General features: G+C 67.3%; 51 protein-coding genes, 4 tRNA genes and 1 pseudogene (1 of these 56 running past the window's edge). 24 read left to right on the top strand and 32 right to left on the bottom strand.

What is annotated here, in order from left to right:
- On the bottom strand, nt 1-755 hold the 5' portion of the coding sequence (locus tag EDC64_RS18180) for an enoyl-CoA hydratase/isomerase family protein (RefSeq protein WP_132034003.1). 322 nt of this gene lie to the left of the window's left edge; the window shows 755 of its 1,077 coding nt (coding positions 1-755); its start codon is at nt 753-755; the stop codon falls past the left edge of the window.
- A 179-nt stretch (nt 756-934) separates the two neighbouring features.
- On the opposite strand from EDC64_RS18180, the gene hemB reads away from it, so the two are divergent.
- From hemB to EDC64_RS18155, 5 genes are all read left to right on the top strand, one after another.
- A complete protein-coding gene (hemB, locus tag EDC64_RS18175; protein ID WP_132034001.1) occupies nt 935-1,987 on the top strand; it encodes a porphobilinogen synthase in 1,053 nt (350 codons plus the stop codon).
- Nucleotides 1,984-3,228, top strand: a complete 1,245-nt coding sequence (locus EDC64_RS18170) for a threonine ammonia-lyase (protein WP_132033999.1) — start codon at nt 1,984-1,986, stop codon at nt 3,226-3,228. Before hemB ends, EDC64_RS18170 begins: the two co-directional genes overlap by 4 nt.
- Nucleotides 3,229-3,288: 60 nt before the next feature.
- Entirely contained in the window at nt 3,289-3,828 is a 540-nt protein-coding gene (locus tag EDC64_RS18165) for an RDD family protein (protein ID WP_132034176.1), read from the top strand.
- Nucleotides 3,829-3,923: 95 nt separating this feature from the next.
- Nucleotides 3,924-4,715, top strand: a complete 792-nt coding sequence (locus EDC64_RS18160; protein ID WP_132033997.1) for an arginyltransferase — start codon at nt 3,924-3,926, stop codon at nt 4,713-4,715.
- Entirely contained in the window at nt 4,712-5,377 is a 666-nt protein-coding gene (locus EDC64_RS18155) for a MarC family protein (protein ID WP_132033995.1), read from the top strand. The genes EDC64_RS18160 and EDC64_RS18155 overlap by 4 nt, the downstream gene beginning before the upstream one ends.
- Nucleotides 5,378-5,479: 102 nt before the next feature.
- On the opposite strand, the gene EDC64_RS18150 is transcribed toward EDC64_RS18155, so the two are convergent.
- Both EDC64_RS18150 and parC read right to left on the bottom strand, forming a co-directional pair.
- Nucleotides 5,480-7,276, bottom strand: coding sequence for a chloride channel protein (locus tag EDC64_RS18150; protein ID WP_132033993.1), 1,797 nt, complete (start codon nt 7,274-7,276; stop codon nt 5,480-5,482).
- 108 nt (nt 7,277-7,384) lie between these two features.
- Nucleotides 7,385-9,622 carry a DNA topoisomerase IV subunit A gene (parC, locus tag EDC64_RS18145; protein ID WP_132033991.1) on the bottom strand — a complete coding sequence of 746 codons (2,238 nt, stop codon included), beginning with the start codon at nt 9,620-9,622 and terminating at the stop codon, nt 7,385-7,387.
- Between the two features lie 304 nt (nt 9,623-9,926).
- Between parC and EDC64_RS18140 the strand changes: the two genes are divergently transcribed.
- Nucleotides 9,927-10,277, top strand: coding sequence for a hypothetical protein (locus EDC64_RS18140; RefSeq protein WP_132033989.1), 351 nt, complete (start codon nt 9,927-9,929; stop codon nt 10,275-10,277).
- Here EDC64_RS18140 and recO read toward each other — a convergent pair.
- The 9 genes from recO to EDC64_RS18095 all read right to left on the bottom strand — a co-directional run bounded on the left by recO (nt 10,232) and on the right by EDC64_RS18095 (nt 19,124).
- Complete coding sequence (recO, locus tag EDC64_RS18135) at nt 10,232-10,993, bottom strand: DNA repair protein RecO (protein WP_132033987.1); 762 nt, start codon at nt 10,991-10,993, stop codon at nt 10,232-10,234. The genes EDC64_RS18140 and recO overlap by 46 nt on opposite strands.
- Before the next feature lie 5 nt (nt 10,994-10,998).
- Complete coding sequence (gene era, locus EDC64_RS18130) at nt 10,999-11,928, bottom strand: GTPase Era (protein ID WP_132033985.1); 930 nt, start codon at nt 11,926-11,928, stop codon at nt 10,999-11,001.
- Nucleotides 11,925-12,635, bottom strand: a complete 711-nt coding sequence (rnc, locus tag EDC64_RS18125; RefSeq protein ID WP_132033983.1) for a ribonuclease III — start codon at nt 12,633-12,635, stop codon at nt 11,925-11,927. The genes era and rnc overlap by 4 nt, the downstream gene beginning before the upstream one ends.
- A 36-nt stretch (nt 12,636-12,671) precedes the next feature.
- Nucleotides 12,672-13,424, bottom strand: a complete 753-nt coding sequence (gene lepB, locus EDC64_RS18120) for a signal peptidase I (RefSeq protein WP_132033981.1) — start codon at nt 13,422-13,424, stop codon at nt 12,672-12,674.
- 282 nt (nt 13,425-13,706) lie between these two features.
- On the bottom strand, nt 13,707-14,582 hold the full coding sequence (locus EDC64_RS18115) for a hypothetical protein (protein WP_132033979.1): 876 nt from the start codon (nt 14,580-14,582) through the stop codon (nt 13,707-13,709).
- Between the two features lie 23 nt (nt 14,583-14,605).
- Nucleotides 14,606-15,013, bottom strand: a complete 408-nt coding sequence (acpS, locus tag EDC64_RS18110; protein WP_132033977.1) for a holo-ACP synthase — start codon at nt 15,011-15,013, stop codon at nt 14,606-14,608.
- On the bottom strand, nt 15,010-15,783 hold the full coding sequence (locus EDC64_RS18105; RefSeq protein WP_132033975.1) for a pyridoxine 5'-phosphate synthase: 774 nt from the start codon (nt 15,781-15,783) through the stop codon (nt 15,010-15,012). Before EDC64_RS18105 ends, acpS begins: the two co-directional genes overlap by 4 nt.
- 28 nt (nt 15,784-15,811) lie before the next feature.
- Nucleotides 15,812-18,025, bottom strand: coding sequence for a RelA/SpoT family protein (locus EDC64_RS18100; RefSeq protein ID WP_132033973.1), 2,214 nt, complete (start codon nt 18,023-18,025; stop codon nt 15,812-15,814).
- A gap of 124 nt (nt 18,026-18,149) precedes the next feature.
- A complete protein-coding gene (locus EDC64_RS18095; protein WP_132033971.1) occupies nt 18,150-19,124 on the bottom strand; it encodes a quinone oxidoreductase family protein in 975 nt (324 codons plus the stop codon).
- Between the two features lie 168 nt (nt 19,125-19,292).
- On the opposite strand from EDC64_RS18095, the gene EDC64_RS18090 reads away from it, so the two are divergent.
- The gene (locus EDC64_RS18090) at nt 19,293-20,477 is read left to right on the top strand and encodes a UbiH/UbiF family hydroxylase (RefSeq protein ID WP_132033969.1); all 1,185 of its coding nucleotides are present in this window, start codon (nt 19,293-19,295) and stop codon (nt 20,475-20,477) included.
- Between the two features lie 12 nt (nt 20,478-20,489).
- Here the strand turns inward: EDC64_RS18090 and EDC64_RS18085 are convergent, their stop codons facing one another.
- Nucleotides 20,490-21,449 carry an AEC family transporter gene (locus EDC64_RS18085; protein WP_132033967.1) on the bottom strand — a complete coding sequence of 320 codons (960 nt, stop codon included), beginning with the start codon at nt 21,447-21,449 and terminating at the stop codon, nt 20,490-20,492.
- A 175-nt stretch (nt 21,450-21,624) separates the two neighbouring features.
- Here EDC64_RS18085 and EDC64_RS18080 point away from each other — a divergent pair.
- Together EDC64_RS18080 and EDC64_RS18075 are read left to right on the top strand one after the other, a co-directional pair.
- A tRNA-His gene (locus EDC64_RS18080) sits at nt 21,625-21,701 on the top strand.
- A gap of 293 nt (nt 21,702-21,994) precedes the next feature.
- On the top strand, nt 21,995-22,204 hold the full coding sequence (locus EDC64_RS18075) for a hypothetical protein (RefSeq protein ID WP_132033965.1): 210 nt from the start codon (nt 21,995-21,997) through the stop codon (nt 22,202-22,204).
- Between the two features lie 61 nt (nt 22,205-22,265).
- Here EDC64_RS18075 and EDC64_RS18070 read toward each other — a convergent pair whose 3' ends face one another.
- Nucleotides 22,266-22,829 carry a type 1 glutamine amidotransferase domain-containing protein gene (locus EDC64_RS18070; RefSeq protein WP_132033963.1) on the bottom strand — a complete coding sequence of 188 codons (564 nt, stop codon included), beginning with the start codon at nt 22,827-22,829 and terminating at the stop codon, nt 22,266-22,268.
- A gap of 65 nt (nt 22,830-22,894) precedes the next feature.
- Nucleotides 22,895-23,569 carry a DUF6766 family protein gene (locus EDC64_RS18065; RefSeq protein WP_132033961.1) on the bottom strand — a complete coding sequence of 225 codons (675 nt, stop codon included), beginning with the start codon at nt 23,567-23,569 and terminating at the stop codon, nt 22,895-22,897.
- Between the two features lie 122 nt (nt 23,570-23,691).
- Here EDC64_RS18065 and EDC64_RS18060 point away from each other — a divergent pair, with 122 nt between their 5' ends.
- From EDC64_RS18060 to EDC64_RS18050, 4 genes are all read left to right on the top strand, one after another.
- Nucleotides 23,692-24,777 carry an alpha-hydroxy acid oxidase gene (locus EDC64_RS18060; protein ID WP_245504772.1) on the top strand — a complete coding sequence of 362 codons (1,086 nt, stop codon included), beginning with the start codon at nt 23,692-23,694 and terminating at the stop codon, nt 24,775-24,777.
- 72 nt (nt 24,778-24,849) lie between these two features.
- Entirely contained in the window at nt 24,850-24,996 is a 147-nt protein-coding gene (locus EDC64_RS23600) for a hypothetical protein (protein ID WP_165933811.1), read from the top strand.
- A gap of 80 nt (nt 24,997-25,076) precedes the next feature.
- Nucleotides 25,077-25,286, top strand: coding sequence for a hypothetical protein (locus EDC64_RS18055; RefSeq protein ID WP_132033959.1), 210 nt, complete (start codon nt 25,077-25,079; stop codon nt 25,284-25,286).
- A 177-nt stretch (nt 25,287-25,463) separates the two neighbouring features.
- Nucleotides 25,464-27,863, top strand: a complete 2,400-nt coding sequence (locus EDC64_RS18050) for a hypothetical protein (RefSeq protein WP_132033957.1) — start codon at nt 25,464-25,466, stop codon at nt 27,861-27,863.
- A 65-nt stretch (nt 27,864-27,928) separates the two neighbouring features.
- Here EDC64_RS18050 and EDC64_RS18045 read toward each other — a convergent pair.
- A tRNA-Asp gene (locus tag EDC64_RS18045) sits at nt 27,929-28,005 on the bottom strand.
- 139 nt (nt 28,006-28,144) lie between these two features.
- Nucleotides 28,145-28,220: transfer RNA gene (locus EDC64_RS18040), tRNA-Val, on the bottom strand.
- 334 nt (nt 28,221-28,554) lie between these two features.
- Between EDC64_RS18040 and EDC64_RS18035 the strand changes: the two genes are divergently transcribed.
- Nucleotides 28,555-29,346 carry a DUF4189 domain-containing protein gene (locus EDC64_RS18035; protein ID WP_420808967.1) on the top strand — a complete coding sequence of 264 codons (792 nt, stop codon included), beginning with the start codon at nt 28,555-28,557 and terminating at the stop codon, nt 29,344-29,346.
- Between the two features lie 400 nt (nt 29,347-29,746).
- On the opposite strand, the gene EDC64_RS18030 is transcribed toward EDC64_RS18035, so the two are convergent.
- The 6 genes from EDC64_RS18030 to EDC64_RS18005 form a co-directional block, all read right to left on the bottom strand.
- Nucleotides 29,747-30,025, bottom strand: coding sequence for an HU family DNA-binding protein (locus EDC64_RS18030; protein ID WP_132033953.1), 279 nt, complete (start codon nt 30,023-30,025; stop codon nt 29,747-29,749).
- A 294-nt stretch (nt 30,026-30,319) separates the two neighbouring features.
- Nucleotides 30,320-32,737 carry an endopeptidase La gene (gene lon, locus EDC64_RS18025; protein ID WP_132033951.1) on the bottom strand — a complete coding sequence of 806 codons (2,418 nt, stop codon included), beginning with the start codon at nt 32,735-32,737 and terminating at the stop codon, nt 30,320-30,322.
- Between the two features lie 285 nt (nt 32,738-33,022).
- On the bottom strand, nt 33,023-34,291 hold the full coding sequence (clpX, locus tag EDC64_RS18020; RefSeq protein WP_132033949.1) for an ATP-dependent Clp protease ATP-binding subunit ClpX: 1,269 nt from the start codon (nt 34,289-34,291) through the stop codon (nt 33,023-33,025).
- Between the two features lie 458 nt (nt 34,292-34,749).
- Nucleotides 34,750-35,382, bottom strand: a complete 633-nt coding sequence (gene clpP, locus EDC64_RS18015; protein ID WP_132033947.1) for an ATP-dependent Clp endopeptidase proteolytic subunit ClpP — start codon at nt 35,380-35,382, stop codon at nt 34,750-34,752.
- 76 nt (nt 35,383-35,458) lie between these two features.
- Nucleotides 35,459-36,808, bottom strand: a complete 1,350-nt coding sequence (gene tig / locus EDC64_RS18010) for a trigger factor (RefSeq protein WP_132033945.1) — start codon at nt 36,806-36,808, stop codon at nt 35,459-35,461.
- A 93-nt stretch (nt 36,809-36,901) separates the two neighbouring features.
- Nucleotides 36,902-36,986, bottom strand: a tRNA-Leu gene (locus EDC64_RS18005).
- 303 nt (nt 36,987-37,289) lie between these two features.
- Between EDC64_RS18005 and EDC64_RS18000 the strand changes: the two genes are divergently transcribed.
- On the top strand, nt 37,290-38,567 hold the full coding sequence (locus EDC64_RS18000) for a multicopper oxidase family protein (protein ID WP_132033944.1): 1,278 nt from the start codon (nt 37,290-37,292) through the stop codon (nt 38,565-38,567).
- 13 nt (nt 38,568-38,580) lie between these two features.
- On the opposite strand, the gene EDC64_RS17995 is transcribed toward EDC64_RS18000, so the two are convergent.
- The gene (locus tag EDC64_RS17995; RefSeq protein WP_132033942.1) at nt 38,581-40,080 is read right to left on the bottom strand and encodes an NAD(P)H-hydrate dehydratase; all 1,500 of its coding nucleotides are present in this window, start codon (nt 40,078-40,080) and stop codon (nt 38,581-38,583) included.
- 214 nt (nt 40,081-40,294) lie between these two features.
- On the opposite strand from EDC64_RS17995, the gene EDC64_RS17990 reads away from it, so the two are divergent.
- From EDC64_RS17990 to EDC64_RS17955, 8 genes and pseudogenes are all read left to right on the top strand, one after another.
- Nucleotides 40,295-40,633: a P-II family nitrogen regulator gene (locus EDC64_RS17990; RefSeq protein ID WP_132034172.1), complete on the top strand. Its 339-nt coding sequence runs from the start codon at nt 40,295-40,297 to the stop codon at nt 40,631-40,633.
- A gap of 54 nt (nt 40,634-40,687) precedes the next feature.
- On the top strand, nt 40,688-42,097 hold the full coding sequence (gene glnA / locus EDC64_RS17985) for a type I glutamate--ammonia ligase (protein ID WP_132033940.1): 1,410 nt from the start codon (nt 40,688-40,690) through the stop codon (nt 42,095-42,097).
- Nucleotides 42,098-42,318: 221 nt separating this feature from the next.
- Nucleotides 42,319-44,315 (top strand): annotated as a pseudogene (locus EDC64_RS17980) (PhoX family protein).
- Between the two features lie 229 nt (nt 44,316-44,544).
- Nucleotides 44,545-44,904 (top strand): hypothetical protein, encoded by a 360-nt coding sequence (locus tag EDC64_RS17975; protein ID WP_132033938.1) that lies wholly within the window; start codon nt 44,545-44,547, stop codon nt 44,902-44,904.
- Nucleotides 44,891-45,280 carry a hypothetical protein gene (locus tag EDC64_RS17970; protein ID WP_132033936.1) on the top strand — a complete coding sequence of 130 codons (390 nt, stop codon included), beginning with the start codon at nt 44,891-44,893 and terminating at the stop codon, nt 45,278-45,280. Before EDC64_RS17975 ends, EDC64_RS17970 begins: the two co-directional genes overlap by 14 nt.
- A gap of 11 nt (nt 45,281-45,291) precedes the next feature.
- On the top strand, nt 45,292-47,130 hold the full coding sequence (locus EDC64_RS17965) for a hypothetical protein (RefSeq protein ID WP_132033934.1): 1,839 nt from the start codon (nt 45,292-45,294) through the stop codon (nt 47,128-47,130).
- Nucleotides 47,127-47,972 (top strand): hypothetical protein, encoded by an 846-nt coding sequence (locus tag EDC64_RS17960; protein WP_132033932.1) that lies wholly within the window; start codon nt 47,127-47,129, stop codon nt 47,970-47,972. Before EDC64_RS17965 ends, EDC64_RS17960 begins: the two co-directional genes overlap by 4 nt.
- Before the next feature lie 75 nt (nt 47,973-48,047).
- Nucleotides 48,048-48,740 (top strand): glycoside hydrolase family 75 protein, encoded by a 693-nt coding sequence (locus tag EDC64_RS17955; RefSeq protein ID WP_132033930.1) that lies wholly within the window; start codon nt 48,048-48,050, stop codon nt 48,738-48,740.
- A gap of 34 nt (nt 48,741-48,774) precedes the next feature.
- Here the strand turns inward: EDC64_RS17955 and moaB are convergent, their stop codons facing one another.
- The 4 genes from moaB to queF form a co-directional block, all read right to left on the bottom strand.
- Entirely contained in the window at nt 48,775-49,338 is a 564-nt protein-coding gene (gene moaB / locus EDC64_RS17950) for a molybdenum cofactor biosynthesis protein B (protein WP_132033928.1), read from the bottom strand.
- A complete protein-coding gene (ypfJ, locus tag EDC64_RS17945; protein ID WP_132033926.1) occupies nt 49,338-50,210 on the bottom strand; it encodes a KPN_02809 family neutral zinc metallopeptidase in 873 nt (290 codons plus the stop codon). Before ypfJ ends, moaB begins: the two co-directional genes overlap by 1 nt.
- A 147-nt stretch (nt 50,211-50,357) precedes the next feature.
- Nucleotides 50,358-51,365, bottom strand: a complete 1,008-nt coding sequence (locus EDC64_RS17940) for a hypothetical protein (RefSeq protein ID WP_132033924.1) — start codon at nt 51,363-51,365, stop codon at nt 50,358-50,360.
- Between the two features lie 12 nt (nt 51,366-51,377).
- Nucleotides 51,378-51,830, bottom strand: coding sequence for a preQ(1) synthase (gene queF / locus EDC64_RS17935; RefSeq protein WP_132033922.1), 453 nt, complete (start codon nt 51,828-51,830; stop codon nt 51,378-51,380).
- Between the two features lie 191 nt (nt 51,831-52,021).
- On the opposite strand from queF, the gene eno reads away from it, so the two are divergent.
- Nucleotides 52,022-53,305 (top strand): phosphopyruvate hydratase, encoded by a 1,284-nt coding sequence (gene eno / locus EDC64_RS17930; RefSeq protein WP_132033920.1) that lies wholly within the window; start codon nt 52,022-52,024, stop codon nt 53,303-53,305.
- Nucleotides 53,306-53,438: 133 nt separating this feature from the next.
- Here the strand turns inward: eno and EDC64_RS17925 are convergent, their stop codons facing one another.
- The 4 genes from EDC64_RS17925 to EDC64_RS17910 all read right to left on the bottom strand — a co-directional run bounded on the left by EDC64_RS17925 (nt 53,439) and on the right by EDC64_RS17910 (nt 55,685).
- A complete protein-coding gene (locus tag EDC64_RS17925; protein WP_132033918.1) occupies nt 53,439-53,813 on the bottom strand; it encodes a DUF2019 domain-containing protein in 375 nt (124 codons plus the stop codon).
- On the bottom strand, nt 53,810-54,229 hold the full coding sequence (locus EDC64_RS17920; protein WP_132033916.1) for a hypothetical protein: 420 nt from the start codon (nt 54,227-54,229) through the stop codon (nt 53,810-53,812). The genes EDC64_RS17925 and EDC64_RS17920 overlap by 4 nt, the downstream gene beginning before the upstream one ends.
- Nucleotides 54,230-54,477: 248 nt before the next feature.
- Complete coding sequence (locus EDC64_RS17915; protein ID WP_132033914.1) at nt 54,478-54,855, bottom strand: DUF2019 domain-containing protein; 378 nt, start codon at nt 54,853-54,855, stop codon at nt 54,478-54,480.
- The gene (locus EDC64_RS17910) at nt 54,852-55,685 is read right to left on the bottom strand and encodes a hypothetical protein (protein ID WP_132033912.1); all 834 of its coding nucleotides are present in this window, start codon (nt 55,683-55,685) and stop codon (nt 54,852-54,854) included. Before EDC64_RS17910 ends, EDC64_RS17915 begins: the two co-directional genes overlap by 4 nt.
- Nucleotides 55,686-56,138 lie beyond the last annotated feature (453 nt).

Raw genomic sequence — 56,138 nt, 5'->3', positions numbered from 1 at the left:
CCGCCTTGCGCCGCCAGAGCATCGAGCCGGGCCAGGATGTCGTAGAGGTCGGTGCGGCCGAACACATCGGTGATCAAAGCGTCCTGCGCGTCGAGCGGAGCGGGTCCCGGATCCTGGTGAAAGCCGGAGAGGACCGCGGCGACCATCCCGCCTTCGCACAGCGCGTCCTCCAGCGCCGCGAACCGGTCGGAAGGCACGGCATGGGTCGCGAGACCGGCGGCGAAGGCGTCCGCCGCCTTGATGCGGGCGCCGGTCAAGGCGAGATAGACGCCGCGGGCGCGGGGAATGCGCGGCAGGACATGGGTGCCGCCGACGTCCGGGAACAGGCCGATATTCACCTCCGGCATGGCGAACAGATAGCGCTCGCCCGCGACTCGATAGGTGCCGTGCGCGGACAAGCCGAACCCGCCGCCCATGCAGATCCCGTCGATCAGCGACACATAGGGCTTGGGATAGGCGCCGATATAGGCGTTCAGGAGATATTCGTCGTGCCAGAAGGCGATCGCGTCGTCGTGCCGGCCGGCGCGGCCCAGCTCGTACACAACCCGGATGTCGCCGCCGGCGCAGAACGCCCGTTCGCCGCTCGCTTTCAGGACGACGCGCGTAATGCCGGGGTCCTCCGCCCAGGCGCGCAGGCGGGGATGGATCTCGCGCACCATGGCGTGCGTCAAAGCATTGAGCGCCCGCGGCCGGTTCAGAGTGATGATGCCGGCTTCGCCGCGGCGCGCGAACAGGACCTCGGGCTCGCTGGTCACTGGGGCTCCTTCCGGCGGGACGGGACGCGCGAGGGTTAGACGGGGCGGGCGCGAGCGTCAACGGCCGTGCCCGCCGTCAGGCTCGCGCGCGGCCATGGGAGGGTCTATAGATCGGCGGTCCGCCTTGCGTCCGAAGATCCCGCGCGCGCCGAATGGCCGCCGTGACAGTGAGTGCCGCCATGTCCCTCAGCCCCGCCCGCCTGCGATCCGCCCCCGAGGCCGAATCCCTCCCGTCCGCCCGCGATCTCGGCCTCGCCACCCGGCTGCGGCGAAATCGCAAGAGCGACTGGTCGCGCCGGCTGGTGCGCGAGAACACATTGACGGTCGACGACCTGATCTGGCCGATCTTCCTGATGGAGGGCGAGGCCAAGCGCGCGCCGGTCGCTTCCATGCCCGGCGTCGAGCGCCTCACCGTCGACGAAGCGGTACGGGCCGCCGAGCGCGCGGCCGCGCTCGGCATTCCCGCCCTGGCGCTGTTTCCCTATACCGACCCGGACCTGCGCGACGCGACCGGCAGCGAAGCGCTGAACGACGCCAATCTGGTCTGTCGCGCGCTGCGCGCCATCCGCAGCGCGGTGCCCAATCTCGGCCTCGTCACCGACGTCGCCCTCGACCCCTATACCAGCCACGGCCATGACGGCCTGCTGCACGACGACCGGATCCTGAACGACGAGACGGTGGAAATCCTGGTGCGGCAAGCCCTGGTCCAGGCCGAGGCGGGCGCCGACGTCATCGCGCCGTCCGACATGATGGACGGGCGGGTCGGCGCGATCCGCGCCGGACTCGATCTCGCCGGATTCAAGGACGTGCAGATCATGTCCTATGCGGCGAAATACGCTTCCGCTTTCTACGGCCCGTTCCGCGATGCGATCGGCACCGCCAAGACCCTGTCCGGCGACAAGCGAACCTATCAGATGGACCCCGCCAACGGCCTCGAAGCCCTGCGCGAGGCGGCGCTCGACGTCGAGGAGGGCGCCGACATGCTGATGGTGAAGCCCGGCCTGCCGTATCTCGACATCGTCTACCGGCTGAAGGAGACGTTCGGCCTGCCGACCTATGCCTACCAAGTGTCCGGCGAATACGCGATGATCGAAGGCGCGGCGCGCGCCGGCTGGGTCGATGGCGAGCGCATCATGCTGGAGAGCCTGATGGCCTTCAAGCGCGCCGGCGCGGACGGCATCCTCACCTATTTCGCCCCGCGCGTCGCGACGCTGCTGGCGTCGCGGTCATGAACGGTCCCGAGGCCCCCCTTCCCGTCACCCTCGCCGATATCGAGGCGGTCCGGCCGCTGGTCGCGGCGGCGGTTCTGCGCACGCCGACTTTGCAGGCGCCCCGGCTCTCGGCGCTGACCGGCGCGGAGGTCTGGGTCAAGTTCGAGAATTTCCAGCTCACCGCCTCCTTCAAGGAGCGCGGGGCGGTGGCGAAGCTCGCCCGGCTTGCGGCCGAGGATGCGGCGCGCGGCGTAATCGCCATGTCGGCCGGCAATCACGCCCAGGCCGTGGCCTATCACGGCACCCGTCTCGGCATCTCCACCACCATCGTCATGCCGGAGACGACCCCCCAGGTGAAGGTTCTCGCCACCGAGGCCTATGGCGCGCGGGTGGTTCTGTTCGGCGACACGGTGGCCGACGCCGAGCAGGAGGCGCGGCGCATCGCCGAGGTCGAAGGGCGGGTTTTCGTCCATCCCTATGACGACGTCGAGGTGATTGCCGGCCAGGGCAGCATCGGCCTCGAAATGCTCGAAGACGGTCCGGCCTTCGACAGCATCGTCGTGCCGGTGGGCGGCGGCGGGCTGATCTCCGGCATCGCCGTCGCCGTGAAGGGCCGCTCGCCCCGCACAGAAGTCGTCGGTGTCGAGGCCGCGCTCTATCCGGCCATGCGCGATCGGCTGGACGGCGAAACGCGTCCCTCCGGTGGTCCGACCCTCGCGGAGGGCATCGCCGTGCGCAATGTCGGACGACTGACCTCGGAAATCGTCGCCCGCCTCGTGCACGACATCGTCCTGGTGGAGGAGAGCGCCCTCGAGCGGGCGGTCAACGCCTTCCTCACGCTTCAGAAGACGGTCGCGGAGGGTGCCGGCGCGGCAGGGCTCGCGGCTCTGCTCACCGAACCCGAGCGTTTCAGGGGCCGCACGGTCGGCCTCGTCCTGTGCGGCGGCAATATCGACCCGCGGGTGCTTGCCGGGATCATGATGCGCGAGTTGGAGCGCGACCACCGCATCGTCTCGTTCCGCCTCACCATCCTCGATCGACCGGGCATGCTCGGCCGCATTTCCACTCTGCTGGGCAAGCTCGGCGCCAACATTCTGGAAGTGCATCACCGCCGCACCTTCCTCGACGTACCGGCGAAGGGCACGCGGCTCGATCTCACCGTGGAGACCCGCGATCAGGCGCATGCGGAGGCGATCCAACGCGCGCTGGAGGCGGAGGGCCTGCCGGTGCAGCGGCTCGGCGCAGGCGGCGCCGACTGGTAGCGGCACGCCTTGCGTCTGCCACACGCCTCCACCACCTATAGGCGCGAGGAGATGATCGAGATGCCGTATACGCCGCCGAACCAGGGACGCTTGTCCGACCTGGCCACCGACCGCCCCCACGCCTACGATCCGGTGACGCAGCCGGAATATTTCGAGGGCGTGCTGTCGCGCCGGCTGGTGGCCTTCTGCATCGACGCGGTCATCATCGTCGCACCGATCGTCCTTCTGGCCATGTTCATCTTCGTGTTCGGCATCGTGACGCTGAGCCTCGGCTGGATGCTGTTCCCGGTGCTCGGCCCGGCCTTCGTGATCTGGGCGGTCTGGTACAATGCGGTAACCCTCGGCTCGCCGGCCTCCGCAACCCTCGGCATGCGCGCCATGGATCTCGAAATGCGCACCTGGTACGGCGCCCCGGCTTATGCGTTGCTCGGCGCGGTTCATGCCATCGGCTATTGGGTCTCGATGAGCGTCCTCACGCCGTTCGTCCTGTTGGTCGGACTGTTCAACAGCCGGCGGCGCCTGCTGCACGATTTCGCCGTCGGCACCGTGATCGTCAATGCCGAGCCGCGCGCGGACGCGCTGCGGCGCGCGCGATTTTGAGCCGGAGCGCGACGGAAACCTTTGACCGACTCGTGGCCGGGAGCGATGCTGGCAGACTGCCTTCGCGAGCCTGAAGGCGCCGGGGTTTTTGTGCCGTGACCGAGCATTCGCGCGACACGCCGCAGTTTTATCTGACCGCCCCCTCGCCCTGCCCGTATCTGCCCGGGCGCGAGGAGCGGAAGGTCTTTACGCATCTGGTGGGCGAGCGGGCGACCTCGCTCAACGACGTTCTGACCCAAGGCGGGTTCCGCCGCAGCCAGTCGATCGCCTACCGTCCCGCGTGCGAGGGCTGCCGGGCCTGCGTGTCGGTGCGCATCTGCGCCGACGACTTCCGCGAGAACCGAAGCTTCCGCCGGGTGTTGCAGGCCAATGAGGACCTGATCGGCACGCTGCGCCAGCCCGGCCCGACATCCGAGCAATATGCTCTGTTCCGCGCCTATGTCGCGGCCCGCCACGGTTCAGGCGGCATGGCGGACATGAGTGTGCTCGATTATGCCATGATGGTCGAAGACACCCATGTCCAGACCCGGCTGATCGAGTATCGCCGCCGCGGCCCCGACAGCCGGATCAACGGCAAGGGCACAGGCGATCTGTTCGCAGTGGCCCTGACCGACATTCTCGCCGACGGGCTGTCGATGGTCTATTCCTTCTACAATCCGAACATTCCGAGCCGCTCGCTCGGCACATTCCTGATTCTTGATCACATCGCCCGCGCACGCCAGATGGGCCTGCCTTACGTCTATCTCGGCTATTGGGTGCACGGCTCGCGGAAGATGGATTATAAGCGGCGCTTCCTGCCGCAGGAGCGCCTCTCCCCCCACGGCTGGGAGCGATTCGACACCGGATCGCCGCAGGCGGAGACGACGGGCGCGCCGGACGTGGAATGACCCAGGCCTTCAACATTTTCCTGGCGGTGTTCGCCGCTCTGTTTCCGGTCGTGAACCCGCTGGGCGGGGCGCCGATCTTCTATCAGATGACGCGCGGCGTGCCGCCTGAGACACGCGCCGCCATGGCCCGCAAGGTGGCGATCTACGGCCTCGTTCTCTTGGTCGGCTCGATGCTGGTCGGCTCCCACGTTTTGACCTTCTTCGGCATCAGCCTGCCGGTCCTGCGGGTGGCGGGCGGACTGGTCGTGACCTTTGTCGGCTGGCAGCTTCTGCACCAGGGCAATTCCAATCCGGAACGTGCCGCCGCGCACACGATCGACATCGCCCAGATCGAGGGTCAGAGCTTCTATCCCATCACCATGCCGCTCACGGTCGGTCCGGGATCGATCGCCACCGCGGTCGCCCTGGGCGCGCAAGGCTCGATCCACGACAGCACTTATGCCGAGGGGGCGATTGCAGCGGCGGCGGCGCTTCTCGGCCTCTTTGCGGTATCGGCGACGATCTATGTCGCCTATCGCTATGCCGGCGACATCGAGCGGGTGCTCGGGCAAAACGGCACCAACATCCTGGTGCGCCTGTTCGCCTTCATCCTGCTGTGCATCGGCATGCAGATCATGTGGGTCGGCATCAGCGGGCTGATCGAGAGCCTGCCGCCGCGCTGATCAGGTTTATTCTTCACCTGAGAGATACCAGGATCGGCGTTCCGAGCCCGCCGGCTGTGGCCACGTCACGAGGACGTCCCGGGGTTTTCGACGCCGCGCCGTTCACCGCACCGGCTCCTCCCCGGCGATGCCGCGCCGCTGATCCTCGAGCGCCTGGGCATAAGCGTGGAGCGCCTCGGCCTCGTCCAGCATGCCGATCACCCTGCCCGACCCATCCTCGGCGACCACAGTGAGAATCGGCGTGCCGGCGCCCTCGAACTGGCGGATCGCCTCCTCGATCCGCATCCCGGGATGCAGCACCCGGTCGCGGCACAGGAGATGGTCGGCCAGGGGGGCATCGTCGGCGACGCCCTGGAGCGTGAGCAGGCGCACCAGTCCGGCATAGCCGCCCGCGCCGTCCACCAGCACCACCACGCGCGGTGGCGCCGACGCGAAACGCGCCCGCAATTCGCCGACCCGCCCCGCCACGGGACATATCGGCGGATCGCGCGTCATCAGCCGGCCCACGGTCAAGGCACGCAGAATGCCGACATCGAAAGCGCCGCGGATGCTTTCGCCGCGCAGATGCAGCCGCCATGTGGAAAAGGAATAGCCGAAAGCAAGGCGCACGGTCAGCGAGGACATGATGGCCGCGGTGAGCACCAGGCCCGTGATCGCGAGATTGGACGTGGCCTCCAGGACGAGAAACGTCATCGTCACCGGCCCGCCGACGATGCCGACCGCGAGGGCCGCCATGCCGACCACGCCCGAGATCACCGGGTCGACATGAAGCGCCGGCGCCACGAACGCGGCGGCGGCAGCGAACAGCTTGCCGAGCAGCACGCCCATGAAAAGGGCTGCCGAGAACAGGCCGCCGCGAAAACCCGAGCCGAGCGAGAAAGCGGCCGCCAAGATCTTCAGGAGGAGCACGCCGAGCACCGCGAGGGTGACGGTCGTCCCGACCTGGATATGGATCGCGGCCTCGCCGCTCGAAAGCACCTGGGGCGAGAGCACCGCCAGCGCGCCGACCGCCAGCCCGCCCACCATGGGGCGCAGCGCGGCCGGGATGCCGGTGCGACGGAACCCCTGCTCGATCAGCGTCATCAGCCGCATGATGGCGATCGCCACCAGCGCCCCGACCAGTCCGAGCAGAATGAACGGCAGATAGTCCGCCGGCCCGATGTGCGGCACATGGGGGATGACGATCGGCGTGCCGACCGCGCCGAGGGCGCCGGCGCACAAATAGCCCAACAAGGCCGCCCCCATCACCGGCGCGACGCTGGGAATGGCATAGACGCCGATGATCAGCTCGAAGGCATAGAAGGCGCCGGCGAGCGGTGCGTGGAACGCGGCCGCGATCCCCCCCGCCGCACCGCAGCCGACCAGGATCCGCAGATCGGCCCGGTTCAGCCCGAGCTTCTGGCCGATCGCCGAGGCGACCCCCGATCCCCATTGGGTATAGCCCGCCTCCATGCCCACGGAGGCGCCGAATCCGTTGCCCAGAACGGTTTGGCTCGAAAGGATGACGCTGTCGGTGAGAGACATGCGCCCGCCCTCCAGCGCATTCGCCTCGATCGGATCGATCACGGGCTTCGGCCGATAGCGCTTGATCAGCAGCCCGAGAAGGCCGAGCAAGAGGCCGCCCGCGGCGGGGATGAAATACATATAAGGCGATGAGAGATCCGGCACGATGCTGAGAAAGCCGCCGGGGCCGGTTCGGAACAGCACTTCGTGCATCGCATGGGCGACGATGCTCATGAAGGTCGCGCCCGTCCCGGCCAGCGCGCCGACCAGGCAGGCGAGCACCATGAGCCGGACTTCGCTGCGCAGGGTGAAGCGGCCGAGCAGACGGATGATCGCGGCGCGCCCGGCCTCGCGCGGGGCGACTTCGAAGACCTCTTCGCGCGCCTCCGGCTGCATGCCGCGTCCCGCTTGCTCCGCCGGACTCGCGTCGATCCGGCCCCTTCCCGCTTGTGCCCCGGTCACGCGGCGATGTCGATCCGCGTCCCGAGATCGACTGTCGCGGGCTCAGCCGAACCTGTTGTTCCGGGGGAAACCCTTCGGTGGAAGCCGGCCGGACGAGGCGCGCTCACCCTGCCATTCCAGCAGGTCGGTCACCGTCCAGGTCCGCCCCGACGTATCCTCCCAGGTGAGACTGTCGGCGCGGGTGAACACCTTGAGGTCGGAGAGCCCGCCGTCGCGGTAGCGCTGCAGCCGCACGCCGCGGCCGCGCACCATTTCCGGCACCTGGGCGAGCGGGAACAGCACCAGCTTGCGGTTGTCGCCGATCACCGCGACCGTATCGCCCCGCGCCGAGACCGCGGCGTGGGCCCGGTCCGGCGCGTCGACGGTCAGAACCTGCTTGCCCTTGCGGGTGTTGGCGAGGCACTCGTCCTCGCCGACCACGAAGCCCCGTCCCTCTTTGCTCGCGACGAGAAGCTTGCCGCCCGGCTGGTGCGCGAACACGCGGACGATCTCGGCGTCCTGCTCCAGTTCCACCATCAGCCGGATCGGCTCGCCATGGCCGCGTCCGCCGGGAAGTTTGGCGGCTTCGAGCGCATAGAACCGCCCGTTCGAGGCGAAGACCAGGATCCTTGCAGTGGTTTCGGTGAAGAATGCGTGGGAAAGCCGGTCCTCGCCCTTGAACTGGAGGGTCGAGAGGTCCTGGACATGGCCCTTCAAGGCCCGGATCCACCCCTTCTCGGTCACGACCACGGTGATCGGCTCTCGCTCGACCAGCGCCTCGGTGAAGGCGTCCTCGCGGATTTCGGGCACGGGGGCGAAGCTCGTGCGGCGGCGTCCGAGATCGGTCTCCGGCCCGTAATCGGCCCGCACCTTCTGGATCTGCTTGCCGATGGTCCGCCACTGCGCCGCCTCTGAGGCCATCAGACGGTCGAGCTTGTCTTTCTCCTTGGTGAGCGCGTCGTGCTCCTTGCGGATTTCCATTTCCTCCAGGCGCCGCAGCGAACGCAGGCGCATATTGAGGATCGCTTCGGCCTGGAAATCGGTGAGCGAGAACGTGGCGATCATCACCGCCTTCGGTTCGTCCTCCTCGCGGATGATGCGGATCACCTCGTCCAGGTTGAGATAGGCGATGAGATACCCGGCCAAAACTTCGAGCCGCCGGGAGATTTCCGCCAAACGGTGCCGCGAACGGCGCAGCAGGACGTCGCGGCGATGCGCCAGCCATTCCCGCAGCGCATCGGCGAGCGAAAGCACGCGCGGAATCTGCCCGCGCACCAGCACGTTCATATTGAGCGGAACGCGTGCCTCCAGCTCGGTGAGCTTGAACAGGCTTTCCATCAGCACTTCGGGATCGACGGTGCGGGCGCGCGGTTCGAGAACCAGCCGGATATCCTCCGCGCTTTCGTCGCGCACGTCGGCCAGCAAAGGGAGCTTCTTGTCGGTGAGAAGCTCGGCGATCTTCTCCACCAGGCGCGATTTCGGCACGCCATAGGGAATCTCCGTTACCACCACGAGATAGGTGCCGCGCCCGCTCTCCTCGCGATGCCAGCGCGCCCGCACCCGGAACGAGCCTCGCCCGGTGGCATAGGCCTCGGCAATGCCGACGGGATCCTCGATCAGGATGCCGCCGGTCGGAAAATCGGGACCCGGCACGAATTGGAGCAGATCGGAGGCCGGCGCGGCGGGATGGTCGAGGAGATGAAGCGCCGCGTCCAGCAGTTCGGCCGCATTGTGCGGCGGGATCGAGGTCGCCATGCCGACCGCGATGCCCTGGGACCCGTTGGCGAGCAGGTTCGGGAACGCCGCCGGCAGGACCGCGGGCTCTTCCTCCGAGCCGTCATAGGTCGGACGGAAATCGACCGCGTCCTCGTCGATCCCCTCGAGCAGGAGGCTCGCAATGTCGGTGAGACGCGCCTCGGTGTAGCGCATGGCGGCGGCATTATCACCGTCCACATTGCCGAAATTTCCCTGCCCGTCGACCAGAGGATAACGCTGGGCGAAATCCTGGGCGAGCCGCACCAAGGCATCATAGACGGCCTGATCGCCGTGCGGGTGGAACTTGCCGATCACGTCGCCGACGACGCGGGCGCATTTCTTGAACCCCTGCCCCGGATCGAGCCGAAGCTGTCGCATCGCATGGAGAATCCGCCGATGGACCGGCTTCAACCCGTCGCGCGCGTCGGGCAGCGCGCGGTGCATGATGGTGGAGAGGGCGTAGGCCAGGTAGCGCTCTTCAAGCGCGGTCTTCAGTTCGACCGGCTCAACGGCGCCGTCTCCGGGCGGATTCGTGCGGGTGGCCATGCGCTGTCGAGTAGCGCGCCCGGCTGCGCCGCACAAGCGCGGCCGCCCCGTCATGGCGGGCCTGCCGGCCCTGTGCACAGCTTTGTCGAGCTTCAGCCTTCGCGCCGCCTTAAGAATGAACGCAGAAACCGCTTCGATTCACACATCTGAACGCATGTTCAACTCGCCCGTAGCGCGGCACCTGCCGCCATACGGCGATTTAATGTTTGAGTTCTCTCGGGAACATAACAGTGACGTTCGAGCGTTTCACCTTCCGAGCCGGCGCTGAATTGCGCCGATGATGGCTCTCACGGGAGTGAGCGGTATGAAACGTCTTTTCGTTGCTTTATGGGGTGCGGGCGCCCTTGGGCTTGTCGCGCTGGCGAGCCCGGCCAATGCCATGCCCCTGGCCCCAACCAATCCCCTGAACGGGGTGCAGATCACCAGCCAAGCACAGGACGTGGCGTGGCGCCGTGTGTGCAAGCCGACCAGCCGTTGGGTCAATGGCCGCCGCGTCGTGACCAATCGCTGCCGCAATGTGTGGGTCGGCCCGCCGCGCGGCCGCAACTGGAATGGTCCGCGTCCCGGCTATCGCCAGGGCTATGCCCCGCCGCCGCCCCGGCGCGGATATTATGCCCCGCCGCCGCGGCCGGGTTTCACCTTCGGGTTCAACTGATCGTCCGCCATGGCTGCGATGAAGGCCGCGCGGGCGTCCGAGAGGGCGAGCCCGCGCGGTTCGAGGATCCGGCGGCTGAGAAAATAGCCCGTCAGCCGGAAGGCCGCCGCGAGTTCGGCCGGGGTAGGTCGAACCTGGCTGGCGATGAGAAAGCTGGGGAGCGGCAACAGGCGGTCCGCGAGTGCGGCGCCCGCCCCGGCGCTGACCGCACGGCCCGTCCTCGGAGACACATAGATCAGATCCTCCCGTGACCCGGTCGCGGCGCAGCGGGTGAGATCGAGGCCGATCCCAAGTTCCGTCAGCATGGCCATTTCGAACCGTGCCAACAGGATCGCCGCATCGCCCGGTGCGTCGAATGCATCGAGCACCGCATCGAGCACACCGAACAAGCCGGGATGGGGATCGCGTTCCGCGAGCAGGCGCACCAGACTCGTGATGTGGCTGATGCCATAGGCGGCGTGGCGCGTCCGCATGAGCGCGTCCGCCCGCAGCCGCACCGGCTCGACGGTATATTGGCCGAGCTGCGTGTCGATCCGCGCCCGCCACACGATATGGAGCCGGTTGCCCGGCTGGAGCAGAGGCGCGAGCCGGCGCGACAGGCCACCGCGCACCAGACCGGCGTGCCGCCCCCGCTCGCGGGTGAGCAATTCGACAATGGCGCTGCCCTCCCCGTGCCGCCGCACGCCGGTGACGATGCCCTCGTCGGTCCACTCCACCGCCGCTAGCCTCCGCGGGGAAAGTCCAGGCCCATCTCGCGATAGCGCTCGGGATCGTCGGCCCAGTTTTCGCGCACCTTCACGAACAGGAACAGGTGGACCTTCTGCTCGGTGATCTCGGCGATCTCCGCCCGGGCCTCCGTCGAGATCGCCTTGATGGTCGCGCCGCCTTTGCCGAGCACGATCTTGCGCTGGGTTTCCCGCTCGACATAGATCGTCTGCTCGATCCGGATCGAGCCGTCGCGCAATTCCTTCCAGCTTTCGGTCTCGACCGTGGAGCGATAAGGCAATTCGTCGTGCAGGCGCAGATACAGCTTTTCCCGCGTCACTTCGGCCGCGAGCATGCGCATGGGCGCATCGGTGATCTGGTCTTCGGGATAGAGCCAGGGACCGGCCGGCACCTGTGCTGCGAGCCACGACTTCAGATCGTCGACGCCGTCCCCCGTCAGGGCCGAGATCATGAAGACGCGGTCGAACGCCAGCCGCTCCGTCAATTGCGTGGTCAGCGCCAGCAAAGTGTCGCGGCGGATCTGGTCGATCTTGTTCAGGATCAGCGCCCGTGTCCGGCGCACCTCGGCGAGCGGGGCGAGCAGTGCCTCGATATCGGGATCGATCCCCCGCTTGGCATCGATCAGCAGCGCGACGAGGTCGGCATCGGCGGCGCTGGTCCAGGCGGTCGAGACCATCGCCCGTTCGAGGCGACGGCGCGGCGAGAAGATGCCCGGCGTGTCCACCAGGATCACCTGCGCCGCGCCTTCGATCAGGATGCCGCGCACCACCGCGCGCGTCGTCTGCACCTTGTGCGACACGATCGACACTTTGGTCCCGACCATGGCATTGGTGAGGGTCGATTTTCCGGCATTGGGCGCGCCGAGCAGGGCGACGAAGCCGCAGCGTGTCGCCTCGCCGGCCGGTGCCTGCGTGTCTTCGTTCATGGCGGTGTCTCCTCGCTCACCCCTTCGCGCGCGAGAAAGGCCGCGGCGGCCGCCTTCTGCGCCTCCTGCTTGGAGGGTCCTGCCGCCTCGGTCGTCTTCAGGCCGGGCAGTTCGACGCAGATCAAAAAGCGCGGCGCATGGTCCGGCCCCGACCGCGACACTTCGCGATACAGCGGCGGCGGCAGGCCGCGCGCCTGCGCCCATTCCTGAAGCACGGTCTTGGGATCGCGCAGCGGCCGGCGCGGCGCCTCCAGGCGCGGGCGCCAGAACCGCTCCACCACCCGATGCGCGGCCGCGTATCCGCCGTCGAGATAGACCGCCGCGACCACCGCTTCCGCAATGTCGGCGAGGATGGTCCGCCGTTTGCGCCCCCCCGCCTGCGCCTCGCCGGCGCCGATCAGAAGAACCGTCCCGAGATCCATCGCCTCGGCCACCTCGGCGCACGCCTCTTCGCGGACCAGATCCGCCAGGCGGCGCGACAGTTCGCCCTCCTCCGCGATCGGGAAGGCCGCGAACAGCATATGCGAGACGATGCTGCCGAGAACGTGGTCGCCGAGAAACTCCAGCCGCTGGTACGAGCGCAGGCGCGGCGCGTCGCCCTTGACCGCGCTGATATGGGTCAGCGCGAGTTCGATCAGGCTGCGGTCCGTGAACACATGGCCGATGCGCGCTTCGAGCGCTGCGAGATCCGCCGCGCTCAAGCCCATCGCGGCCTCGGGGAAACCCGGCTCGGCGCGCCCATCTCAGCGCACCCAGGTCAGCAGGCGCGACCAGCGCACCGTCCAGGGCCACAGCCAGACCTGCCAGGCCGCCGCGTGGTCGTCGACCGAGAAGAAGATGATCTGCGCCTTGCCGATCAGATTCTCGAACGGAACGTAGCCGACCTGGCTCAGCACCCGGCTGTCCGCGGAATTGTCACGGTTGTCGCCCATCATGAAATAATGGCCGTCCGGCACGTTGTAGACCTGGGTGTTGTCGTAGAAGCCGTTTTCGACGATATCGAGGGTCTCGTAGGAAACGCCGTTCGGCAAGGTCTCGCGATAGCGCTTCACGGGGACGATGCGGCCCGACCCGTCATCCTCCATCACGTCGCCGAGCCGCTCGCGCTTGACCGGCACGCCATTGATGTTGAGGACGCCGTTGATCATCTGGATCCGGTCGCCCGGCATGCCGACGACGCGCTTGATGTAGTCGGTTTCGTTGTCTTTCGGCAGCTTGAACACCACGACGTCGCCCCGCTCCGGCGGCGCGCCGAAGAGGCGGCCCGCGAACAGGTTGGGCGAGAACGGGATGGAATAGCGCGAATAGCCGTAGCTGAACTTGGACACGAAGAGATAGTCGCCGATCAGCAGCGTGTCCTTCATCGAGCCCGAGGGGATATTGAAGGGCTGGAACAGGAGGGTGCGGATCACCAGCGCGATCAGCAGCGCATGGACGATGACGCGGACGGTTTCGAGAAAACCGCCTTCCTTCTTGGAGTCGCTGCTGGCTGTCATGCTCTGTCCGGTCCGTCCCGCACGCACGCGCCGATCGGCTGCATCGCAAGCAGGTCGGGCACCGCGGCCTGTTCACTCAAGGTCGAGACGGACGCTTCGGTCGGGTCGGAACGACACGGCCTTAACCTCCATCGGCGCCCACTTCGCCAATCCGCCGAGGGCCTTGCCGCGACGGCGCACGATCGGAACGCGCGGCCGCGGCGGCCGAGCGGCGGACCGTGCGGTCGCGCCTCTATAAACGCTTGATCGGGAGCGGGCAACGGAATGCCGCCGGCTGTCCCCTCACACCCGCGTCGACGCGAGCAGGCCATCCGGATCGGCGTCGAAGCAGGCACGCATCACGCCGACCGCATCGAATTGCGCCCCGCGGTAGCTGACCCCGCCGATATGGAACCAATTGTCGAAAATCTGGTGGGGGCGGGCTCGCTCGATGCCTGGGACGAAGCCGGGGCGCACGTCGGCGGGCACGAATTCGGTTTCGTCCATATGCCGGTAGAGACTGGTCCACATGCGCCCGCCGGTGTCGAGGCCGAGCATGCGGTCGGCGCCGAAATTGACTTTGCCCCGGGGGATCCGGTCGAGATCGAAGATCGCGTAGCCCGGCCAGAGATACCAGGCCCGCGAGCGCGCGCCGTGCTGGACATAGCCATAGCAGGGCTGATCGGCGATGCGGGCGGAGAGGTCGTCCGGGGCGAGCGGAACGAGATCGTGATCGAGGGTCGCGAAGCGGCGCACTCCGGACGGGATGATCAGATTGTGCAGGACCCAGTTGAGCGCGGATGCGTGCGACCGGGAGGAATGGCGCTTCACCAAGGGCGCCCGCGGCACACGGCAATAGATCCGGCCGGCTGCCACGCTGAACCGGCGGATCGCGTCTGCCGCTGCCGGATCGTCGGAATTGTCGCAGACCACGAGTGGGGTCTCCGGCAGGAAACGCGCCATGCCGTCCGAAAGCAGCGCGAGCGCCCCCGGCACGTTGTAGGCGATGGTGAAGGCGACGAGGGTGTGGCTCTGCGCGCGCAGCGCGGCGACCGCCGCAACCTGGTCGGGGCTGGCCCGGCGATCGTGGATCGCGTCCAGCAGCACGTAGCGCAGGTGGAAGAGCTCCTGCTGCGCCCGTCCGGAAAAGAGGGCGTCGCGGAATTTGAAACGGCTCACCCGTGGCGGCTCCGGTCGGAGCCTCATTCTTGCCGGCTTGGTTCCGCGCTGATGATCACATAAGCGGCGCAGAGCGGTCCCTCATCGGTGAGGCTCAGTTCGATGTGGGCGTCATATCCAGGCGGAAGCATGGCGGCAAGTCGTGCCGCAGCGCCACCTGTCAGCTGAAGGGTCGGTTTCCCGGACGGCAGGTTCACGACGCCCATGTCGCGCCAGAACACGCCCCGGCTGAAGCCGGTGCCCAGCGCCTTGGCGCACGCCTCCTTGGCAGCGAAGCGCTTGGCATAGGTCTCGGCCCGCCGCGCGCGCCGGTCGGCCTTGGCACGCTCGGCCGGCGTGAAGATCCGGTCGAGGAAGCGATCGCCGAAGCGCTCGATCGAATTGGCGATGCGGCGCGCGTCGCAAAGATCCGTCCCGAGGCCGATGATCATGCGACATCCTCGAGCGTCAGGGTCCCGCGTCCCCGCGCGATGCACGCGCGCATCCGCCGCACGACCGAATCGAGGCCGTCGAAAACCGCCTCGCCGATCAGAAAATGCCCGATATTGAGTTCGACGATCTCAGGCAGGGCTGCGACCTTCTCGGCCGCTGCGAAATCGAGCCCGTGGCCGGCATGGACTTCGAGCCCGTGCGCCGCGGCGCGGGCCGCGCCGTCGGTGAGCCTCTTGAACTCGGCTTCGGCCGCCGCGTCCGCGCCCGCCCCGCGGTGCTCGCACCATGCCCCGGTATGGAGTTCGACGATATCGGCGCCGAGCGCGGCCGCGGCGGCGATCTGGTCGGCCTCCGGGGCAATGAACAGCGAGACGCGGATCCCCGCCGCCTTCAGCGCCGCGACCTTGCGCCCGAGATCGGCGAGCAGTCCCGCCGCGTCCAGGCCGCCTTCGGTGGTGCGCTCCTCCCGCCGCTCCGGAACCAGGCAGCAGGCATGGGGACGCGTGCGCAGCGCGATCGCCACCATTTCGTCGGTCGCGGCCATCTCGAAATTCAGCGGCAGCGGCACCTCGGCCTTCAGCCGCGCGATGTCGGAGTCGCGGATGTGGCGGCGATCCTCGCGCAGATGCGCGGTGATGCCGTCGGCCCCGGCCGCCTGCGCGGCGAGGGCCGCCCGAACCGGATCTGGATGGGCGCCGCCGCGCGCATTGCGCAGCGTCGCCACATGGTCGATGTTCACTCCGAGCCGCACCGGCCGTTCGCCGCGCATGGGCCTTCTCCTGTGTGATCGCGGGCCGCTACCCGTTCAACCGCTCGACGCTCGAGACCACCGCCCGACTGCGCAGGTCGGCCATGATGCCGTTCAGATGCCGCAGGTCGAACACGCCGAGATCGATCCGCATTTCGGTGAAATCGGGCGAGCGCGAGCGCATCTCGATCCCTTCGATATTGCCGTTGCGCTCGGCGATCGCGGTCGCCACCTGGGCGAGCGAGCCGGGCTCGTTGACGGCCGTGACGAGGAGCTGGGCGGGAAAGCGTCCGTCGCTGAGTTCGTCCACGTCCCAGCGGACGTCGAGCCAGCGCTCCGGCGTCTCCTCGAATTTCTGCAGGTCGCGCGACTGGATCGGATAGACCGTGATCCCCTCCCCGGGGGTCAGGATACCGACGATGCGGTCGCCGGGCACGGCACCGCCGTTCGGCGCGAAGCGCACCGGCAGATCACCGCGCGGGCCCCGGATCGGGATCGCCGCGCCATGCGTCTCCTCGGCGCCATCGGGGATCTTGAACTTGAGGTTCTGCCCCTTCTTCAGTTCGAACCAGCCGTCGCCATTGGGCGCCCGATGGCCGCCGCGCTCGTCGGCGCGTGGCGCGCTCCAGTCGGGATCGACCGCGCGGATCAGATCGTCGGTCTTGATCTCGCCCCGCCCCACAGCCGAGAACACGTCGTCGAGCGAGGTGCGGGCGAGCCGCGGCATGCCCCGGGCGATCGCTTCCTCGGAAAACACCTTGCCGGCACGGGCGAAGGCCCGCTCGGCGATTTTGCGGCCGAGCCCGGCATATTGCGCGCGCACCGCCGCCCGGGTCGCGCGCCGCACCGCCGCACGCGCCTTGCCGGTGACGGCGATCGATTCCCACGCCCCCGGCGGGGTCTGGGCCTTCGAGGTGATGATCTCCACCTCGTCGCCATTCTTCAGCTCGGAGACGAGCGGCGCGATGCTGCCGTTGATCTTGCAGCCGACCGCGGTATTGCCGACATCGGTGTGGACCGCATAAGCGAAATCGATCGGCGTCGCGCGGCGCGGCAAGGCGATCAGCCGGCCCTTGGGGGTGAAGCAGAACACCTGGTCGTGGAACAATTCGAGCTTGGTGTGCTCAAGGAACTCCTCCGGGCTGAGGCCCTGGGAGAGGTTCTCGATGGTCTTGCGCAGCCAGGCATAGGCCCGGCTTTCATTCGACAGGATGATCGGCTGGGCCCCCGATTCGTCCTTATAGAGCGCGTGCGCGGCGATGCCGAACTCGGCGATGTCGTCCATGTCCTGGGTGCGGATCTGCAATTCGACCCGTTGCCGCTTCGGTCCGATGACCGTGGTGTGGAGCGAGCGGTAATCGTTGGGCTTCGGCGTCGAGATGTAGTCCTTGAACCGGCCCGGCACGATCGGCCATTTGGTGTGCACCACGCCGAGAGCGCGGTAGCAATCCTCGACGCTCTCCAGGATCACCCGGAAACCGTACAGATCGGACAATTGCTCGAAGCCGATCGCCTTGCGCTCCATCTTTCCCCAGATGGAATAAGGCCGTTTCTCGCGCCCCTTCACGACCGCCTTGATCCCGCGCAAGGTCAATTCCTGCTGCAGCTCGCGTTCGATCTCCTCGACCAGCGGGCCGTTGCGCGCCCGCAATTCGGCCATCCGCGCGGTGATCGAGCCATAGGCCTCGGGCGAGAGCTGGCGGAACGACAAATCCTCCAACTCCTCGCGCATGTCCTGCATGCCCATGCGCGCGGCGAGCGGAGCGTAGATGTCGAGAGTTTCCTGGGCGACCCGGTCGCGCTTTTCCTGCGGCACGTATTTCAGCGTGCGCATGTTGTGCAGCCGGTCGGCGAGCTTGACCAGCAGGACCCGGACGTCGTCGGCGATGGCCAGGAGCAGCTTGCGCAGATTCTCCGCCTGCTTGGCCTGCTTGGAAACGAGGTCGAGCTTCTTGATCTTGGTGAGCCCCTCCACCAGATCGGCGATCTGCCGGCCGAACAGCCGCTCGATCTCGACCTTGGTGGCGCCGGTATCCTCGATCGTGTCGTGCAGCAGCGCGGCGACGATGGTCGCATCGTCGAGTTCGAGATCCGTCAGGATCGCCGCGACCTCGAGCGGGTGCGAGAAATACGGGTCGCCGGAGGCGCGCAACTGGGTGCCATGCGCCCGCATGGCATAGACATAGGCACGGTCGAGCAGCGCTTCGTCGGTGTCGGGATTGTACCGGCGAACGCGGTCGACGAGCTCGTACTGGCGCATCATGGCCGAACGGACCGCCGCGGATTGAACAGGGGCGGAGCGCCCCCGAATTGCTAATTTACCAAGGATATCATGCCGTGGCGGCCGGCACGCAAGATGGCGTGAGCGCGCGGGCCGATTCCCGTGCTCAAGGAATGAGGAGCGTCGAGCCCGTGGTGGCCCGGGATTCCAGGTCGCGGTGCGCCCGCGCCACGTCCTTCAGCGGATAGGTCTGGTGAATCGGGATCTTCACCGCCCCCTTCAGCACCATCTCGAACAGGTCGTTGGCGGTCGCGTAGAGGTCCTCGCGCGTGGAGATGTGGGTGTTGAGGGTGGGCCGCGTCGCATAGAGCGAGCCTTTCTGCGACAGCAGAAGAAGGTCGAAATTCTGGATCGCCCCCGAGGCATTGCCGAACGTGACCCACAGGCCACGCGGTTTGAGGCAGTCGAGCGAGCCGGGATAGGTGTCCTGCCCGACGCCGTCATACACGACGTCGCATCCCTTGCCGCCGGTAATCTCCTTGACCCGCTGCACGAAATCCTCGTCGCGATAGAGGATCACCTCGTCGCAGCCATTGGCATAAGCGAGGTCCGCCTTGGCCTTGCTGCCGACCGTGCCGATCACTTTTGCACCGAGCGCATGCGCCCATTGCGACAGCAGAAGGCCGACGCCGCCGGCCGCCGCCTGGATCAGCACGGTCTCGCCCGGCTTCACCTCGTGCGTCTTGCGGACCAGATATTGCGCGGTCATGCCCTTCAGCATCATCGCCGCGGCCGTGCGGTCGTCGATCGCCGCGGGCAGATGCACCAGCATGTTGGTGGCGATGTTGCGCGCCTCGCTATAGGAGCCGGTCGCCGTGGCATAGGCGACCCGGTCGCCGACATGGAAATCGTTGACGTGGTCCCCCACGGCGACCACCACGCCCGCCCCTTCATTGCCGAGGACGAAGGGAAGCGCCGGACCGCGATAAAGCCCGGAGCGGAAATAGGTGTCGACGAAATTGAGGCCGATCGCGGTGTGCCGGATCTGCACCTGGCCCGGTCCCGGCGGCGGCAGATCGACATCCTCGAGCACAAGGGCCTCGGGACCGCCGAATTTGTGAATGCGAACCATGCCAACCATGTGCGTCGTCTCCCGATATGTCGCGCGGATGATAGGGGCTCGCCGGGACGCGGCAAGCCGCCGCGCGCAAAATCGCACGGCGCGGCGGACCCGGACGGCGCACTTTGGCGGCGCATGCCTACATGAGGTATCAAGGATCAGGCGGCCGGCGCGCGGCAGGAGGCGGATATGGCACCCTCGGACCCCAGGCAATGCGACGTCGCGGTGGTCGGCGCAGGCCCCTCGGGATTGGCGACCGCGATCGGCCTCGCCCAAAGGGGCGTGCGGACCGCGCTCGTCACCGGCCCGGCGCGCGGTCCCGACACACGCACCACGGCGCTGATGGAAGGCTCGGTGCGGTTTCTCGACGGGCTCGGCCTGTGGGACGCGCTCGCGCCGCACGCCGCGCCGCTGCGCGATCTGCGCCTCATCGACGCCACGCGCCGGCTGGTGCGCGCGCCGGAAGTCCTGTTCCGCGCCGCCGAAATCGGGCTCGAGGCGTTCGGCTACAACATCGAGAACGACGCCCTGCGCGGCGTGCTGCGGGAGGCCGCCGGCGGTTTGCCCAACCTCACGATCGTCTCCGCCTCGGTCGAGGAGGCGATGGCCGGGGCCGACGAGATCGTCCTCGGCCTCGATGATGGCGGCAGCATCCGCGCCCGCCTCGCCATCGCCGCGGACGGGCGGCATTCGCGGCTTCGCGAGGCCGCCGGCATCGCCGTGCGCAGCCGGGCCTATCCTCAGGTCGCGCTCACCTTCACCGTGCGCCACACCCGGCCGCACGAGGAGGTGTCGACCGAATTCCACAGCGAGACCGGGCCCTTCACCCTCGTCCCCCTGCCCGGCCTGCGCTCCAGCATCGTCTGCGTCGTGGACGAGCGGACGGCGGTTCGCCTCCTCGGCCTCGATCCTTCGGCGCTCGCCCGCGAATTGGAGCGCCGCGCGGGCTCGCTGCTCGGCGCCTTCACATTGGAGGACGGCCGGGGCGCCTTCCCGCTCGCCGCCGAGGCGGCCGAGCACCTGATCGCGCCGCGCCTCGTCCTGATCGCCGAGGCGGCCCATGTCATGCCGCCCATCGGCGCCCAGGGCCTCAATCTCGGTCTGCGCGATGCCGCCGCGATCGTCGCGCTGGCGGGCGAGACGGTGGCGGCGGGGGGGGATCCCGGCGCGGAACCGCTGCTTGCCCGCTATGCCGGCACGCGCAGCCGCGACATCGAGACCCGCATGGCGGCGGTGGACGTGCTGAACCGCTCGCTCCTCTCCGACCTCCTGCCGGTTCAGGGCATGCGCGGCCTCGGGCTCTATCTCATGGAACGGATCGGCCCGCTGCGGCGCGGTTTGATGCGACTCGGCGCCGGACTGCGCGCCGCCTGAGCGCGCGGCGGCTCACCACAGCCCGCCGAGCGGCAGGAGATGCTGCTGGAGCAGATAGAGCACGCCGGTCACCGTCACCACCGAGGCGACGGTGCCCAGCAGCACCGCGGCGGACGCCTGCTCGACATAGACATTGTACTGCCGCGCCAGAATGAAGCAGTTCAGCGCGGGCGGCAGCGACGCCATCAGCACCCCGGTCTCCACCCAGCTGCGCGATACGCTCGCGAGCGTGGTCAGCGACACGAGGGCGATCACCGGATGCACCAGCAGCTTCAGCCCGAGCAAGGGCGCGAGTTCGCTCGGCACCCGGCCGAGCGGCCGCAGCGCGACCGTCACGCCGAGCGTGAACAGGGCGCAGGGCGCGGCGGCGTTCTTCAGATAATCCAGCATCCGCTCGACGGCGCCCGGGGCCCGGAACTCGAAATAGGCGGCGAGCACCCCGAGCAGGGTCGCGATGTTGAAGGGGTGGGTGAGAACGCGCTTCACCACCAGCAGAAGGGTCGCCCCGATCGAGCCGCCGCCGGTGCGCAGCGCCATGAGCAGCGGCACCAGCGTGAAAAAGAACACGCTGTCACAGGCGAAGATCAGGGCCGCCGGGGTCGCCGCATCCTGGCCGAGCGCGGCGAGGGTGAGGCCGGGGCCCATATAGCCGACATTGGCATAGCCCCCGACCGTGGTCGCGATCGCCGCCTCGCCGATATTCCCGCGCCGCAGCCAGAGGCCGAGCGCAAGGGCGAGGCCCGCCGTCACCGCGGTCGACACGACGGCGGCCAGGATGAAGCCGGGATTCGCCAGTTCGGCGAACGGTGTCTGCGCGACGATGCGATAGAACAGAGCCGGCAGCGCGAGATAGATGATGAAGAAGGACAGCCAGGCGAGCCCGGCCTCCGGCAGGCGGGCGAAGCGCCCGCAGCCATAGCCGAGGAAGATCAGGCCGAAAAAGGGAAAGGCGAGGCCGAGAAGGTCCGACATGAGGCGCTTTTGGCAGGATGAGCCGCGACGTTAGAGCCCGCCGCACGGCGAGGAAAGCGCGCCGTCCCCAGTTTGCCGCATGGCTGGACTGTGCGTGCCGCGGCCCCCTTGAAACCGCCCCCTCATCAGTTTAGGTTCCGCCCTCGCTCCGGCGCTCCAGCGCCGGATGCCCTATGCAGCTGTAGCTCAGTTGGTTAGAGCGCCGGTCTGTGGAACCGGAGGTCGGTGGTTCGAGCCCACCCAGCTGTACCATTCAGGCGCGCACGCGCGGTCGGCCCGAAACCGCTGACTCTCCCTTTGGCCCGCTGAGCCGCACCTCGGATACCGGCCCAGGCGTCGGACAGGCTGCGCGCCAGCCCACCGGCTGATCCCGGCGCCTTCCGATCGAGCCGGGTCTCCGGCCGGGATCCCTTCGTCACGACGATGGCCGCGCTTTGCGCTCCCCTTCCCTCGCACCAGCACGAAAATGACGCGGGGCCTCGCGCAAATCGCCGCGAATCGGACCTAATGCGCGGTATGCTGCGACCGAGAGAAGGGACCGGGATGTGACCAGCGACGATATCAAGGCCCGCGCCGAGGCAGCCTTCGCGGGCCGCCCCGCAGCGCCCGCCTCCGCCGCCGACCAAGCTGCGGAAGCGGCGCGCGCCAAGATGGCCCGCCTGAAGGCCTTGCGCGAAGCGCGGGAAAAGGCCGAAGGCGAGCGCGTCCAGATCGCCCGCGAGCGCGGACGCCGGGCGCGCGCCGAAAAGACCTGATCGGCCCGAGCCCCGCCCGGCGCGCCCCTCGAGGCTGCGCCGACCCGGCAGGCGGTGCGCGTCAGGCGACCTTGCGGCGGTCGTGGCGGCCTTCACCCACCTCCTCGATAATCTTGGCGACGAAGGCCGGCAGGTCCTTCGGCGACCGGCTGGTGATCAGGCCCTGATCCGTCACCACCTCTTTGTCCACCCATTTGCCCCCGGCATTCTCGACATCCTTGCGGATCGAGGCATAGGACGTGACGTTGCGCCCGCGCACGGCATCGGCCTCGATCAGAAGCCAGGGCGCATGGCAGATCGCCGCCACCGGCTTGCCGGACGCCAGAAAGGCCTTCACCACCCGCATCGCCTCGGGATCGGCCCGCAGCACGTCGGGATTGATCTGGCCGCCGGGCAGGACGAGCGCATCGTAGCGGGCCGGATCGACAGCCGAGATCTTCAGATCGGCCGGCACCGTTTCGCCCCAGTCCTTCATGTCCCAGCCACGGATCGGCTGGCCGTCCTGCGAGGCGACGTCCACCGTCGCGCCGGCCTTGCGCAGGTCGTCGCGCGGCACCATCAGCTCGGACTGCTCGAACCCGTTGGTGGCGATGATGAGAATGCGGGATTCGCGAATATCGGTCATGCGGGTATCTCCCTCGCGCCCCGCCAGCACCCGAAAAGGCAACGGCCCCTGCCCGCTCCGGTTCCCTATTTTCCGGTCTGCCCGCGGGGCGCATCGAGCGGCTTGGATTCCGGCGAGCCGCGCTGCCGCAGGACGATCGTCAGCACGACGAGCACGGCGGTCGACAGGAACTCGCTCTGCCAGTTCTGAAACGACTCGAACCAGAAGCGCGCCTCGAACAGATGGTCCAGCATCGAGGCGGGACCGGCCAGGCCGTTCATGGCCGCCTCCTCCATCGCGTCGCGCGTGCTGAAGACCCAGTGCAGCAGGAAGCACAGCAGGAACAGCGCGACGAGCGCGAGGCCGAGCAGATGGGCGTGGATCCAGCCAGCCAGCCCCGGCCGCGGCCGGTCGCCGGGCGCATCGTCCGGCGCGTCCGGATCGCGCGATTCGGCCGAGCCGCGCTGAAACAGAATCGCGGTGAGCACGACATAGGCGGCCATCTGGAGGAATTCGCTCTCCCAATTCTCGAATAGGCTGGAGAGAAAGGCGCCGCTCCCGAGATAGGCGGGAAGGCCGAGCATCGTGCGCCCCCGCTCGGCGAGATCGGCATTGTGGGCGCTCCAGCCGGACAGCACATGTCCGGCCAGGCTGGCGAGGAAGATGGCGCCGAGGACCAAGGTGAGGCCGTTGTCGCGCACATATCGCGAGAGGCCGAGACGCGGCGGCGGGGCGGAGTGGCGGGCACGGGCCGGAGACATGACATCACCTCGGTCCCCTCAACCGCGCCGTGCCGCCTTCGTTCCGCGCGGCACGACGCCGCGAAGCGATTTCGCCGCGCCGGATCTCGCTCTAAAGTGGAGCCCCCTGCCCCGGATGCCCCGTGACCCGCCCCAGTTCGCCGCCCCCCGTTGCCCTCGCCGATTATGAACGCCTCGCTTTGGAGCGGATGACGGCGCGCGCCGAAGCCTATGTGAATGGCGGGGCTGCGGACGAGATCACGTTGCGCGAGAACCGCGCCGCCTTCGACCGTCTGCGCCTGACCAGCGCGGTGCTGCGCGACCTGTCCGGGGCGACGACCCGCACCCGCCTCCTGGGGCTGGAGCTCGACCATCCGATCCTGCTCGCCCCGGTCGCCTTCCAGAAACTGGTCCATCCCGAGGGCGAGATCGCCGCGATCCAGGGCGCCGGCGCCGCCCGCGCGGCGGCTGTCGTCAGCACCCAGGCCAGCATCGCGCTGGAAGACATCGCCGCCGCCGCCAGCACCCCGCTCTGGTTCCAGCTTTATATCCAGCCCGACCGCCCCTTCACGCGCGATCTGGTCGCGCGCGCCGTTGCCGCCGGCTACCGCGCTCTGGTGGTCACGGTCGATGCCCCCGCCAGCCTGCGCAACCGCGAGCAGCGCGCCGGGTTCCATCTGCCGCCGGGCGTCGAGGCGGTTAATCTGAAAGGCATGGCGGCGCGGCGCGACGCACCGGCCGCGGTCGGTGACAGCCCGCTCTTCTCCGGCTTCCTCTCGGGCGCCCCCACCTGGGACGATCTCGCCTGGCTGCGGGGCCTCAGCGATCTGCCGATCGTGCTGAAGGGGATCCTCGCGCCTGGCGATGCCCGGCGCGCGGTCGAGGCGGGGGCGCAGGGGCTGATCGTGTCGAATCACGGCGGGCGGATCCTCGATACCCTCCCCGCCACCATCGACGCGCTCCCCGCCATCGCCGACGCGACGCGGGGCGAAATTCCCCTTCTGCTGGACGGCGGCATCCGGCGCGGCACCGACATCGTCAAGGCGCTGGCGCGCGGCGCGACGGCGGTGCTGATCGGCCGGCCCTACGTGCATGCCCTCGCGGCGGCCGGCGCGGTCGGGGTCGCCCACGCCGTCCACCTTCTGCGCGCCGAGCTGGAAGTGGCGATGGCGGTCACCGGATGCGCCCGGCTCGACGAGATCGACGGCTCGGTCCTCTGGACGGCGTGACATTGCGCCTCGCCCCGGCATGGAACCCGTGCGGCCACGCTCGCGTTTGTCACGCGAAACGGAGACGTGACCATGCCGAAATCTGTGCTTTACGCCATCATCGCCGTGATCCTTGTCGGCGGCGGGGTCTATGCCTATCAAGCCTATGAGAAAGATCGGAACACGCTGCAGATCGAAGTCGGCCCGAACGGCATGAAGGTCGACCCGCCGGGCCGGTGATCCCCGACCCGGGACGCGGCGCGGACCAAAGATCGACCCGGGGGGCCCGGCCCCGCGCCCCCCCGCGAACGAGGCGGCGAATGGCGGACCTGATCGACCGTCTCCAGACGTCACCGGCCTGGTGCTCCTATGAGGAGATTCTCCAACAGCGGATCGACGCCCTCGCCGAAATCCGCCGCCTGACGGGGGAGATCGAGCACCTGCGCACGCTGATCGCGCGAAAGGAGGAGCGATCAGGGCCTCCGAATGACGGGGGCGAGACCGTGAATGGGAGCGTGCCCGGCAATTAAATATTTCCTGACTTGCACCCTTATGCCCTCCTCCGCCCACAGAAGGTCGGATGGCTTTTTTTTGAGCCACACCACGCGCCCGCTAGAACGGAACAGTCTCCGCAACTTTGAATTGCCACACCCTCTCTGCGTCCCTTAAGGTCATTACAACCGGACCTAAAGCCCGCGGGGCGGAGAATGAAGCGGCCAATCGGCGAAGAGCATGAGTCGTGCGCGCAAGAGACTGTTGATTCCTACCTTGAGGTTACACGCAGCAACGGCGTTGTGAGGGGGCGACTGGTCTCCCGCGACGGCGAGATCCGTGGCCTGCTCTGGTTTCTTATCAAAGACGGCAGAATTTACCGTCGCTCGCAGGATTGGACCGAATGCCAAAAGTGCGAGTGGTTGATTACAGAGAGTGGCCTTTATCTCGTCCAGGTCACGGTCTGGACCCCTCCCCACCATACTGTCCTGCGCTCACCTTACACGCTGTATCAAACGGATAGCGACAAGCTCGCGTTTTCAAAGTTCCTGGTGAACGACGATTCCGGCGCAATCCCATCTCTTCAATATTGCAGATCCGCTCGCCCGTATTCCGAATTTGCAGCAATATCTTTGGCACCTGACGCGCCCGACCATCTTGCGACCGTTCCCGACTGCCTTTCGGCACTGGGGTTGACGATGTCGGTCGCAACGACACGCAAGGGCGTGCTGGGCGTCGTCTCCCGGCCTGGCAGCGAGCAAAGAGATAATCCGTTCCTGTTTTCCGGGAGCGCCTTCTCGAAAGGGACGCTGTATTTTGGAGGTGAGCAAGCAGCCGAGGCGAAATTAGCGGCAACGGGAGGCGCGGTCGGGACTTATACCTATCTCGACTGTGACACGCGGCGATGCGAATGCATCGCCGGATCTGATTTTTTTGGCGTTGGAAAGATATATTATTTCGTTCGATCTAAAGTCGCCATCGCCTCAAATCGTTACCATCTCTTGTTGATACTCATCAATGCGATGGGCCTGACTGGCTCCGTAAATAAAAGAAAGGTCGAAGCTACCCTTTCCTGCATCGACCTGCAGCCTCTCCTACAGAATTTTTCAAGCGAAATGGAAATCGAGGGCGCGTCCCTTTTGCCGGTCGACCACCGCCTGCGCCTGAGAGCAGGACACGCCGTCCTTGAGCCAACCGGCCTTTACTCCATGCTTCGCAGCGAGCTCGAATATTCGCCTAGCGAACATTTGCGTCACTTGAACGATGCGAAGGCCGAACTAATCGAGAACGTCGGAGCGATCCTGGCGCATCCCGGATTTAAAACCGTGATATTTGACCTGACGGGCGGGCTCGACAGCCGCCTGGTCTATGCCGCGCTCACGAATACAACCCATGACAAAGATCGAGTTAGGATTAGCGCCCGAGAGACCCCCGCAGAACCGGCAGATTTAGAAATCGCCCTCTCACTTAATAGTCTCTACGCCTATACTTACGATGACTGCAATCGACATATTGAAAAAAGCCGAAACGACTCTCTTCTTTCCGATTCAATGAGTCATAAAATCGGCCAATCCTATGCCTACACACCCGATATAGCTCGTCAAAATATACGGAACTCCGTTAGAGTGACCGGAGCATATGGGGAAATATGTGCTCGCGCATATTATTCTAGAAAACATTTTGACAAATACATTGACACAAAAACACTTGAAGAGTTTGTCGAAAAATATTTTATACTACATTACACTCACTTCATAGCCGATTTTCCTGGCGCACAAAATACGATAAAAGACCTATTTTTGAATGAAATGTCTAAAATTCCAGGAAGAACACCCCTCGAATCATTTGAGAATTTTTATCTATTCTTTCGCAATGGAATTCATTTTTCAGATCAAATCAGGTGCGACTATCGCGAACCTGAACTCGGCCCACTTATGTCAAAAAGTCTCTTCAAGGCAAAGATGTCGACCTTTCGTGAGTTTAAAGGAGCACGTGTTCAGTTCGAAATGATGGCCTTGATGAACCCGGTGCTGGCGGCTCATCGCTATGCTTCGCAGGACGACAACACGGAGTATGGTCAGCTGTCGCCTCAAACGTCTCCCATGTCTCAGTTCCTCAATGGACTTACCGTTGCGGGTTCGACCGACCGAACCAAATGGATCGAGGCTCAGAAACGACAGACGGTGCGGATCGAGCCGTTTCAGAATGAGGAGGAGCAGGCGGCTTACCGTCGGAAACACGATTCGCTTGTTCAGGACCGCGATCGGATCGCCATGGCGGCATTGAACTTTCTCATCCGTACTGAAACGATCGACCGGGACCGCGTCGGTCGCAGTGTGTGGCACTACCTGCAGCGCCATCAAGGCGATCCCTCAGTCGCCGCGTGGAACATGGCCAATCGGCTGAGTTCGATCTATTTTCAAATAATGCTGGCGGGTCCCCGAGCCCTGCGCGAAGGAGGCAAGGCCGTGGTGGCCGGGGCATCGATTCCCGCCGCATCACCTAAAGCCCGGGGACAAGCTGTTAGCGCGGCAGCGCCCTCAGTATCGGGCGGCATCTCTTACGCAAGCCGGATTTTCGGAACCCTCGGGATCAAACTTCCCTTCCGTGGATGAAATCTTTCCGCGTTTGTCCGCCGGACGGCAGACTCATCGACGGGCGGAAGGCAAGTCGGAAGGAGTGGCGGGAGTGACGGGGCTCGAACCCGCGACCTCCGGCGTGACAGGCCGGCGCTCTAACCAACTGAGCTACACCCCCAAACGCGGCCGGCGAGCGGCGCGTCGAGATGGCGGGTGATAAGGCCCGCTTCCCCGCAAGTCAAGCGACCCAAGCGGCTTTCACCGGACCCTGTGCAAAACCCGGCGCGGCGGTCGGACAGCACGAACCGGCGCGGCGATGGTGGGCGGTGACGGGCTCGAACCGCCGACCCTCTCGGTGTAAACGAGATGCTCTACCAACTGAGCTAACCGCCCATGCCGCAGGTCGCGGCCTCCCTGCGTAGCGTCGCATGACGTATTGCGGGGACAGGCCGAGCTTTCGCCCTTACGGCAGGCAGCCATATAAGCCGGCGCGGAGCGGTCGTAAACCTCGCCGGTGGTGGATCCGGCGTGGAGAGCGCCAGAGAGGGCCCCCGGACGGTGGGGACGCCTCGCCTCGGCCGGGCGGGGTCGCGACATGGCCCGAACCGGCAACGCGCATTTCCAGGCTGGGACGGCGGCGCCAGAGCCCGCCGGCATCGTCGGTGGTGTCTTGTTGCCTCCGCAGCTCCGTCTTAGACTGCCGCTCCTGCGGTTATGTCCGGAGCCGATGTCCGTGAAACGCATCGCCGCCTTGCCGATGGTCCTCGCCTTAGCAGGTGCCCTTGCCGCCACCACGCCTGCCGCAGCGGACTACGCGCTCGCGTTCGGCAAAGCAGGCGCCAGATGGGCGTTCGGCACCAGCACCAACGCCCCCTCCGTTGCGGAGGCCAAACGGCGCGCGCTGGAAGGGTGCGACTGGAAGGCGTGCAAAGTCGTCATGTCCGGGCGCGGTCAGTGTGTCGCGCTCTCGGTGTCGCGCGAGACCAGCAGCGCCGCCTGGGTGGCGGCGGAGACGCTGCAGAAGGCCCGGGAAGACGCTCTCGTCGAATGCAGTGCCACCGCGCGCAAATGCACCATCCAGGCGTCGTTCTGCGACACCGGCGCCGCCGCACCGCCGGCTGTTCCCGCCGGCCCTCCGGCCCCGGTATCGCAGCCCAAAGCGGCGGCGGATCCGCGGCCGGCAAACAGGGGGACGCCCAACGCGCCCGCCGCATCGCCGATCACACCCGAGGAAATCGCGCGCTTTCGCGACCGGGTGAGAGAGTGCTGGATCATCAAAGCCGATTATTTTCCCGACGACACCACGGCGCGCATCGAGATCGCCCTCAATGCGGACGGCACTTTGAGCGCACCGCCAAAGATCATCGAGGGGTCGGCGGGAGAGAAAGGCGCAGAATTCGCACTTGGCGCCGTCCGCGCGGTGCAGAAATGCGCGCCTTACACGGGATTTGCGGCGCACACCTATGCCGCCTGGAAGGTCATTGAATTGGTCTTCCGGCCCAACATGGCGGCAAAATAGAACAGCCCGTCCCCGCGCCACGCCACCCGCACGCCCGGCGGGATACATGCCGCCGTCGCACAGACGACCGCCTCTCCGGGCCGCGCTGGCGCGTCGTGTGCGGGGCGTTTGCGCAGTCCGACGGGCCTATGCCGGATTCAGGCGCTTGAAGCGTGGCGCTGGCACCGGTCCCACGGCGCGGCCGGGAGATGGCCGCGGAGCAAAGGGGGGAGCGTGTGCCGAGGCCCGTGGGGACCGCGAAAACAGCAGGGGCGCCGCGGCACCGGCGGGCGGGGAAGGAGGCCGCCGCACGCCGGGAACGCCGTCGGCAGCCGGCGCTGGCCGGAAGCGCAGGGCGCGCCGCCGGCGGACACGTCTCCGGGGGCGCGCCGGCCGGATGGCCGGGCGCCCACCCGAGGCGTCAGCCGTTCACCGCTTCCTTCAGGCCCTTGCCCGGGGTGAATTTCGGAGCCTTCGACGCGCTGATCTTCACCGGCTTGCCGGTACGCGGGTTGCGGCCCTCGCGCGCGGCGCGGCTCACCACCGAGAAGCTGCCGAAGCCGATGAGCTTCACTTCCTCACCCTTCTTCAGGGCGTCGGCGATGATGTCGAAAGTCGCATCCACCGCGGCCTGGGCAGCCGCCTTCGTCAGCTTGGCCTCTTCGGCCACAGCGGCGATCAGTTCGTTCTTGGTGGTCATGAGACCGTTCCTTCCGTGTTGTCTTCAGAATCGTCGAAGCCGACGCCCCAGACGATGCCGCGGAAAATTTACGCAAAATGCGGCATTTGCAAGCGCGAACCGCTCCAAACCCGCATAAATGCACGATTTCCAAAACTTCCGGCGGCGGACGAAAAAAAAGCGGCGCGAAATGTCGCGCCGCCACTCGTTTGCTAACGTCTTGAAATTGCTCGCGCACCGGAGCCGGCCGTCTGCGTTGGCCGGATCTCCCCGGGACTCGGCCCCGAAGGACCGATCCCGGAGAGAAAGCCCGGCTCAGTGGGCGACCACGCCCGCGGCGTCGTCGCCCGACACCACGCCCTCGATCGGCCGCTCGACCCATTCGATCGGCTCGGGGCGGCGCACCAGCGCATGGGCGAGCACTTCGTCCATGCGGGACACCGGGATGATTTCCAGCGCGTTCTTCACATTGGCCGGAATGTCCGCGAGGTCCTTGGCGTTCTCCTCGGGGATCAGGACCAGCTTGATGCCGCCGCGCAAAGCGGCGAGCAGCTTCTCCTTCAGCCCGCCGATCGGCAGGACCCGGCCGCGCAGCGTGATCTCGCCGGTCATCGCCACGTCGCGGCGCACCGGGATGCCGGTGAGGACCGAGACGATGGTGGTGGCCATGGCGACGCCGGCCGACGGCCCGTCCTTCGGGGTCGCCCCTTCGGGAACGTGGACATGGATGTCGCGGCGCTCGAACAAAGGCGGCTCGATGCCGAAATCCACCGCCCGCGAGCGGACATAGGACGCTGCGGCCGAGATGCTTTCCTTCATCACCTCGCGCAGGTTTCCGGTCACCGTCATCTTGCCCTTGCCGGGCATCATGACGCCTTCGATCGTCAGCAGCTCGCCGCCGACCTCGGTCCAGGCGAGGCCCGTGACGACCCCGACCTGGTCCTCCGCATCGATCTCGCCGTAGCGGAAGCGCGGCACGCCGAGGAAGTCCTCGAGATTCTTCTCGGTGACCTTCACCGACTTGCGCTTCGAGACAACCAGCTCCTTCACCGCCTTGCGGACGAGTGTGGAGAGCTCGCGCTCCAGATTGCGCACGCCGGCTTCCCGGGTGTAGCGGCGGATCAGCGTCATGAGCGCGCCATCGTCGATGGTCCACTCCTTCGGCTGCAGGCCGTGCTTCTGCACCGCGTTCGGGATCAGGTGCTTGCGCGCGATCTCGACCTTCTCGTCCTCGGTGTAGCCGGCGATGCGGATCACCTCCATGCGGTCGAGGAGCGCCGGCGGGATGTTCAGCGTGTTGGCGGTGGTCACGAACATCACGTTCGACAGGTCGTAATCGACCTCGAGATAATGGTCGTTGAAGGTCCCGTTCTGCTCCGGGTCCAGCACCTCCAGCAGCGCCGCCGAGGGATCGCCCCGGAAGTCCGCGCCCATCTTGTCGATCTCGTCCAGCAGGAAGAGCGGGTTGGCCTTCTTCGCCTTGCGCATCGACTGGATGACCTTGCCGGGCATCGAGCCGATATAGGTCCGGCGGTGGCCGCGGATCTCCGCCTCGTCCCGCACGCCGCCGAGCGAGACGCGCACGAACTCACGTCCCGTCGCCTTGGCGATGGACTTGCCGAGCGAGGTCTTGCCGACGCCGGGCGGACCGACGAGGCACAGGATCGGCCCCGTGAGCTTGTTGGCGCGGCTCTGCACGGCGAGATATTCGACGATCCGCTCCTTGACCTTGTCGAGGCCGTAATGGTCGGCGTCGAGGATCGACTGGGCGAAGCCGAGATCCTTCTTGACCTTGCTCTTCACGCCCCACGGGATCGAGAGCAGCCAGTCGAGATAATTGCGCACCACGGTCGCCTCGGCGGACATGGGCGACATCTGGCGGAGCTTCTTCAGCTCGTGCGTCGCCTTCTCCCGCGCCTCCTTCGACAGCTTGGTGCGCTTGATGCGGTCTTCCAGTTCCTGAAGGTCGTCGCGACCGTCCTCGTCGCCGAGTTCCTTCTGGATCGCCTTCATCTGCTCGTTGAGATAATATTCGCGCTGGGTCTTCTCCATCTGGCGCTTCACCCGCGTGCGGATGCGCTTCTCCACCTGGAGCACGGAGATTTCGCTCTCCATGAGTCCCAGCACCTTCTCGAGCCGGTCGGCGACCTTGATGGTCTCCAGCACCCCCTGCTTGTCGGGGATCTTCACGGCGAGATGCGAGGCGATGGTGTCCGCGAGCTTGGAATGGTCGTCGATCTGGCCGACCACGCCCACGACTTCCGGCGACACCTTCTTGTTGAGCTTCACATAATTCTCGAACTCGGTGACCACGGACCGCCCGAGAGCCTCCGCCTCGACGCGGTCGCCGGTCTCGTCGTCGAGCGTGATCGCCTCGGCCTCATAGAGGTCCGAGCGCTCGGTATATTGAACCACCTGGGCGCGCGTGACGCCTTCGACCAGCACCTTCACGGTGCCGTCGGGCAGCTTCAGCAGCTGGAGCACGGTCGCGAGCGTGCCGACGCGATAGATCGCATCCGGCGCGGGATCGTCGTCCGACGCGTTCTCCTGCGTCGCGAGGAGAATATAGGTATCGCCGCGCATCACCTCTTCGAGGGCGCGGATCGACTTCTCGCGCCCGACGAACAGGGGAACGATCATGTGCGGGAACACCACGATGTCCCGCAGCGGCAGAACCGGGAAGGTCTGCGACACACCCGGAACCAAGGGGGGGCGCGGCTTTTGGCTCGTCATGACCCAATCCTTTCAAATGGCGCAGGCGCGGGCGGGCGTCTGTCCGCCTGCGCGACGGCGCAGCCGGGACGGGAACGGGATGTCAATGCGGGAGCGGCCGGGCGGCCGCGAGAGGCACGATTTCCGAGCCCGGGGACCGGATTCTTCAAGACATAAATGGAGAGCGCGCGGTGCGGTTTCAAGATTGCCGCCGTCCGCCGCTCCGCAGCCCGGCACCGCGCCGCGCGGACGGGCGCCGTACCAGCTCCGGCGCGTGCGCCGGAGCGGAAGATCAGGGCCGCCCGCTCACGCACTGGCGCCCGCATCGCCGACGCGGTCGGCATAAATATAGAGCGGCCGTGCATTCTGCTCGACCACCTCCTTGGAGATCACCACCTCTTCCACGCCTTCGAGCCCGGGAAGGTCGAACATCGTATCGAGGAGAATGCCTTCCATGATGGAGCGCAGGCCGCGCGCGCCGGTCTTGCGATCGATCGCCTTGCGGGCGATCGCGCCGAGCGCTTCCTCGTGGATCGTCAGGTCGACGCTCTCCATCTCGAACAGCCGCTGATACTGCTTCACCAGCGCGTTCTTCGGCTCGGACAGGATCTGCTTCAGCGCGGCCTCGTCGAGATCGCCGAGCGTGGCGAGCACCGGCAGACGGCCGATGAATTCCGGGATCAGGCCGTATTTCAGCAGATCCTCGGGCTCCACCTCGCGGAACACCTCGCCCGGCCGGCGATCCTCGACCGAGGCCACCTTGGCGGCGAAGCCGATCGAGGTGCCGCCCTTGCCGCGCGCGGCGATGATCTTGTCGAGGCCGGCAAAGGCCCCGCCGCAGATGAACAGGATGTTCGTCGTGTCGACCTGCAGGAATTCCTGCTGGGGATGCTTGCGCCCGCCCTGGGGCGGGACGGAGGCCACCGTGCCTTCCATGATCTTCAAGAGCGCCTGCTGCACGCCCTCGCCCGACACGTCGCGGGTAATGGAGGGATTGTCGGATTTCCGGCTGATTTTGTCGATTTCGTCGATATAGACGATGCCGCGCTGCGCCCGCTCGACATTGTAGTCGGCCGACTGGAGCAGCTTCAGGATGATGTTCTCGACGTCCTCGCCGACATAGCCCGCTTCGGTGAGCGTGGTGGCGTCGGCCATGGTGAAGGGCACGTCGAGGATGCGCGCCAGCGTCTGGGCCAGCAACGTCTTGCCGGACCCGGTCGGGCCGATCAGCATGATGTTGGACTTGGCCAGTTCCACGTCGCCGTGCTTGGTGGCGTGGTTGAGGCGCTTGTAATGGTTGTGCACCGCGACCGAGAGGACCTTTTTCGCATGCTCCTGACCGATGACATAATCATCGAGAACCTTGCGAATTTCCTTCGGGGTCGGGATGCCGTCCCGCGACTTCACCAGCGAGGACTTCGATTCCTCGCGGATGATGTCCATGCACAGCTCGACGCACTCGTCGCAAATGAAGACCGTAGGCCCTGCGATGAGCTTGCGGACCTCGTGCTGGCTTTTGCCGCAGAACGAGCAGTAAAGCGTGTTCTTGCTGTCGCTGCCGCCGGTCTTGCTCATCTTCATCTTCCTCCGGCCCCCTTCCGCGCACGCTGCGTGAGCGATCCGGGAGCCCAATGCGGGAGTTGAGGTGGCGCCTCCACCCCCCGTTCTCCCAGCCCGATCAAATCCCGGTCCGACCGCATGGCCGGACCTCAGCCAATCACCCTCCGACACTCCGATCAAGGCATATGCATAGATTATGCCTAGTCGGCTTGCCCGAGGCTCGCATCCGGCCCGCCGGATGCGCCGCGCCGGCCCTTCGGCCGCCCGGCCCAACCCGCGCCGCGGCCCCGTCGAGACGGGAACGCCGCGCCGACGACATCAGATACGGCGGAAACCACCGATCGGACCTCATCGGACGCGGCGCCATCCGCCGCACGGGTCGAAGCGCAAGCCGGCTCATCTCTCCATGCAAGCGCGATCTTGCACTGCACGCAAGAGCCCTGTCGCCGAACCCCCGTGCAAAAGGGATCGGATCACGCCTTGGGCGCGTCCTCGGTCGGGCGCTTTTCGATCACGGAATCGATCAGCCCGAACTCCTGCGCGGACGCAGCCGTCATGAAATTGTCGCGCTCCAGGGCTTCCTCGATGCGGTCCATCGTCTGCCCGGTGTGCTTCACATAAATTTCATTCAGCCGCTTCTTCAGGCTCAGGATCTCCTGGGCGTGCAGCATGATGTCGGTCACCTGGCCCTGGAACCCGCCGGACGGCTGATGGACCATGATTCGCGCATTCGGCAGGCCGAAGCGCAGGCCCTTCTCGCCGGCGGTCAGCAGCAGCGAGCCCATCGAGGCCGCCTGGCCGATGCACAAGGTCGAGACCGGCGGCTTGATGAACTGCATCGTGTCGTAGATCGCGAGGCCCGACGTCACCACTCCTCCGGGGGAGTTGATGTACATCGAGATTTCCTTCTTGGGATTCTCGGCTTCCAGGAACAGCAATTGCGCCACCGCAAGGGTGGACATGCCGTCCTCGACCGGCCCGGTCAGGAAGATGATGCGCTCCTTCAGAAGGCGCGAATAGATGTCGTACGCGCGCTCGCCGCGGTTGGTCTGCTCGACCACCATGGGCACGAGGTAGTTCATGTAGGTATCAACGGGATCGCGCATCTTGGGTCCTCGGCGCGGGCGCCCCGAAGGCACGCCGCGCGCTCTCGTCGCAGTGGAGACGAATGACGCCCTGGGATCAGGCCGCCTTTTCCTCATCCTCCTTATAGAGCTCTTCGCGCGAGACCGGCTTTACGGTCACGTCGGCGAGCTCGAGGAGGAAGTCGACGACCTTCTCTTCGAAGAGCGGCGCGCGGACCGAGGCCATCGCCTGGGGATTCCGGCGATAATAGTCCCACACCTGCTGCTCTTGACCCGGGAACTGCCGCGCCCGCTCCACCACCGCGCGCGTCACTTCGTCGTCGCTGACCTGTATATTGTTGCGCTCCCCGATCTCCGCAAGCACCAGACCGAGCCGCACGCGGCGCTCGGCGATGCGCTGATAGTCGGCGCGCGCCGCCTCCTCGGTGGTGCCTTCGTCCGCGAAGGTGCGCTTCTGCGCCTCGAGGTCCTGCTGGACCTGCGCCCACACGCCCTCGAACTCCTGCGAGACGAGGGTCGGGGGCACGTCGAACTGGTGCATGCCGTCGAGCGCGTCGAGCAGCGCGCGCTTGACCTTCTGGCGGGTGACGCCACCATGCTCCTGAGCGATCCGCGCGCGGACCTGCTCCTTCAGGGCGTCGAGACTGTCCTGACCGAGCGACTTGGCGAAGTCGTCGTCGAGCGTGAAGGCGCCGGGCGCCTCGACCAGCTTGACGGTGACCGCGAAGACGGCCTCCTTGCCGGCCAGTTCGCGCGCCGCATAAGCCTCGGGGAAGGTCACGGTCACGGTGCGCGCATCGCCGGCCGAGACCCCAACGAGCTGCTCCTCGAAGCCGGGAATGAAGCTGTTGGAGCCGAGCACCACCTGGATGCCCTCGCCGGTGCCGCCCTCGAAGGCGACGCCGTCCATGGTGCCGACGAAATCGACCGTCACGCGGTCGCCGGTCTCGGCCGCACCGGCCTTCTCCGCGAACGGGCGGTTCGCGTCGGCGAGCCGCGCCAGGGTCTCGTCGACCTGCGCGTCCGACACCTCGGCGACCGGCTTCTCGATCGCGATGTCCTTGAAATTGCCGAGCTCGATCTTCGGCAGAACCTCGACCTCGATCGTGTAGGTCAGGTCGTCGGCGCCGTCGATCACGCGCCGCACTTCCGCCTCGTCCTGCGGCAGCTCGACCCGTGGCTGCAGCGCGAGCTTAAGGCCGCGTTCCTCGACCAGCTTGCCGTTCGCCTCGGTCACGGCCTGCTCGATCACCTCGGCCATGACCGACTTGCCGTACATCCGCTTGAGATGGGCGAGCGGCACTTTGCCCGGGCGGAAGCCCTTGAGCTGCACCTGGTTCTTCAGCTCGGTGAGGCGGGTCTGCGCCTTGGCGTCGAGCTCGGAGGCCGGGAGCACCACGCGATAGGCGCGCTTGAGGCCGTCGGCCTGAGTTTCAGTCACCTGCATCGTCTTGCCTTCATCCCTTGCCGCCAGGAGCGGCCAAACAGTCTCAGCGGCGCGCCCAAGAAAGGCACGGCATGCAGCGTCGGAACGACGACGTGGTGCGGGCGGAGGGTTTCGAACCCCCACGACTTTCGTCACGGGAACCTAAATCCCGCGCGTCTACCAGTTCCGCCACGCCCGCGGTCGTCGGACCGGCTCACGGCACGGCTCACCGGGTGCGCAATTCACTGAATCGGCACCGACCGGGTTGGGGCTTATAGCATGGGGAATCCGGCGCGCAGCAAGAAAAAGCATCCCGCACACCATCCCGTTTACCCAAGGTGTCCGAAGGGGGTCCGGGCGGGCACCGTGCGACATTGCGCCGTCCCCGCGCGGAAGCGGAGCGGCCTCAAGCCTGCGGCGGCCGAGGGCGGTAAATCCGCCTTGCCCTTTGCACAGCGCCGAGACAAGGTCACCACGCTCAAGTCTTGCGAGGAGAGGTCCTTTGCGCGTCCCTGGCCCCAATCGCCGTTCGGTCCTCGCCGGAACCGCTGCACTGGCGCTCGGCGGCGTCCTGCCGCGCCTCGCCTTCGCCCAAGCCGCGCCGACCGCCGCCGTTCCGGCGCCCGCCACGGCCACGGTCGTGCCGCTGCGGGCCGCGACCGCCGTGATGGTCGAATTCGCCGGCGCCACCCCGATCGCGGTGTTCCAGAATCAGGTCCCGGGTCCGGTCCTGCGGGTCAAGCACGGCGACAAGCTCGCGGTCGCGGTGGCGAATGCGCTCGACACCCCGTTTTCCCTCAATTGGCAGGGCGTGCGGATGCCGAACGCGCTCGATGGCGTGCCGGGACTCACCGGTCCGGCGATCGCCAAGGGCGCGTCGCTCGACCTTTCGTTCACCCCGCCCGACGCCGGCACCTTCCTGTACCGCGCCTTCCAACCCGATCTGGCGCACCGCGCCCTGGCCGGCGCCCTGATCGTCGACGAGCCGGGCGCCGCCCCGTATGCCTCCGACCATGTCCTCCTGATCCAGTCCTGGCCTGCGGACGCGCTGAATTCGTTGCCGATGGTGACCTCGAACGGCGCGGTCTCGCCCACCCTCTCGGTTCCGGCAGGCGGGCGCACGCGGCTGCGGCTGGTCAATGCCTCGGTGCATTTCCTGCGCCTCCAGATCCCCGCGACCTGCTACGCGATCGCGGTCGACGGCCAGCCGGTGCAGCCGTTCCAGCTCAAGGACGGGCGGGCGCAGCTCACCCCCGGCGGCCGGCTCGACCTTGCGGTCGATATCGGCACGGCTGATCCGATCCCGGTCAATCTCGAAACCCGGCAATTGCCGATCCAGCTCGGTCTGCTCGCCCCGGACGGACCGGTGCCGGCCGCCGGCACCGCCCTCCCCGTCCCCACGGCCCTGCCCTCGAACGGCCTTCCCGCGACCATTCCGCTGGAAAAGGCGGCCCGGTTCGAAATCCCGCTCGGCCCGGGCACCGTGCCCCTCACGGGGTTCGAGAGCGTCGGAACCGTCGATCGCGGCACCTCGGTCGTGCTCGCTTTCGTCAACCGCTCCGACACCCCCGTCGCCGTGCAGTTGCACGGCGCGCCGGCGCGCCTGCTCGACGGCATGGACGACGGCTGGAAACCCTGGTGGCACGACGCGATCCCGGTCGGCCCGAAAGCCACCGTGCGGGCCGCTCTGGTCGCGGACAGCCCGGGCAAATGGGCGATCGTCGGCTTGCGCGGGGGCGACGGCGCGGTGGTCGCCGCGCGCTCCTACGACGTCCGCTGAGCCGCCGGCCGCCCTACGCCCCGGTCCAGCCGAGGCTCGGGAACAGCCGGGCATAAACCGGCCGCAGCGCTTCCGGCAGATCGTCCGCAATGAGGCCCGGCCCGGCCTCCCGTGCCGCCTCGCCATGCAGCCAGACCGCTGCGCTCGCCGCAGCGAAAGGCGGCATGGCCTGAGCCAGCAGGCCGCAGACGAAGCCGGCCAGCACGTCCCCCGCCCCGGCGGTCGCCAGAAAAGCGGGCGCGTTCTCGGCGATGGTGGCGTGTCCGCCCGGCTCGGCCACCACGGTGTCGGCGCCCTTCAGCACCACGACCGCACCGAGCCGCGCCGCCGCGGCGCGCGCGCGCGCCAGCTTGGATGGCGCCCCCAGCACCGAATCGTCGCCGGCGAACAGGCGCGCGAATTCGCCTTCGTGCGGTGTCACCACTGCGCCCCGCGCCCGGGACAGGACCGCCGCGAGCGCGGCGGCGTCCCCCGCAAAGCTGGTGAGGGCATCGGCGTCCGCCACCACGCTGCGCTCCGGCCCGGCACAAGCCGCGAGCATCGCTTGCGCCTGCGGTCCGGCGCCGAGGCCCGGCCCGACCAAGGCGGCGGTGAAGCGGGGATCTTCCAGCAATCGGCCGAGTTCGGCCGCATCCCCGACCGGGCGCGCCATCAAAGCGGCATAGGAGGCGGCATGCACGGCCAGGGCGTCCGGCGGGCAGGCGATCGTGACGAGCCCCGCCCCGGCCCGCAGGGCGCCGCGCGCCGCGAGCCGCGCCGCCCCCGCGGTCCAGGCCCCGCCGCTGGCGACGAGCGCATGGCCGCGGCTGTATTTGTGACCGGCGGCTGCCGGCAGCACAAAAGCGCTGCCCCAGGCGCCCGGATCGTTCACCGCGCAGGTCGGGGCAATGGCGTCGAGCACGCTCGCCGGAATGCCGATGTCCGCCACCCGCACCCGGCCGCACAGCGCGCGCCCGGGCAGCAGGAGATGACCCGGCTTGCGGCGGAAGAAGGTGACGGTTTCCACCGCCTGCGCCGCCGCGCCGCGCACCTTGCCGGTCGCGCCGTCGAGGCCGGACGGCAGGTCGACCGCGATGATCGGCCGCCCGCTCGCCGCCATCCGCTCCACCACCGCACGCGGGACGCCCTCGAGATCCCGCGCGAGACCGGCGCCGAACAGCGCGTCGACGATCAGATCGACCGTCTCGTAGGTCAGGGTCTCCGCGCTTTCGACCGGCCCCGTCCAGCGGCGCGCCGCCGCGGCCGCATCGCCGATCAGGGCATCGCGCGCGCCGAGCAAAGCGACGCGGACGCGGAACCCGCGCTGCGCCAGGATGCGCGCGGCGACGAGCCCGTCGCCGCCATTATTGCCGGGGCCGCACAGAATGGCGATGCGGGTCGGATAGGGCCGCCGCGCCGCCGCGTCGGCAACCGCCGTGCCGGCCCGCTCCATGAGCGTGAGGCCGGCAATTCCCCCTTCGATGGCGCGGGCATCGGCCTCGGCCATTTCGCGTGGATCGAGCAGCGCGTTCATTTCACCTATCCCGTCATGCCTAATTCATGATCCGCCGCCACGTCGCGCGCCAAGCAGATGTTGATTATATTTTGAGCGTATCGATGTTTTTTTGAGCATTTCCATGCTATCGCGACGCGGTGCCCAAAGGTTTCGTGTTTATGGCACGCATCCTGCTTAAAGACAGGGCGGCTCGGCCGGCCTTTGGAGGGCCGGGCCACGGGAGATGGAGCGCATGAAGAAGATTGAGGCCATTATCAAACCCTTCAAACTCGATGAGGTGAAGGAAGCCCTGCAGGATGTGGGCCTGCAAGGCATCACGGTCACCGAAGCGAAGGGTTTCGGGCGGCAAAAAGGCCATACGGAACTGTATCGTGGCGCCGAATACGTGGTCGACTTTCTTCCGAAGGTGAAGATCGAGGTCGTTCTCGCCGACGAAATGGTGGAGCGGGCGGTCGATGCCATCCGCCGTGCGGCGCAGACCGGCCGGATCGGCGACGGAAAGATCTTCGTCTCCAGCATCGAAGAGGCGATCCGCATCCGCACCGGCGAATCGGGCCTCGACGCGATCTGACGCTTGGACTACCAAGTCCGCGTCCCTGACTACGCAGGAAAGGCAGTGCCAAAAATGACAACGGCCAAGGACGTCCTCGATTCCATCAAGGCGAACGACGTCAAGTACGTCGATCTGCGATTCACCGATCCGCGCGGCAAGTGGCAGCATGTGACCTTCGACATCTCGATGGTCGATGAGGATCTGTTCTCCGAAGGCACCGCCTTCGACGGCTCCTCGATTGCCGGCTGGAAGGCGATCAACGAATCCGACATGCAGCTCCTGCCGGATCCGGCGACAGCCTGCATCGACCCGTTCTTCTCCGAAACCACCATGGCGATCGTCTGCGACGTGCTCGAGCCGACCACCGGCGAGCCCTATGCGCGCGATCCCCGCGGCATCGCCCGCAAGGCCGAGGCCTACGCCAAGTCGACCGGCGTCGGCGATACGGTCTATTTCGGCCCCGAGGCCGAATTCTTCATCTTCGACGACGTGCGCTTCAAGGCGGATCCGTACAATACCGGCTTCCGCCTCGATTCCTCCGAGCTGCCGTCGAATTCGGACACCGATTACGAAGGCGGAAATCTCGGCCACCGCGTGCGCACCAAGGGCGGCTACTTCCCCGTCCCGCCGATCGACAGCGCACAGGACATGCGCTCCGAAATGCTCGGCGCCATGGCCAAGATGGGCGCCAAGGTCGAGAAGCACCACCACGAGGTCGCCTCGGCGCAGCACGAGCTGGGCCTCAAGTTCGGCCCGCTGGTGACCATGGCGGACCATCTGCAGATCTACAAATACTGCATCCATCAGGTCGCCAACATTTACGGCAAGACCGCGACCTTCATGCCGAAGCCGGTGTTCGGCGACAACGGCTCGGGCATGCATGTCCACCAGTCGATCTGGAAGGACGGCAAGCCGCTGTTCGCCGGCGACAAATATGCCGACCTCAGCCAGGAATGCCTGTGGTATATCGGCGGCATCATCAAGCATGCCAAGTCGCTGAACGCGTTCACCAATCCGCTGACCAACTCGTACAAGCGGCTGGTCCCCGGCTACGAGGCTCCGGTGCTGCTCGCTTATTCCGCGCGCAACCGCTCGGCCTCCTGCCGCATCCCCTACACCAACAACCCCAAGGCCAAGCGCGTCGAGGTCCGCTTCCCCGATCCGGGCGCGAACCCCTATCTCGCCTTCTCGGCCCTGTTCATGGCCGGCATGGACGGCATCCTGAACCGGATCGATCCCGGCCAGGCGATGGACAAGGACCTGTACGATCTGCCCCCGGCCGAGCTGAAGCAGATCCCGACCGTGTGCGGCTCGCTGCGCGAAGCGCTGAAGTCGCTGGAAGAGGACCACGCCTATCTCCTGAAGGGCGGCGTGTTCGTCGAGGACTTCATCGAATCCTATATCGACCTGAAGATGACCGAGGTGATGCGGTTCGAAATGACCCCGCACCCGGTCGAGTTCGAAATGTATTATTCGGTCTGAGGCGCCGCGCGGGCTGCTGGCCCGCCACGCTTCGAGGGGTCAGGGGCCGGGTTCGCCGAACGTCGGAATGTCCGTCCGATCCGCGCCGGCTCGATCGGTCTCTCCCAACTGGGGCGCCTCTCGGGGCGCCCTTTTTGTTTCGCGCGCGCGTCACGCGCCGGGCCTATCATCTGCCCGCCGCCGCGTCCGCCCGCGACGGCCTTTCCGCGACCGAGATGCCCATGCCAAATCCGTCCGAAGTCCATCCCGAGCCGCTCGCCGTCGCCCGCGAGGCGCAGGACGACGCGCCGTGCAACCCCGCCGCCAATCCCACGCTGGGCGACGTGGTCGCCGCGCGCTTTGGTCGGCGCGATCTCCTCAAGGGCCTGCTCGGCGTCGCCGCCATCGGCGCGACGCTCGGCCCGCAGGCGCGCGCCGCCGCCCGCGCCGTGGCGCCCGCCGGCACGACGCCCGCCGACGATGCCGCGGCGCGCTTCCCTTTCCCCGAACTCACCGCCGCGCCCGACGCCACGATCCATGTGGCGGAGGGCCACGAGGCGCATGTCCTGGTGCGCTGGGGCGACCCGGTCCTGCCCGGCGCCCCCGCCTTCGACCCGCAGAACCAGACCCCGCGGCCCAGGCGATGCAGTTCGGCTACAACAACGACTTCGTCGGCTATATCCCGCGCCCCGGCGGCGATCCCGCGGCCCGCGGCCTGCTTGTCGTGAACCACGAATATACCAGCGCCGACATGATGTTCCCCGGCATCGGGCCGCAGCGCGCCAAAGACGGCTTTCCCGGCATGACGCGTGAGCGGGTCGATGTCGAGATGGCGGCCCATGGCGGCTCGGTGATCGAGATCGCCCGCATCGACGGCCGCTGGCGCGTCGTGCCGGACGCGCAGGAAGCCCGCCGCATCACCGCGACGACCCCGATGCACCTGACCGGCCCGGCGGCGGGCGACGACCTCCTGAAGACCGCGGCGGACCCGGAAGGCCGGACCGTGCTCGGCATGATCAACAATTGCGCCGGCGGCATCACGCCCTGGGGCACCTGGCTGACCTGCGAGGAGAATTTCAATCTCTATTTCCTCGGCACGGCGCAGGCCCATCCCCGCCCGGCGGCGCTGAAGCGCTACGGCATCCCGGCGGCCTATTATGCCTGGGGCAAGTTCCACGACCGGTTCGACATCTCCAAGACGCCGAACGAGCCCAACCGCTTCGGCTGGGTGGTGGAGATCGACCCGCTCGATCCCGCTTCGACGCCGAAGAAGCGCACCGCCATGGGCCGCTTCAAGCACGAGGGCGCGGCCAATGTGGTCAATCGCGACGGCCGCTTCGTGGTCTATCAGGGCGACGACCAGCGGATGGACTATGTCTATCGCTTCGTCACCGCGCGCGCCTACGACCCCGCCGACCGCGCCGCCAATCGCGACCTGCTCGATGCCGGCACGCTCTCGGTCGCGGTGTTCCATCCCGACGGAACCGGCGAATGGCGCCCGCTGGTGTTCGGCCAGGGGCCGCTGGTGCCGCAGAACGGTTTCGCCAGCCAGGCGCAGATCCTGATCGAGGCCCGCTTCGCCGGCGACGCCCTCGGCGCCACCAAGATGGACCGGCCCGAGGATGTCGAAGTGAACCCGGCCACCGGCAAGGTCTATGTGATGCTCACCTCCAACGACGCCCGCAAGGAGAGCGAGACCGACGCCGCCAATCCGCGGGCCAACAACGCCTTCGGCCATATCGTCGAGATCATGCCAGAAGGCGGCGATCATGCCGCGGACCGCTTTTCCTGGGAGATCCTGGTGAAGTGCGGCGATCCCGCGATCGCGGCGGTGGGCGCGACCTTCTCCTCGGCGACCACCGGCTATGGCTGGTTCGCCAATCCCGACAATTGCGCGGTCGACAGTGCGGGCCGGCTCTGGGTGGCGACCGACGGCAATTCCGCCGGCAGCACCGGGCGCACCGACGGCATCTGGGGCGTCGAAACCGAGGGCGCCGGCCGGGCGACCGCCAAGCGCTTCTTCTCCGTGCCGATCGGCGCGGAAATGTGCGGGCCCTATTTCACCCCGGACGACACCACCTTCTTCGTTGCCGTCCAGCATCCTGGCGAAAGCGAGGACGGCCGGCTCTCCTCCTTCGACGATCCCTCGACCCGCTGGCCCGATTTCCAGCCCGACATGCCCCCCCGCCCCTCCGTCGTCGCCATCACCAAGATCGGCGGCGGGCGGGTCGGAACATAGAGCCCGATCCTGGCCGATCCGGTCCGATCAGATCGAAACGGACCGATCGATGACCCCGATTTCAAATCTTGGATAGCGACCGTCCGCGCAGCCGGATCTGGCGGCGGATTCGACCGCGCTCTCGGCGACGCCCACCGTCCCGCGGCCAAGATCACGATTCTGAATTGCATTCCCTGTCAGCACAATCTAAAGATTCAGACAACCTGAAGCTGTGACCGGCGGGGCTGACATGACCCTCCTCGTGATCGTCGCTTTGCTGATCGGCGTCGGCTTTCTCCTCGCCACCGCGGTGCTTCTGGCCGCCGGGATGCTGTCGGGTCGGATCCGCACGGCCGGGCTCATCGCGGGAAGCTCCGGCGGTCCGGCGCGCATCGGGCGCCTCCAGGCGCTGCTCACATCGCTCGGCGTCATCGCCGCTTATAGTTTCACCGCGATCCGCGATCTCTCGGGCGATGCGGCCCAGCTTCCGGACGTGGACCCGGTGCTCCTCGGCGCCCTCGGCGCGAGCCATCTCGGCTATCTCGGCGCCAAAGGCCTTTCGGTGACGCTCGCTGTGAACCCGGGGGGTGTGGGAGATGGCCGATCCTAATGTCATTGGCTCGCTGACCGCGCTCGCCCTCCTGATCGCAATCGTGATTATCGGCGGGTTCGGCGCCACGCTCCTCGCCGGCATGTGGCGCGGCACCATCGCGCTCGACCGCCTGATCGCCGAGGAAGACGGCAAGGCCAGCCTGTCGCGGTTCCAGCTCCTGGTCTTCACCATGGTCGTCGCGACGATCTATCTCGCTTACGCGATCGCGGCGCTCGCGAAGGGAACCGGCACGCTCCCCGACATTCCCGACGGCCTGCTCGGGCTGATCGGCATCAGCGGCGGCAGCTATGTGGTGTCGAAGGGCATTCAAAGCGTCGGCACGCCCAAGCCGCCGGATGAAATTCCCGTCGCCGAGCGCCGCAATCTCGGGTGACGGAGCGCGCCATGTCCCCCGATTTGATCTTCTTCACCCTCCGTAGCCTCCTGCGCGTCGGATCGGCCGCCCAGAGTGTTTTGGAACAGCAGATCCGCGACGCCGCGATCGACCTGCCGCCGCCCGCGCCGGATCAGGCCGATCCGCTGGATGTCGCGATCAAATATTTCAGGGGGGATTACCGATCCTGGGTCGCCCCCGGCGGCGCGCTTCACGCGCACTGGGATGCGGTGAGCGATGTTTACAAGCCAACGCCGGAGGCAAAGGCGGCGGTCATCGACGCGGTCTTCACCATCAAGCGGACATTCGCGTCCCCGGCAGCCGGCGCCGGCAGCCTGAGCCTCGACCAGCTCGCTGCCGAAGGCGACGGCGTGGTTCTGCTTCAGCAATGGAAGACCGGAGAAGCGCCCGACCCGTGGGCGCGGATCGCCACCACGCTCGCCGGCGTCGCGCTCGATTATGTCGCCCTCGATCCCGGCCTCTTCGCGTCCGGCGCGCGCGGGGAGAAGCTGGTCGCCGCCCTGGCCGCCAATCTCCAAGGGCTGCTGCCCAAGCTGGACGCCCCCGGTCAGGCCGATTTCGTCGAGCGCCTCGCGGCCATCGTCCTTCAGGCGGGACTCGAAACCCTCGCCAAGAGCCCCGATCTCGTCATCGGCCAGAAGCCCCTGCAGGATCTGTTGCGGGCAATGACCCTGCCGCTCGCCCAGGACTTCGCCAGGTCCGCGCCGGACGATGTGCTGGCGCGGATTGCCTTGACGCGATTGCGCGATGATGTCCTGCCCCGCATGGTCGCCGCCGGCCTCGACGTGGTGGCACAGAACCAGCGCGCCCTTCTCGGCGCCGCCTTCGACCCCGCCAAGACCGCGGGCGCCCTCACCCAGGCGTTTCTCGCCGCGGTCCAAGGCCGCGAATTCGCGACGCTGGCGCAGCCCGAAGGATGGGTCCCGGTCTATCAGGCGCTTCTACGCGGCGTCGCCGCCCGCGCCGAGGCGGTGATCCCCGGCACGGGCGCGCCGGAGGATTTCTATCGCGGCGTCCTGAGCAAGGTGGCGATCGCCGCCGCGGGACTCAGGCCTTTGGCGCCGGGCTGGGAGGTGGCGATCGTGGTCGCGGCCCTGGAGGGGCTGAACGACAATTTGCCGTTCCGGGTCAAGACGCCCTGGGCGGACCTCGCCGGCACGGCGATCCAGCAATTCGTCGGCGGCCTCGGCCAGGGGCTGAACGCCGGAACGCCGCTGGAGAGCATCTTCACCCCGGAGCTGTTCACAGGGCTCGTCAAGCTGGTCCTCGCCAAGGTCGCCGCGACGCCCGGCATGCTGACCGGCGACGGCCAGGAGCTGCGATCCCTCACCGCCACCCTCGCCGCCGCCTTTGCCGCGGACACCACCTTGCTGGTGTCCCCGGAGGGCTGGAAGACCATCGTCGCCACATTGCTGGACGAAGCGGCGCGCAATCCCGGCCGGCTGTTCGGCCTCGACGGCGCGGCGCCGGAGCAGCACTTGGCGACCCGGATCGTCGCCCGCATCCTCGCCCAGGCCGAAACCGCGCTCAAAGTGTCCGGCCGCGCCGACGGCGCGGTGCTGCTCGGCGACACGCTGGCGGATGCGATCTGCGAGACCCTGAAGGTCGCCGCCGGCAATGCCGACCGCGCGGCGAAGAATCTGCCGGCGCTGGATGCCCTGCTCGTGCGGCTGAACGCGCTCGCCGTTGCGCCCGCCGACCGGATCGGCGCGCGGGAATGGCTCTTCCTGTTCCGCACTCTGGTTGCCGGGGCGCTCGACACCGGCACCCTCCCGGCATCGGACGCGGACCTGCGCAAGCTGCTCTACCGATCGAAGGGGACGCCATGAGCCACGGTGCCGGAAGCCGCGGTGCCGGAAGCCGCGTTGCCGGAAGCCGCACTGCCGGTGGCGGGCTCCCCCGCGCGGGCGCCCTCCTCCTCCTCCTTCTCACCCTCGGCGGCTGCGCCAGCCTGTCCCAGTCCGAGCTGCACGGCACCTACCAGGCCCTCGTGGCGCGCGAACAGACGATCCAGGGGTCCGGCCTCAAGCCGGACGCGCGGCGCGAACAAACCGACGACCTCACCGACGGCTTCGTGGCCGTCGCACAGGACGCTCTGACGCTGGCGCGCACCAGCACGGGCGTCACCAAGGTCAGCCTGTCCCGCCTCGTCGTGTCGGCATCCTTCCATGCCGAGGGCCGCGCCGACGCGTTGGCGCTGGAGGCCGCCGAACTCGGGACCCGGGCCTGCGCCGGCCTGTCGCCGCCGGAGGGCGCGCCGCGCGACTGCGCGATCCTTCTTCTCGCACCCGACATCATCGCCAGCGACGCGATCCGCGCTGCGCTCCGCGACCACCCCCCGGACCTCGCCCAGGTGGAGCAGGACAGGCTCTATGTCGCCGCCGTGGAGCAGAAGCTCGGCGCCATCGCCGCGCTCGCTCCGTCCATCGTGGTGCACTGGCAGGCGATCAATGGCGGTGCTGGACCCTATCGGGGCCTTGCGCCGGAGGCGCGCGACGCCCTCGGCCGGCATGTCCGGGCGGCCGGCTGCCGCATCGACAATATCGACACGCGGCTGGCCGGCATTGCCGCCCGCGTCCCCGCGCTGAAGCCACAGGCCGAGGCGGCGCGGGCCGCGCTGAAACCGGCCCTGGCGAGCTTCAAACCGTTCCTGTCCTCCGAACGCTGTTAAGGCCGCAACCGCCCATCAGACGTCCGGCGCCCGTCTGCACTCTGGTCCGGCGCCGCAGGAAGCGAGGGGGTCATCATGGTGTTTTCCTATTGGCAGACCTATCAAGGCACCGACATCTTCCGGGACGAAAGCCGCAAGGCCTACAGCTACAAGACGTCCTACGTCTCGCTGGATGCCGACGGCACGCCGCGGGCCTATCACCCCGACAATACCGGCCTCGATGATCTCGCCAATGCGGGCTATCCCCACAAAGGCTGGCGCGGCGTCCTGGTGACGGACCCGGCCGATCCCGCGCGGCCGCTGGTGCGCGAGGGTGGCCCTTATGCCGGCTATTTCATCAGCAAGACCTCGCTCCACGATCCGGACCGGGAGGAGACAGACCCGCTGAAATACGTGGATTCGGAAACGATCCCCTACATCGTCCTGCCCGGCGCCTTCTATGCGCAGGCCGGCACCGGCTATGTCGGCAATCTGGCCCTCGCCCGCCGCAGCGACGGCGCGATGGAGACGGCGGCGATCATCGCCGATATCGGACCGCCCAAGGCGCCGCTCGGGGAAATGTCGCTGAGGCTCGCGACCGCGCTCGGCGGCACATCGCCGAATCCCCGCACCGGCAAGGGCGCCCCCAAGGGCGAGTTCGAATACATCGTCTTTCCGCGCGCCGGTAAGGCCTTCCGCACATGGCCCCGCTCGGCGGCAGAGATTTCCGAAGCCGCCCGCGCGCTATTGGACGAGGCCGGGGGCTGGCCGGTCCATTATGTCGGCTGAGCCGGATCGCCGCCGAAGGGGCGCCGGCGCGCGCTCAGAGGCCGGCGCCCTGCGCCTTGGCGCGCTTCAGGTGTTCGTCGAGGCGCGGCAGGATCTCGACGAAATTGCACGGGCGGTGGCGCATGTCGAGCTGATTGGCGAGGATCTCGTCCCAGCCGTCGCGGCACGCGCCCGGCGAGCCCGGCAGGCAGAAGACATAGGTCGCGTTCGCCACGCCCGCGGTCGCGCGGCTCTGCAGGGTCGAGGTGCCGATCTTGCCGAACGACACCATGTGAAAGACGGTCGAAAAGCCCTCCATGCGCTTTTCGAACAGCGGCTCGACCGCCTCGGGCGTCACGTCGCGGCCGGTGAAGCCGGTGCCGCCGGTGGTGATCACCGCGTCGATTGCGGGATCGGCGATCCAGGCCTTCACCACGTCCTGGATCTGCGCCACCTCGTCGGGCACGATCTCGCGCGCCGCCAGGTCATGGCCGGCCGCGACGATCCGCTCGGCGAGCAGCGCGCCGGAGCGGTCGCTCGCAAGGTCGCGGCTGTCGGACACGGTGAGCACCGCGATCCTGAGCGCGACGAACGGACGGGTCATGTCGAGGCCGGACATCAGATGGCTCCCTGCAAGGCGTTGCATTGCTGCATGGAGCCGGATTTCAGGCCCCGTGTGAACCAGGTCACGCGCTGTTCCGACGTGCCGTGGGTGAAGGAATCCGGCACCACGCGGCCCTGGGCGCGCTCCTGCAGCTTGTCGTCGCCGATCGCGCTCGCCGCATTGAGCGCCTCTTCGACGTCGCCCGGCTCCAGGATGCGGAACCGCGCATTGGCATGATGCGCCCAGACGCCGGCGAGGCAATCGGCCATCAGTTCGGTGCGCACCGAAAGCGCGTTCGCCTCGGCGCGGCTGCGCGCGGTGCGCTGCGCCTCCTGCACCTTGGGCAGGATGCCGGTGATGTTCTGGACATGGTGCCCGACCTCGTGGGCGATCACATAAGCGGCGGCGAAGTCGCCCGGCGCCTTGAAGCGGGTCTTCATCTCCTGGAAGAAGCCGAGATCGAGATAGACCTTCTTGTCGAGCGGGCAATAAAACGGCCCCATGGCCGAGGAGGCGCCGCCACAGGCCGAGCGGGTGGCGCCGGAAAACAGCACCATGGTCGGTTCCTGATAGGTCCGCCCCTGGGCGCGGAACAGGCCGGTCCAGACCTCCTCGGTCTGGGCGAGCACCCGGTCCGCGAAGCGGCCGAGCTCGTCGGTCGGCGCGCCGTGCCGGCCCTGCGGCTGCGCGCTCTGCTGCGTGGGGCTGCCGCCGCCCTGGATCGCGTCCAGACCCGAGAGGAGGACGAGCGGGTTGATGCCGAGCGCCCAGCCGACCAGACCGACCACGACCAAAGTGCCGATGCCGACGCCGCCTGCGCCACCGGGCATGCGCATCCCGCGCCGGTCCTCGACATTGCCGCTCGGGCGGAAATCCTCCCACTTCATTCGTGCCTCCTGCGCCGAGACGCCGCGCGCCTGCCATGCTCAACGCACGGCGGCGCTTCCGGTTCGCCCCGCCCCCGGATTGCCGCGTCTTGATCGCACGGAGCTGGCGCGTCCGCCATCCGGAACTCTCCCGAGCCGGCGTCGCGCTCAATCCGGCGCAACGAGGCGCGCGCGGTCGCGGTCGTAGCGCCACAGGGCGCCGGGCCGCAAATGGGTGCCGCCCAGCCAGCGCGTGACGGCATTCTCGGCGGCATGGTCGAACGATCCCGACAAGGCCGCCCGACCGGCTGCGGTCAAGGCCAGCGGCGCCTCGGCATAGGCGCGGTAGGCGGCTTCCGCCGGGGTCGGCGGCGCGGCGGGGGTGAAGGCGGGACAGTCGTGCACGGGATGCGGCAGGCCCGAAATGAGCGGCGTCGGCGCGAAGGCGAGGTCGTCGAGCTGCAGAAAGAAAGAGAGGTCGCCGAGAAACCGCGCCGCTTCCTGCACCGACACGGCGGCGAACAGGCGTGCCGCCGAAGACGGCCCCGCCGCGAGCGCCGCCATGGCGCGCGCCTGGGTCAAAGAGAGGCCGTTGCCCGGTGCCGGCAGCTCGGCGAGCGCACGGCGCAGGGCGGGCGCGAGATGGGGAAGGCCGGGAACCGGCCGCGCGGCAAAGGCCGCGAGCGCCTCGGGCGTGGCGGCGGTGAAGGCCGCCCAGGCGGCGCGGCCGGCCTCGAGCTGGATCGCGCGCACCGGCGCGGCCGCCGGTGCCAGCCCGGCGATCGCGTCAGGCGCCATCGGCCCGAGATAGGTGTCCGCTTGGACCAGGAACAGGCCGCGCCGGTCCGGTTCGCTGGCGAAGAAAGCGAGGAGCTGGATCAATTGGAGCTGGTCGTAGAGATCGTGCTCGAACCACAATTCGACCGTGTCATAGGCGATGTGCGCCTCGATCACCCCGTCGCGTACCGCGAAATCCGCGCGCACCGCGTCGAAGGCGAGGCCCATCGCCGCGGCGAGGAAGCCTGCCCGCGCGTCCGACACCATGTCGAGCCGGTCGTCGGCCGGCACCGGCCCGTCATGCAGCCCGTCGCGCCAAGGCAGCAGCCGGCCCGGGACGCCGACGGCGCGGAGGGCGGCGGCGGCGCAATCGCCGTTGGTGACGAGGAGACGCGCCATGCCGGCCTCCCGTCAGCCGCGCATGCGATAGGGCGAGACGCCGGGCTCGGGCAGCCAGACGCCGGCCGGCAGAGTGCCGGTCTGCCAGAAGACGTCGATCGGAATGCCGCCGCGCGGCGCCCAATAGCCGGCGATCCGCAGATAATGCGGCGCCACCAGGCCCACCAGCCGCTTGGCGATGTCGATGGTGCAGTCCTCATGGAACGCGCCGTGATTGCGATAGGCGGCGAGGAACAGTTTCAGCGACTTCGATTCGACCAGCCGGCGATGGGGCACGTAATCGATCACCAGATGCGCGAAGTCCGGCTGGCCGGTCACCGGGCAGAGCGAGGTGAATTCCGGGCAGGTGAAGCGCGCGACATAGAAAGTGTCGGAATGCGGGTTCGGCACGCTCTCCAGCACCGCCGCCTCGGGACTGGCCGGCAGCGCCACCTGCCGCCCGAGCTGAAGCGTCTCTTCGGTCATGACCTTCTCCTCGCCGATGCTGCGGCCTGCGCCCGCAACTCCGCGCGCAGTCAAGCCGAGCCGGGGCTCCGCCTCAAGCGCGCAATCGCAGAAGCCGCCTGCCGCGGGGGCAAGGTGCCGCTGCGCCGGCCCCTTCTAAGCCGGCGGCGGACGCGGTAGAAGGCGCGCGACCGAACAGGGAAGGACGCTCCATGACCGCCATCGTCGACATCATCGGCCGCGAAATCCTCGACAGCCGGGGCAATCCCACGGTGGAGGTCGACGTGCTTCTGGAGGATGGCTCGCTCGGCCGTGCCGCAGTGCCCTCCGGCGCCTCGACCGGCGCCCACGAGGCGATGGAACTGCGCGACGGCGATCCCGACCGCTATCTCGGCAAGGGCGTCGAAAAGGCGGTGGACGCCGTGAACGGCGAGATCTTCGACGCCATCGGCGGCTTCGACGCCGAGGACCAGGTGAAGATCGACACCACCTTGATCGAGCTGGACGGCACGCCGAACAAGGCCCGGCTCGGCGCCAATGCGATCCTCGGCGTGTCGCTGGCCGTGGCCAAGGCGGCCGCCCTCGCTACGTCGCTTCCGCTCTACCGCTATGTCGGCGGCGTGAACGCCCGCACTTTGCCGGTGCCGATGATGAACATCGTCAATGGCGGCGCCCATGCCGACAATCCGATCGACTTCCAGGAATTCATGATCCTGCCGGCCGGCGCCGACAGCTTCGCCGAGGGCCTGCGCTGGGGCGCGGAAATCTTCCACACCCTGAAGAAGGGGCTGAAGCAGGCCGGCCACAACACCAATGTCGGCGACGAAGGCGGCTTCGCCCCCAACCTCGCTTCGGCCGAGGCGGCTTTGGATTTCGTCATGAAGGCGGTCGAGACCGCCGGCTTCACGCCCGGCGAAGACGTGTTCATCGGCCTCGATTGCGCCGCCACCGAATTCTTCAAGGACGGTGCCTATCATTATGAGGGCGAGGGCAAGGTGCGGGACATCGAGGCCCAGGTGCGCTATCTCGCCGACCTCGTGGCCGCCTATCCCATCGTCACCATCGAAGACGGCATGGGCGAGGACGATTGGGCCGGCTGGAAGCTGCTGACCGACACGATCGGCGCCAAATGCCAGCTGGTCGGCGACGATTTGTTCGTCACCAATGTCGCGCGCCTGTCGCGCGGCATCCGCGAAGCGACCGGCAACGCCATCCTGGTCAAGGTGAACCAGATCGGCTCGCTCACCGAGACCCTGGAGGCGGTGGAAATGGCCCACAAGGCCGGCTACCGGGCGGTGATGTCGCACCGCTCGGGCGAGACCGAGGATGCGACCATCGCCGACCTCGCGGTCGCCACCAATTGCGGGCAGATCAAGACCGGCTCGCTCGCCCGCTCCGACCGCACCGCCAAATACAACCAGCTCCTGCGGATCGAGCAGGAACTCGGCACGGCGGCAAAATATGCCGGCAAAGCGGCGCTGAAGGCCCTGGCCTGATCGCTCGCACCACGCCATGCGGCCGGGCCCCCAAGCCAGGCCGTGTGGCCTGCGCCGAACATTTTCTTGCTCTCCCCGCAAACGGAGGAGCAGCACTGCACGCGGGAAGGGACCTGGAGCGTCCCCCCGCCCGCTATTCGGGCCGGAACCTTCCCGACTCGAACCAGGAGAGTGTCGAACTGGCATCCATTGCGAACGGAAACCAGTTGCTGTCCTTTATTTCCTTTAACGTGCGGCAGGCCGCATCGGGCGCCACGGCCAGCGTTTCTATCGCTGCCATGAGCCGGACCTGAATGTTGTCATGCGTCAATAACGGCAACAAATCCCGCCGCCGGTCACCGGGCCGAATTTTTCGTTCATTTCTTATTTCTACAATTCGATCAAATAATTTATTATATTTTGAAAATTTATCTTTCTCAGATGCCTCCTTCTGCGCAATAGACGCATTTGTGAACTCACCAACAAGCTCTTCTTCCGTCATTTCTGACAATGTTTTATTTTTCTTCATGGCGCGATCACTCCTGTATCCTTAAGCGCTTCGATTCCGATCCGGACATGCTCCCTAAATGGCTTACCCTTGAGGTATTCACGAGGCGTGACATCTTCCGTCTTCTGATTTTTACGTGCGAACCACGCATTGATCTCCCAGTGCTTGAAGGTCGAAATCCGCACCAGATTTGCTTTGCCGTACACGAGGTCCGCCGGAAATCCCTCGCGCGCGCCGGCTGCGCGCTCCACGAGATGGTGGACGTCGGTGCCGCGGGCCGGGACGTCGACGTCCGCACGCAAGGCGTCCAAGGTCTTCGGCGCCGCCAGATAAGCATTTATAGAGGGACTATACCGTTCGGCAAACCAGATCGTCGCCTCGAGAAGCACCGGTAAAGCAATGGCCGCCGGGTAGATTCTAAAATATTTCAAGTTCATTGAGATCCATCGGGCGGCATCCCGCGCCAGATGATATTTGCGCCGTCTCCCGCCGGCTCCCGGGACGGAACCTCGGGCGGCGGGTCGAGCGGCGGCCCCTGATTGTGCCCAACGTCCGGCGGCGGCGGGGTGATGATGATGACGGGTGCCGCCGGCGGGCTTGGGACCATCGTCCCCGCCCCCTCGCCTGAAGGCGGGGGAGTTACGGCCACGGTCCTATCGGGCCTCTTCCGGACGCTCGGTGGGCCTCACGGATCGGGGCGGGGAAAGACCCCCGATTTGAAGGCGGAGAGCGTCGTGCCGGCGTCCGCCGCGAATGGGAACCAGTTGCTGTCCTTGATCTCCTGCAGCGTCCGGCACGCTGCCTCCGGCGCCACGGCCAGGACTTCTCTCGCGGCCATAAAGCGGACCTGAACGTTGTCATGCGCAAGCAAGGGCAGAAGATCGCGCCTCCGATCACCCGGCCTGCTCTTCAACTCCCGCCCCAACTCTACGACACGCGCGTACAGCTTGTTGTAAATCGAGAATCTGTCTTTCTCCGACGCTTCCTTCTGCCGCACCGCCAGACTCGTGAATTCATCGACGATCTCTTCTTCCGTCATATCGTTTAGAGCTTTTTCCTTCATTTTATAACGACTCCCATTTCATTGAGGGCCTCCAAACCAATCCGGACATGTTCACTCCATGATTTTCCTTTCAGATATTCTCGCGGTGTCTTTCCCTCAGTCGCATCTTGTGGACGCGCGAACCACGCATTGATCTCCCAGTGCCTGAAGGTCGAAATCCGCACCAGATTCGCTTTGCCGTACACGAGGTCCGCCGGAAATCCCTCGCGCGCGCCGGCTGCGCGCTCCACGAGATGGTGGACGTCGGTGCCGCGGGCCGGGACGTCGACGTCCGCACGCAAGGCGTCCAAGGTCTTCGGCGCCGCCAGATAAGCATTTATATAGGGAATATACCGTTCGGCAAACCAGATCGTCGCCTCGAGAAGCACCGTAAAAGCAATGGCAGCCGGGTGAATTCTGAAATATTTCAAGTTCCTGGAGATCCATCGGGCGGCATCCCGCGCCAAAAGATATTTGCGGCTGTCTCCCGCCGGCTCCCGGGGCGGCACCTCGGGCGGCGGGTCGAGCAGCGGGTCGAGCGGCGGCCCCTGATTGTGCCCGATGCCCGGCGGCGGGGTGATGATGATGACGGGGCCGGCGGGCGCGTCCGATGCCGGACCGCCGCGCGGCCAGCCGGCGCCGTCGTCGCGCGTCGGCGCGCCGGCATCGTCGCCGTCGGTCCATTGCCCGCCGGTCTCATACCCACGCGGGACGCGCGGCTGGTTCGGGTCGAATTTCGCCTGCCGCCGGGCAAAGGCCATCAGCTTGAGCATGAAGCGCATGGCGGCGAGGTCGGACCTCATCCGCAGAAGCTCTTGGGTGGTGCTCCACTGGTCCGCGTGTCTCTGCATGGTCCCCTCGCCATCCGTGCGCCTGCGCAAGGATGGGCGAGGTTGGAGGGGTGGCGGATAATATTCCTATATCACGAATGCGTGATGGGATCGGTGCGGGTGTCGGGGCGACCCCGGATGCGTCTTTCGGTGAAGCGCGGAGACCTGGGCCAGCCCCCTCCCCAGCCCTCCCCCGCACGCGGGAGAGGGAGCCCGGTGCGCAAGCGGGCGCGTGGCGTGTGCAGAGAAAAGGCTGTCTGGAGAGGTGCGCGCTGTTCGCGGCGCGCCTTTGTTTCCGTAGAGAACAGACCGTGTCAGCCACCCGTCATGGCGCGCGCGGCCGCGCGCGGCCGGCACCGTCCGGATCCCCTCTCCCGCTTGCGGGGGAGGGTGAGGGAGGGGGCTGGGGAGAGTCAGGGAGGGGGACGGCAGCGGGTGCGGGAAGGACCTCCCGGTAAGAGCGACAGGTCAAAG

The organism is Aquabacter spiritensis, from assembly GCF_004346185.1.
GTDB lineage: Bacteria > Pseudomonadota > Alphaproteobacteria > Rhizobiales > Xanthobacteraceae > Aquabacter > Aquabacter spiritensis.
This window is presented reverse-complemented; position numbering and strand designations above follow the sequence as displayed.

Bases quoted from the DNA above. Each gene is read 5' to 3' on its own strand.
- hemB (WP_132034001.1), top strand. From the start codon at position 935: ATGTCCCTCAGCCCCGCCCGCCTGCGATCCGCCCCCGAGGCCGAATCC.
- EDC64_RS18170 (WP_132033999.1), top strand. From the start codon at position 1,984: ATGAACGGTCCCGAGGCCCCCCTTCCCGTCACCCTCGCCGATATCGAG.
- EDC64_RS18165 (WP_132034176.1), top strand. From the start codon at position 3,289: ATGCCGTATACGCCGCCGAACCAGGGACGCTTGTCCGACCTGGCCACC.
- EDC64_RS18155 (WP_132033995.1), top strand. From the start codon at position 4,712: ATGACCCAGGCCTTCAACATTTTCCTGGCGGTGTTCGCCGCTCTGTTT.
- EDC64_RS18150 (WP_132033993.1), bottom strand. From the start codon at position 7,276: ATGCAGCCGGAGGCGCGCGAAGAGGTCTTCGAAGTCGCCCCGCGCGAG.
- parC (WP_132033991.1), bottom strand. From the start codon at position 9,622: ATGGCCACCCGCACGAATCCGCCCGGAGACGGCGCCGTTGAGCCGGTC.
- EDC64_RS18140 (WP_132033989.1), top strand. From the start codon at position 9,927: ATGAAACGTCTTTTCGTTGCTTTATGGGGTGCGGGCGCCCTTGGGCTT.
- era (WP_132033985.1), bottom strand. From the start codon at position 11,928: ATGAACGAAGACACGCAGGCACCGGCCGGCGAGGCGACACGCTGCGGC.
- rnc (WP_132033983.1), bottom strand. From the start codon at position 12,635: ATGGGCTTGAGCGCGGCGGATCTCGCAGCGCTCGAAGCGCGCATCGGC.
- lepB (WP_132033981.1), bottom strand. From the start codon at position 13,424: ATGACAGCCAGCAGCGACTCCAAGAAGGAAGGCGGTTTTCTCGAAACC.
- acpS (WP_132033977.1), bottom strand. From the start codon at position 15,013: ATGATCATCGGCCTCGGGACGGATCTTTGCGACGCGCGCCGCATCGCC.
- EDC64_RS18105 (WP_132033975.1), bottom strand. From the start codon at position 15,783: ATGCGCGGCGAACGGCCGGTGCGGCTCGGAGTGAACATCGACCATGTG.
- EDC64_RS18100 (WP_132033973.1), bottom strand. From the start codon at position 18,025: ATGATGCGCCAGTACGAGCTCGTCGACCGCGTTCGCCGGTACAATCCC.
- EDC64_RS18095 (WP_132033971.1), bottom strand. From the start codon at position 19,124: ATGGTTGGCATGGTTCGCATTCACAAATTCGGCGGTCCCGAGGCCCTT.
- EDC64_RS18090 (WP_132033969.1), top strand. From the start codon at position 19,293: ATGGCACCCTCGGACCCCAGGCAATGCGACGTCGCGGTGGTCGGCGCA.
- EDC64_RS18085 (WP_132033967.1), bottom strand. From the start codon at position 21,449: ATGTCGGACCTTCTCGGCCTCGCCTTTCCCTTTTTCGGCCTGATCTTC.
- EDC64_RS18070 (WP_132033963.1), bottom strand. From the start codon at position 22,829: ATGACCGATATTCGCGAATCCCGCATTCTCATCATCGCCACCAACGGG.
- EDC64_RS18065 (WP_132033961.1), bottom strand. From the start codon at position 23,569: ATGTCTCCGGCCCGTGCCCGCCACTCCGCCCCGCCGCCGCGTCTCGGC.
- EDC64_RS23600 (WP_165933811.1), top strand. From the start codon at position 24,850: ATGCCGAAATCTGTGCTTTACGCCATCATCGCCGTGATCCTTGTCGGC.
- EDC64_RS18055 (WP_132033959.1), top strand. From the start codon at position 25,077: ATGGCGGACCTGATCGACCGTCTCCAGACGTCACCGGCCTGGTGCTCC.
- EDC64_RS18050 (WP_132033957.1), top strand. From the start codon at position 25,464: ATGAAGCGGCCAATCGGCGAAGAGCATGAGTCGTGCGCGCAAGAGACT.
- EDC64_RS18035 (WP_420808967.1), top strand. From the start codon at position 28,555: ATGTCCGTGAAACGCATCGCCGCCTTGCCGATGGTCCTCGCCTTAGCA.
- EDC64_RS18030 (WP_132033953.1), bottom strand. From the start codon at position 30,025: ATGACCACCAAGAACGAACTGATCGCCGCTGTGGCCGAAGAGGCCAAG.
- lon (WP_132033951.1), bottom strand. From the start codon at position 32,737: ATGACGAGCCAAAAGCCGCGCCCCCCCTTGGTTCCGGGTGTGTCGCAG.
- clpX (WP_132033949.1), bottom strand. From the start codon at position 34,291: ATGAGCAAGACCGGCGGCAGCGACAGCAAGAACACGCTTTACTGCTCG.
- clpP (WP_132033947.1), bottom strand. From the start codon at position 35,382: ATGCGCGATCCCGTTGATACCTACATGAACTACCTCGTGCCCATGGTG.
- tig (WP_132033945.1), bottom strand. From the start codon at position 36,808: ATGCAGGTGACTGAAACTCAGGCCGACGGCCTCAAGCGCGCCTATCGC.
- EDC64_RS17995 (WP_132033942.1), bottom strand. From the start codon at position 40,080: ATGAACGCGCTGCTCGATCCACGCGAAATGGCCGAGGCCGATGCCCGC.
- EDC64_RS17990 (WP_132034172.1), top strand. From the start codon at position 40,295: ATGAAGAAGATTGAGGCCATTATCAAACCCTTCAAACTCGATGAGGTG.
- glnA (WP_132033940.1), top strand. From the start codon at position 40,688: ATGACAACGGCCAAGGACGTCCTCGATTCCATCAAGGCGAACGACGTC.
- EDC64_RS17975 (WP_132033938.1), top strand. From the start codon at position 44,545: ATGACCCTCCTCGTGATCGTCGCTTTGCTGATCGGCGTCGGCTTTCTC.
- EDC64_RS17970 (WP_132033936.1), top strand. From the start codon at position 44,891: ATGGCCGATCCTAATGTCATTGGCTCGCTGACCGCGCTCGCCCTCCTG.
- EDC64_RS17965 (WP_132033934.1), top strand. From the start codon at position 45,292: ATGTCCCCCGATTTGATCTTCTTCACCCTCCGTAGCCTCCTGCGCGTC.
- EDC64_RS17960 (WP_132033932.1), top strand. From the start codon at position 47,127: ATGAGCCACGGTGCCGGAAGCCGCGGTGCCGGAAGCCGCGTTGCCGGA.
- EDC64_RS17955 (WP_132033930.1), top strand. From the start codon at position 48,048: ATGGTGTTTTCCTATTGGCAGACCTATCAAGGCACCGACATCTTCCGG.
- moaB (WP_132033928.1), bottom strand. From the start codon at position 49,338: ATGTCCGGCCTCGACATGACCCGTCCGTTCGTCGCGCTCAGGATCGCG.
- ypfJ (WP_132033926.1), bottom strand. From the start codon at position 50,210: ATGAAGTGGGAGGATTTCCGCCCGAGCGGCAATGTCGAGGACCGGCGC.
- EDC64_RS17940 (WP_132033924.1), bottom strand. From the start codon at position 51,365: ATGGCGCGTCTCCTCGTCACCAACGGCGATTGCGCCGCCGCCGCCCTC.
- queF (WP_132033922.1), bottom strand. From the start codon at position 51,830: ATGACCGAAGAGACGCTTCAGCTCGGGCGGCAGGTGGCGCTGCCGGCC.
- eno (WP_132033920.1), top strand. From the start codon at position 52,022: ATGACCGCCATCGTCGACATCATCGGCCGCGAAATCCTCGACAGCCGG.
- EDC64_RS17925 (WP_132033918.1), bottom strand. From the start codon at position 53,813: ATGAAGAAAAATAAAACATTGTCAGAAATGACGGAAGAAGAGCTTGTT.
- EDC64_RS17920 (WP_132033916.1), bottom strand. From the start codon at position 54,229: ATGAACTTGAAATATTTTAGAATCTACCCGGCGGCCATTGCTTTACCG.
- EDC64_RS17915 (WP_132033914.1), bottom strand. From the start codon at position 54,855: ATGAAGGAAAAAGCTCTAAACGATATGACGGAAGAAGAGATCGTCGAT.
- EDC64_RS17910 (WP_132033912.1), bottom strand. From the start codon at position 55,685: ATGCAGAGACACGCGGACCAGTGGAGCACCACCCAAGAGCTTCTGCGG.